Annotated in this window: 33 protein-coding genes; 20 read left to right on the plus strand and 13 right to left on the minus strand. The window is 70.1% G+C overall.

Features of this window, described 5'->3' with window-relative positions:
- Both NT132_RS11790 and folE read left to right on the plus strand, forming a co-directional pair.
- Positions 1-252, plus strand: a 252-nt coding sequence (locus NT132_RS11790; protein WP_297789079.1) for a formyltransferase family protein, incomplete at its 5' end; no start/stop codon positions are given.
- A complete protein-coding gene (gene folE / locus NT132_RS11795) occupies positions 249-854 on the plus strand; it encodes a GTP cyclohydrolase I (RefSeq protein ID WP_297789082.1) in 606 nt (201 codons plus the stop codon). The genes NT132_RS11790 and folE, both read left to right, overlap by 4 nt.
- Here the strand turns inward: folE and NT132_RS11800 are convergent.
- Positions 851-1,786 carry a LysR substrate-binding domain-containing protein gene (locus tag NT132_RS11800; protein WP_297789085.1) on the minus strand — a complete coding sequence of 312 codons (936 nt, stop codon included), beginning with the start codon at positions 1,784-1,786 and terminating at the stop codon, positions 851-853. The genes folE and NT132_RS11800 overlap by 4 nt on opposite strands.
- Positions 1,787-1,904: 118 nt before the next feature.
- On the opposite strand from NT132_RS11800, the gene NT132_RS11805 reads away from it, so the two are divergent.
- The 3 genes from NT132_RS11805 to NT132_RS11815 all read left to right on the plus strand — a co-directional run bounded on the left by NT132_RS11805 (position 1,905) and on the right by NT132_RS11815 (position 5,586).
- Positions 1,905-3,284, plus strand: a complete 1,380-nt coding sequence (locus tag NT132_RS11805) for an aminomethyl transferase family protein (RefSeq protein WP_297789088.1) — start codon at positions 1,905-1,907, stop codon at positions 3,282-3,284.
- Between the two features lie 144 nt (positions 3,285-3,428).
- On the plus strand, positions 3,429-4,526 hold the full coding sequence (locus NT132_RS11810) for an acyl-CoA desaturase (RefSeq protein WP_297789090.1): 1,098 nt from the start codon (positions 3,429-3,431) through the stop codon (positions 4,524-4,526).
- 196 nt (positions 4,527-4,722) lie between these two features.
- Entirely contained in the window at positions 4,723-5,586 is an 864-nt protein-coding gene (locus NT132_RS11815; protein ID WP_297789093.1) for a CoA ester lyase, read from the plus strand.
- Positions 5,587-5,732: 146 nt separating this feature from the next.
- Here NT132_RS11815 and NT132_RS11820 read toward each other — a convergent pair whose 3' ends face one another.
- Positions 5,733-7,451 (minus strand): long-chain-fatty-acid--CoA ligase, encoded by a 1,719-nt coding sequence (locus tag NT132_RS11820; RefSeq protein ID WP_297789096.1) that lies wholly within the window; start codon positions 7,449-7,451, stop codon positions 5,733-5,735.
- Between the two features lie 105 nt (positions 7,452-7,556).
- Between NT132_RS11820 and NT132_RS11825 the strand changes: the two genes are divergently transcribed.
- The 3 genes from NT132_RS11825 to NT132_RS11835 all read left to right on the plus strand — a co-directional run bounded on the left by NT132_RS11825 (position 7,557) and on the right by NT132_RS11835 (position 11,058).
- Positions 7,557-7,814, plus strand: a complete 258-nt coding sequence (locus NT132_RS11825) for a hypothetical protein (RefSeq protein ID WP_297789099.1) — start codon at positions 7,557-7,559, stop codon at positions 7,812-7,814.
- Positions 7,815-8,112: 298 nt separating this feature from the next.
- Complete coding sequence (locus NT132_RS11830) at positions 8,113-9,216, plus strand: acyl-CoA desaturase (RefSeq protein ID WP_297789102.1); 1,104 nt, start codon at positions 8,113-8,115, stop codon at positions 9,214-9,216.
- A gap of 369 nt (positions 9,217-9,585) precedes the next feature.
- Positions 9,586-11,058, plus strand: coding sequence for an MFS transporter (locus tag NT132_RS11835; RefSeq protein ID WP_366940407.1), 1,473 nt, complete (start codon positions 9,586-9,588; stop codon positions 11,056-11,058).
- A gap of 103 nt (positions 11,059-11,161) precedes the next feature.
- Here NT132_RS11835 and NT132_RS11840 read toward each other — a convergent pair whose 3' ends face one another.
- Positions 11,162-12,109: a TIGR03557 family F420-dependent LLM class oxidoreductase gene (locus NT132_RS11840; RefSeq protein ID WP_297789105.1), complete on the minus strand. Its 948-nt coding sequence runs from the start codon at positions 12,107-12,109 to the stop codon at positions 11,162-11,164.
- The gene (locus NT132_RS11845) at positions 12,106-12,411 is read right to left on the minus strand and encodes a hypothetical protein (RefSeq protein ID WP_297789108.1); all 306 of its coding nucleotides are present in this window, start codon (positions 12,409-12,411) and stop codon (positions 12,106-12,108) included. The genes NT132_RS11840 and NT132_RS11845 overlap by 4 nt, the downstream gene beginning before the upstream one ends.
- A gap of 149 nt (positions 12,412-12,560) precedes the next feature.
- Between NT132_RS11845 and NT132_RS11850 the strand changes: the two genes are divergently transcribed.
- The 3 genes from NT132_RS11850 to NT132_RS11860 are packed head-to-tail and all read left to right on the plus strand — an operon-like array spanning position 12,561 to position 16,374.
- Positions 12,561-14,948, plus strand: a complete 2,388-nt coding sequence (locus NT132_RS11850; protein ID WP_297789111.1) for a phosphoketolase — start codon at positions 12,561-12,563, stop codon at positions 14,946-14,948.
- A 5-nt stretch (positions 14,949-14,953) separates the two neighbouring features.
- On the plus strand, positions 14,954-15,418 hold the full coding sequence (locus tag NT132_RS11855) for a hypothetical protein (protein ID WP_297789114.1): 465 nt from the start codon (positions 14,954-14,956) through the stop codon (positions 15,416-15,418).
- The gene (locus NT132_RS11860; RefSeq protein WP_297789116.1) at positions 15,415-16,374 is read left to right on the plus strand and encodes a cation diffusion facilitator family transporter; all 960 of its coding nucleotides are present in this window, start codon (positions 15,415-15,417) and stop codon (positions 16,372-16,374) included. Before NT132_RS11855 ends, NT132_RS11860 begins: the two co-directional genes overlap by 4 nt.
- 3 nt (positions 16,375-16,377) lie before the next feature.
- On the opposite strand, the gene NT132_RS11865 is transcribed toward NT132_RS11860, so the two are convergent.
- Together NT132_RS11865 and ald are read right to left on the minus strand one after the other, a co-directional pair.
- The gene (locus tag NT132_RS11865; RefSeq protein ID WP_297789119.1) at positions 16,378-17,550 is read right to left on the minus strand and encodes an MFS transporter; all 1,173 of its coding nucleotides are present in this window, start codon (positions 17,548-17,550) and stop codon (positions 16,378-16,380) included.
- Positions 17,547-18,668 (minus strand): alanine dehydrogenase, encoded by a 1,122-nt coding sequence (ald, locus tag NT132_RS11870; protein ID WP_297789122.1) that lies wholly within the window; start codon positions 18,666-18,668, stop codon positions 17,547-17,549. Before ald ends, NT132_RS11865 begins: the two co-directional genes overlap by 4 nt.
- A gap of 176 nt (positions 18,669-18,844) precedes the next feature.
- Between ald and NT132_RS11875 the strand changes: the two genes are divergently transcribed.
- Entirely contained in the window at positions 18,845-19,879 is a 1,035-nt protein-coding gene (locus NT132_RS11875; protein ID WP_297789125.1) for an NAD(P)-dependent alcohol dehydrogenase, read from the plus strand.
- A gap of 10 nt (positions 19,880-19,889) precedes the next feature.
- Here NT132_RS11875 and coaBC read toward each other — a convergent pair whose 3' ends face one another.
- Positions 19,890-21,098 (minus strand): bifunctional phosphopantothenoylcysteine decarboxylase/phosphopantothenate--cysteine ligase CoaBC, encoded by a 1,209-nt coding sequence (coaBC, locus tag NT132_RS11880; protein ID WP_297789128.1) that lies wholly within the window; start codon positions 21,096-21,098, stop codon positions 19,890-19,892.
- 41 nt (positions 21,099-21,139) lie between these two features.
- Between coaBC and NT132_RS11885 the strand changes: the two genes are divergently transcribed.
- The 7 genes from NT132_RS11885 to NT132_RS11915 all read left to right on the plus strand — a co-directional run bounded on the left by NT132_RS11885 (position 21,140) and on the right by NT132_RS11915 (position 31,107).
- Positions 21,140-21,853, plus strand: a complete 714-nt coding sequence (locus NT132_RS11885) for an NRDE family protein (RefSeq protein WP_297789131.1) — start codon at positions 21,140-21,142, stop codon at positions 21,851-21,853.
- A gap of 37 nt (positions 21,854-21,890) precedes the next feature.
- The gene (locus tag NT132_RS11890) at positions 21,891-22,391 is read left to right on the plus strand and encodes a glutaminase (protein WP_297789134.1); all 501 of its coding nucleotides are present in this window, start codon (positions 21,891-21,893) and stop codon (positions 22,389-22,391) included.
- 172 nt (positions 22,392-22,563) lie between these two features.
- Positions 22,564-24,777: a glycogen debranching protein GlgX gene (glgX, locus tag NT132_RS11895; RefSeq protein ID WP_297789174.1), complete on the plus strand. Its 2,214-nt coding sequence runs from the start codon at positions 22,564-22,566 to the stop codon at positions 24,775-24,777.
- Between the two features lie 7 nt (positions 24,778-24,784).
- A complete protein-coding gene (gene treY, locus NT132_RS11900) occupies positions 24,785-27,238 on the plus strand; it encodes a malto-oligosyltrehalose synthase (protein ID WP_297789137.1) in 2,454 nt (817 codons plus the stop codon).
- Entirely contained in the window at positions 27,235-29,010 is a 1,776-nt protein-coding gene (gene treZ / locus NT132_RS11905) for a malto-oligosyltrehalose trehalohydrolase (RefSeq protein WP_297789140.1), read from the plus strand. Before treY ends, treZ begins: the two co-directional genes overlap by 4 nt.
- Positions 29,011-29,179: 169 nt before the next feature.
- On the plus strand, positions 29,180-30,226 hold the full coding sequence (locus tag NT132_RS11910) for a 2-oxoglutarate and iron-dependent oxygenase domain-containing protein (protein WP_297789143.1): 1,047 nt from the start codon (positions 29,180-29,182) through the stop codon (positions 30,224-30,226).
- A gap of 62 nt (positions 30,227-30,288) precedes the next feature.
- Positions 30,289-31,107, plus strand: a complete 819-nt coding sequence (locus tag NT132_RS11915) for a tryptophan-rich sensory protein (RefSeq protein WP_297789146.1) — start codon at positions 30,289-30,291, stop codon at positions 31,105-31,107.
- Here NT132_RS11915 and NT132_RS11920 read toward each other — a convergent pair.
- The 3 genes from NT132_RS11920 to NT132_RS11930 are packed head-to-tail and all read right to left on the minus strand — an operon-like array spanning position 31,052 to position 33,018.
- Positions 31,052-31,786: a GMP synthase gene (locus NT132_RS11920; protein ID WP_297789149.1), complete on the minus strand. Its 735-nt coding sequence runs from the start codon at positions 31,784-31,786 to the stop codon at positions 31,052-31,054. The genes NT132_RS11915 and NT132_RS11920 overlap by 56 nt on opposite strands.
- Before the next feature lie 21 nt (positions 31,787-31,807).
- Complete coding sequence (locus NT132_RS11925; RefSeq protein ID WP_297789152.1) at positions 31,808-32,554, minus strand: LysR family substrate-binding domain-containing protein; 747 nt, start codon at positions 32,552-32,554, stop codon at positions 31,808-31,810.
- 56 nt (positions 32,555-32,610) lie between these two features.
- A complete protein-coding gene (locus NT132_RS11930) occupies positions 32,611-33,018 on the minus strand; it encodes a transferase (RefSeq protein WP_297789155.1) in 408 nt (135 codons plus the stop codon).
- 215 nt (positions 33,019-33,233) lie between these two features.
- Here NT132_RS11930 and NT132_RS11935 point away from each other — a divergent pair, with 215 nt between their 5' ends.
- Positions 33,234-34,757: an APC family permease gene (locus NT132_RS11935; protein ID WP_297789158.1), complete on the plus strand. Its 1,524-nt coding sequence runs from the start codon at positions 33,234-33,236 to the stop codon at positions 34,755-34,757.
- Here NT132_RS11935 and NT132_RS11940 read toward each other — a convergent pair.
- The 3 genes from NT132_RS11940 to NT132_RS11950 all read right to left on the minus strand — a co-directional run bounded on the left by NT132_RS11940 (position 34,754) and on the right by NT132_RS11950 (position 41,869).
- On the minus strand, positions 34,754-35,527 hold the full coding sequence (locus NT132_RS11940) for a DNA-formamidopyrimidine glycosylase family protein (RefSeq protein WP_297789161.1): 774 nt from the start codon (positions 35,525-35,527) through the stop codon (positions 34,754-34,756). The two genes, NT132_RS11935 and NT132_RS11940, sit on opposite strands and share 4 nt — an antisense overlap.
- The gene (locus tag NT132_RS11945; RefSeq protein WP_297789165.1) at positions 35,520-40,241 is read right to left on the minus strand and encodes an ATP-dependent helicase; all 4,722 of its coding nucleotides are present in this window, start codon (positions 40,239-40,241) and stop codon (positions 35,520-35,522) included. Before NT132_RS11945 ends, NT132_RS11940 begins: the two co-directional genes overlap by 8 nt.
- Before the next feature lie 68 nt (positions 40,242-40,309).
- On the minus strand, positions 40,310-41,869 hold the full coding sequence (locus NT132_RS11950; RefSeq protein ID WP_297789168.1) for an ATP-binding cassette domain-containing protein: 1,560 nt from the start codon (positions 41,867-41,869) through the stop codon (positions 40,310-40,312).
- Positions 41,870-42,134 lie beyond the last annotated feature (265 nt).

The raw sequence follows: 42,134 nt of genomic DNA on the forward strand, positions 1-42,134 counted from the left end.
GCGGCCCCCTACCGCAAGGCCAAGGAACGCGGGGTGAAACTCATCGGCGCGACCAGTCACTACGTGACCAAAGATCTCGACGAGGGCCCCATCATCGAGCAGGACGTCGCCCGCGTCGACCACACCATGACCGCCGCAGACCTCCAGGCCCGCGGCGCCTACGTCGAACGCGCCGCCCTCTCCCGCGCCGTGCAATGGCACGCCCAGGACCGCGTCATCCGATACGGAAACCAAACCATCGTCTTCGAATGAGGCGCACCATGATCGATGTGGAGCGCGACCTGGCCGCCGCGCGTCCCGACCGCGAACGTGCCGTGGCCGCCGTGCAGGAGCTCCTGCGGGCGGTCGGTGAGGACGCGGAGCGTCCGGGATTGGCGCGCACCCCGGAACGGGTCGCCGATATGTTCCTCGAGCTCTTCGCGAGCGTCGGCGAGGACCCGGCCGGTGCACTCGGCGCGCCGATCGCGCTGGGGGAGGGGGATGCGGCGGAAGACCTCGTCGGGGTCACGGATATCCCGTTCCGCTCCGTGTGCGAGCATCATCTGTTGCCGTTCGAGGGCTCGGTGGACGTGTTCTACGCGCCGCGGCGGTATCTGGCAGGGCTCAGCCGGGTCGCATCGCTCGTGGCCCGCGCATCCCGTCGCCCCAACCTGCAGGAACGACTGGGGCAGCAGATCGCCGGTGCAATGATGGCGGTCCTCGAACCCCACGGGGTCGTCGTCCGGATCGAGGCGAGACACGGCTGCATCGCACACAGCGAGCCATCCGCCGCGCGGGCGCAGGCGGTCACGGTCACGGCGCTCGGGTCGATCCCCGACGCCGCGTGGCGATTCGCGTCGCGGTCGACGGACTAGGCGATCGGCGGGGCGGGAGTGGCCGGCAGCCCTCCGGTCTCACCCGCCAGGAGGACATCGCGCAGCGCCCGATATTTCGCGGTGAGGGGTGACCCGCTCGGGCGGGTCAGACCGACCACGTTCGAGGGGATCGTCCCGGAGATCTCCACCGTGGCGAGGTCGTGCCCGTCATACGTCGTCGGGGTGGCGAGCCGCTGGACGAGGATCGAGTACCCCAATCCGCGTCCGACGAGGCACCGCGCGAACTCGTAGTTCGTCGTCGTGTACCGGACGGTGGGCGTGAGACCCACGCGTGCGAACATCTGCTCCGTGTTCTGTCTGCTGGGCTGCATGTTCAGCTGGATGAGCGGTTCCGCCACCAGATCCGCGAGGTCGACCTCGCCGCGCCCCGCCAGCGGGTGGTCGGCCGCGACGATCACGTACGGACGGTAGGTCCGCAGTGGCTCGAAGGAGAGCGTCGATGCGACATCGACCCCGTACATCAGGGCGGCGTCGATCCTTCCCTGCAGGAGGTTCTCGTGGAGTTCGGGCGTCTCGGCCTCGACGAACTCGAACGCCAGCTGGTCGTGCAGCCGGCGGAAGCCGTCGATGACGCCGGGGAGGAAGAACGGCGCCAGCGTCGGGAAGCATCCGATCACGAAGCGGCCGCGCAAGCCCGACGCGCTCTGCGACGCTTCGCCGGCGAACGCTTCTGCGCCGGCGAGGAGCTGGCGCGCGTGCGCGAGGAGGCGAGCGCCCGCGGGCGCAAGGTCGATGCCCTTCCCCTTGCGACGGATCACGAGTTGCAGCGCCAGGCGCGATTCGAGTTCGTCGATCGCGAGGGCGAGTGCGGACGGGCTCACATGGCACCGCTCGGCGGCGGCGACCAGCGAGCCCTCCGATGCGACGGCATCGAAGTACTCGAGTTGGCGGAGAGTGAACGGCAGGGGCATGATCTCAGTTTTCCTGGGGTGAACAGCTATCTAAATCTGTTTTACATCGGAAACGTTGAAAGGGACAGTGGAGGAACGGCCGTTCGTGCCGAGACCCGTGTTCAAGGAGGAAACCAACGTGGCCAACAATCTCGAAGAGGCGATCGCCGAGGCCGGCGACGCCCACACGCTCCTGTGGGAGTCGCAGAGCCCCCCGATCGTCAGCACCCCGGTGACCCCGGAATTCAGCAACTGGCGGGACGAGCAGCTCGCGTGGCGCCGAGGCGCGGTGCTGTTCGACCAGTCGCATCACATGGCGGACCTCAACATCAAGGGCCCCGATGCACTCAAGCTCATCCGGGACACCGCGGTGAACAGCGTCGAATACTTCCCCGTCGATTCGGCGAAGCAGTATGTCGCCGTCAACGCCGAGGGCGAGCTCATCGGGGACAACATCCTGTTCCGCAACGAGGTCGACGAGTTCCAGGCGGTCGGCATCCCGCCGACGATCAATTGGCTGCAGTACCAGGCGGAGACCGGCGGATACGACGTCGAGCTGTGGCGGGACAACCCGTCGTACGGCCGGACGGGAGACCCCGTGGTCTACCGCTACGAGGTCCAGGGCCCCGGCGCGATGGACGTGATCCGAGAGGTCCTCGGCGAGGAACCCCCCACGGTGAAGTTCTTCCACGGCACGCGGTTCACGATCGCGGGCAAGACCGTCCGCGCGCTGCGTCACGGCATGGCAGGAGAGCCGGGCTTCGAGTTCGTCGGCCCCTGGGCCGACCGCGACGCCGTCATCGGCGCGATCCTGGAAGCGGGCGAGAAGCACGGCCTGGTGAAGGTCGGCGGTCGCGCGTACCTGACCAACTCGCTCGAGTCCGGGTGGCTGCCGCGTCCGCTCCCCGCGTTCTACTCCGGAGACAGCACCGCGGACTTCCGTCGCTGGCTCTCGGCGTCCGACATCGACGCGAACGTGTCGCTGGGCGGAAGCTTCTTCTCGCCCGACCTGCACGACTACTACCTGTCTCCTTACGATGCCGGGTACGGCCGGGTGATCAAGTTCGATCACGACTTCATCGGGCGCGAGGCGCTGGAGAAGCAGGTGGCACAGGGCCGGGCCGGCGCACGCCGCAAGGTGACGCTGGCGTGGAACGGCGAGGACACCGAGAAGGCGTTCGGATCGATGTTCCACGGTGAGATCGGCGCCAAGTTCATCAACCTGCCGATCGCCCACTACGCGACCTACCACTACGACCGCGTCGAATCGCTCGACGGCGAGCTTCGCGGTCTCTCCCTCCACACCGGCTACTCGGCGAACTTCCGCTCCATGCTCTCCGTGGCCACCGTGGACGAGGAGTTCGCGGAGCCGGGCACCGAGGTCGTCGTCGTCTGGGGCGAACCGACGCCGTCGTCCAAGGGCGCGGTCGAGGATCACGTGCAGGTCAAGATCCGCGCGACGGTCAACCCCGCACCGATCGACCTGAAGGCTCGTTCGGAGTACCGCAAGAACGGCTGAACCGAGGCGTGGGCGGCCCGCGTTGCGCGGACCGCCCACGCTGAGCTCCGAGACGTCCCGATCCTGTGAGCCGTCCAGATTCGGGGCGTAGCGTCCGGCCCATGGAGGCACGCACTCCGGCTTGCAGCCGAGTGTGAACACATCATGAGCGGAATACGTTCCACCGTCCCCCGCCAGGCCCGTCCGGCCGGCCACGGCACCAGCGAGTTCTCGGAACTCGCCCGCACCATTCGCACGAGCGGTCTTCTCCGCCGGCGCTACGGCTACTACTGGACCAAGATCATCGGCCTCCCGCTGACGCTCCTGGCCGGTCTCGCCGCGTTCATCTGGATCGGCGACACCTGGTGGCAGCTGTTCACCGCGGCGGTCCTCGCCGTGGTGCTCACCCAGATCGCGTTCCTCGGCCACGACGCCGCCCACCGGCAGATCTTCGTTTCCGGCAAATGGAACGACTGGATCAGCCTCATCCTCGGCGACCTGATGGTCGGGATGAGCTACGGCTGGTGGCAGCACAAGCACACCCGGCACCACGCCAACCCGAACAAGCTGGGGTCCGACCCCGACATCGAGCTTCCGGTCATCGCGGTTACCGCGGAGTCTCGCGAGCGGCCGCCGCGGAACCAGCTCCTTGCCTGGCTGCAGGCACATCAGGGTGTCTTCTTCTTCCCGATCCTGCTGCTCGAGGGCATCTCACTGCATGCCTCGGGTGTGCGCCGCGTCACCACCCGCGACCCGCTCGACCGGCGCTGGGTCGAGATCGGCTTCCTCAGCATCCGTCTCATCGGGTACGCGGTGCTCGTCTTCCTCGTCCTCTCGCCCGGCATCGCCTTCGTCTTCCTCGCGGTGCAGTTGGGGGTCTTCGGGTTCTACATGGGAGTGTCGTTCGCGCCGAACCACAAGGGGATGCCGATCGTGCCGCGGGAGCTCACCTTCGACTTCCTGCGCCGTCAGGTCATGATGAGCCGGAACGTCCGCGGGTCCCGGATGCTGGACGTCGCCCTGGGCGGGCTGAACTACCAGATCGAGCACCACCTGTTCCCCTCGATGCCGCGCCCCCACCTGCGTAAGGCCGCCCCGATCATCGCCGCCTACTGCCGCGAGCACGGGGTGCCGTACACCTCCGTCGGGCTGTTCACGTCCTACGCGATTATCGTCGGCTACATCAACCGGGTCGGGCTGGGCGAGCGTGACGTGTTCGCCTGTCCACTGGTGGAGCAGCGCAGCCAGATCACGCTGGGCTGAACGCGGCGAGCGATCCCTCGTATTTCGCCCCGAGGGGCCGGGCGGGGGTACGTTTGCTGATGCAGCTTTCCCGACTCCTCTGCGGAGCCGTCGACGCGGATTCCTCCGCCGGCGCGAGCAGGAGCGCGTGACGGGTGGAACCGCTCACGAACCACGGAAGCAGCCCCCCGCCGCAGAAAGTAGATGACGCATCACGATGACCCTGCCTTCCACCACCCGCCTGTTCCCGTCCCATGATGGTGTCCCCGCCGAGATCGCCCGCTCGTGGCTCCTCGTCTCCGGTCGCCTGACTCACGACGACTTCGACGCCGCCGCCCGCTCTCGTGCCGACCAGGTCGTGCTCGACATCGAGGATGCGGTCGACCCGAAGCTGAAGCCGGCCGCACGCACCGCCGTCGCGACCTGGCTGGGGGAGAAGGGCAGCGCGTGGGTGCGGATCAACGACCGCACCAGCGACTTCTGGAGCGATGACGTCGACGAGCTGAAGAGCGTCCCGGGCCTGCGCGGGGTCATGCTCGCCAAGACCGAGTCCGCCGCGGACGTCACCGAGACCTTCGACCGTCTCGGCGGGTCGACCCCCGTGCTGGCGCTGATCGAATCCGCCCTCGGCATCGAGGAGGCGGTCTCCATCGCCCGTGCACGCGGTGCGTTCCGTCTTGCCTTCGGCAGCGGCGACTACCGCCGCGACACCGGCACCAGTGCCGATGACCTGGCCATGGCGTACCCGCGTTCCCGCCTCGTGGTCGCCTCGCGCATCGGCGGGCTCCCGGGTCCGATCGACGGCCCGACCGTCAGCGCCTCGCACCCGATCCTGCGCGAGCAGTCCGAGGTCGCGGTGGCGCTGGGACTCACCGGAAAGCTCTGCCTGGACCGGGACCAGCTGCCCGTCATCAACGAGGCGATCTCGCCCACGCAGTCCGATGTGACGTGGGCGCGCGACTTCCTCGCCGACTTCGAGGCTCGTGGGCGCGTCATCCGCGACGGCAGCGATCTGCCCCGCCTCGGTCGCGCACAGAAGATCGACAAGCTCGCTCGCGCCTTCGGCGTCCAGCCCCTCTGATCCATCCCATCGCTCGCCTGTCGCCTGTTGTGGCCTCAGGTCGCAGCGAGCGACAGGTGAGCGCGTGAGCGCTCCGGGTGACTCTGCTCGCCTGTCGCATGTTGCGCGACAAGGGCGCTATTAGCGACAGGTGAGCGCGCTGCGGGTCAGTCCTCTTCGGCGACGGCGCGCACCGCACGGCGGTCGGCGAGCAGCGTGTCCCGCACGCGGCGGCGTAGCACCTTGCCGATCAGGGACTTCGGCAGCTCCTCCCACACCAGGTAGGTGGTCGGCCGTTTGTAGTCGACGAGATGCTCGCGCGCGGCCTGGCGTGCCGCATCCTCGTCGAACGTCGCGCCCGCCGCCGGGATGACGACCGCGGTCACGACTTCGGTGCCGCCGCCGCGGGGGATCCCGACGACCGCGGATTCCGCGACGCCCTCGACGCTGTTCACGACCCGCTCGACCTCGCTCGGCGAGACGTTGAAGCCACCCGTGATGATGAGCTCCTTCTTCCGGTCGACGACCGTGACGAATCCGTCCTCGTCCTGCGTGACGAGGTCGCCGGTGCGCAGCCAGCCGCCCTCGAGCAGCGTCGCCGCCGTGTCCTCGGGGCGGTTCCAGTACCCCTGGAACACCTGCGGACCCCTGATGATGAGCTCCCCGGTCTCACCGAGCGCGACCTGACGGGTCGGCTCTTCGGGATCGACCACGCGGATATCGGTGGACGGGAAGGGGATGCCGATGGTGCCGATCTTGCGTGCCTCGTTGAACGGATTCGCGAGGGCCACGGGGCTCGTCTCGGTCATGCCGTACCCCTCGTTCAGCATGCTGCCGGCGAGCTTCTCCCAGCGCTGCACGATCGCCGGTGTCAGGGTCATGGCACCGGAGATCGCGTAGACGACGCCGCTCAGGTCCAGCTTCCCCTCCCGGGCGACCCGGGCGAGCCGATCGAACATGGGCGGAACCGCGGGGATGAAGGTGGGCGGGAACCGCTTCGCCGCCTGTGACACGAGTTCCGGGTCGAAGGTGGGGAAGAGCACCGCGCGGGAACCGGTCTCGACGGAGTAGATCACTGAGAGCAGCACGCCGAAGGAGTGGAACATCGGCAGCAGCCCGTAAATGCTGCCGGAGCCGCGTTCGAAGTCCGGCATCCAGGCGGCGCCCTGCCGTGCGTTCGACCATAGGTTCTGGTGCGTGATGATGGCACCCTTCGGAGTGCCGGTCGTGCCGGACGTGTACTGCAGGCAGGCGATGTCCGTCGTCTGCGGACGCGGGTGGGCCGCATCCAGCGGGCGGGCACGCTCCAACTCAGCGAACGGCACCGCACCGGGGGCGTCGGCCGTCAGCTTGGCCCTCGAATCGCGCGCCTTTGCGATCGGCAGGCGCAGCGCGATCCGGGTGCCGAACGGCATGGCACGGGTCACGTCCACCGCCACCACGGTGCGGATGCCGAGCTCCGCGGGAAGCGACTGGATCGTCGGGGCGACCTTGTCCCAGGCGACCACCACCTGGGCGCCGTGGTCACGGAACTGCACCTCGAGCTCATCCCGGGTGTAGAGCGGGTTGTGCTCGACGACGACCGCGCCCAGTCGCAGCACCGCGTAGAACGCGATGACGTGCTGCGGGGCGTTCGGCATCACCAGGGCGACGCGATCGCCGGCGGTCACGCCACGCTCGCGCAGGGCGTTCGCGACGCGCGAGACGCGGTCGCCCAGCTGGCGATACGTCACGGTCTGCCCGAAGAAGCTGATCGCATCGCGGTCGGCGAACTGCTGCACCCGCTCGTCGAGCAGGTCGCTCAGCGACCCGGTGACCGGCTCGATCTCGATCGGGGTTCTCGGAGCGTAGAAGCGATTCCAGGCGCGCGTGTCATTGAGGTCCACCCGACAAGCGTAGGCGGCGCCTCGAAAACCGTGGTTTTTGCACGGCGCGGGCGCGGTTGTCAACGGTCGCACTCCCGGAGGTTCCGGGATGGGACGCTTGCTCGCATGACCGACACCGCGAACACGGAAGGCACCGCATCCCAGCCCTTCCCGGCCGACGACTCCCAGCCCGACGTGCGTGAGGACATTCCGCTCGAATCCCTGCGGCCTTCGCGCGAGGATCAGCTGCCGGAGAGCCAGGGACGTGCACTTTCGGAGTCCGAACTCGGTGACGACGGCCAGGGTGATCTGACGGACGAGGATGTGCCCGGCGCCGGCCGTGTGGACGAGGGCCCGACCGACCTGCGCGTGCAGGACGAGTAGGACCCGTGCATCGCGCACGCACCGTGGTGCGGCCCATACCCAGCAGGGAATCTGCCCTACGTTCGTCTCCGTCGTTCCGGCCGTCCGAATCGGACGATGCCCCCCGGTTCGTACCCCTCGCAGCGATCGTTCCCGATCGCATGATTTTTCGTCCCATTTCGGGCACCTGTGGGTGTCCTGGGTATGCCGTTCCGGGAATGAAGCCCCCGGTAGTGTCGGCGACAAGTGATCGGCATCCGCTTATCACTTTCAGAGAATGAGGACCCCCGTGGTTCTCCGTAGATCGACGGGAGCCTTCATGGCTGCACCCGCTTCCACCCTCGGACCTATCCGACAGACCTATGCCACCTCGGAGACCTTCCCTCCCGTGGCGCGCGCCTACACCCAGGTGTCGCAGACGGTGAAGGAAATGGGGCTGCTGCGGCGGGCCCGCTGGTTCTATGGCATCGTCGCCGTAGCAATCGTCCTCGGGTTCGCGGGCGCCATCACCGGCTTCCTGCTGCTGGGGGACTCCTGGTTCCAGCTGCTCATCGCGGCGGCACTCGGCATCCTGTTCACGCAGGCCGCCTTCATCGCGCACGAGGCGGCCCACCGCACGATCTTCGCGTCCGGCAAGGCGAATGACGCCCTGTCCCGGATCGTGGGTCCCGGCATCGTCGGCATGAGCTACGACTGGTGGGACTCCAAGCACTCCCGTCACCACGCCAACCCGAACAAGGTCGGCAAGGACCCGGACATCGAGATCGACACGATCTCGTTCATCGAAGAGGATGCGGCCTCGGCCCGCGGCATCCGGAAGCTCATCACCAAGAAGCAGGGTTACCTGTTCTTCCCGCTGCTCGCGTTCGAAGGCATCAACCTGCACTTCCTGAGCATCAAGCACCTCCTCTCGAAGGGGCCGGTCAAGCACCGTTGGCTTGAACTGTCGCTCATCCTGCTGCGCCTCGCCGTCGTCATCGTGCCGGTGTTCCTGCTGCTGCCGGTTGGCATGGCCTTCGCCTTCATGGGCGTCCAGCTCGCCGTCTTCGGCATCTACATGGGTGCCGCCTTCGCGCCGAACCACAAGGGCATGGCGATCGTCGACCCGAACGCCCGCCTCGACTTCTTCAGCAAGCAGGTGCGCACGTCCCGCAACATCGCAGGTGGATGGTGGGCGACGGCACTCATGGGTGGCCTCAACTACCAGATCGAGCACCACCTGTTCCCGAGCATGGCGCGGCCGTACCTGTCGCAGGCTCGCGAGATCGTGCGCGACTACTGCCAGAGCTTCGACGTCCCGTACACCGAGACCAGCCTCATCCAGTCGTACGGCATCGTCATCCAGTACCTCAACCGCGTCGGTCTCGCCGCGGGCGGCGACCCGTTCGACTGCCCGATGGTGTCGGAGTACCGCCGCGTCTGACCTTCGCCGGGCCGGGATGCGGACGCTCCCGGCCTGACGCCTTCGCGCTGCTGTTCCCTCACCGCCTGCACATGTGTGCCGCGCGGTGAGGGAGTCGCAGCGCTTTGCTGTTCGCAGCGTCAATCGGGGATCCGCTCGGGTGGGACCGCGAGGCTCGCCACTGCGGCGGTTCTTTGCAGAACATGTCCCACTTTCTGCCGGAATGGCTCGTCGATAACGGCAGAAAGTGGGACATGCGGATGCGGGTAGAGCCGTCCGCGGCGCGCTACCACGCGGGGGGCGTCGCGGGTCAAGCCCTTCGTCGTGGATGACGCCGCTCCCTAACCTCTGATCGGGGCGTCGACGCGGACGCCATGGCGAGGAGGAACGATGAGCGAGAAATCCCACGCGACGATCACCACCAAGATTCCCGCCCGGATGGACCGGCTGCCCTGGTCGAAATGGCACTGGATGGTCGTCGTCGGGCTCGGGACGGTATGGATCCTCGACGGCCTCGAGGTCACGATCGTCGGCGCGATCGGCAGCCGCCTGACCGACCCGGACAGCGGGCTCGAGCTGTCGCCGGGTCAGATCGGCCAGGCTGCCGCCGTCTACGTCCTCGGTGCGTGCCTCGGCTCGCTCTTCTTCGGCTATCTCACCGACCGGTTCGGCCGGAAGAAGCTGTTCCTGCTGACCCTGGGCGTGTATCTCGCGGCGACCGTCGCGACGGCGTTCTCGTTCAACCCGCTCTGGTTCTTCATCTGCCGCTTCTTCACCGGCGCCGGGATCGGCGGCGAATACGCGGCTATCAACTCGGCCATCGACGAACTCATCCCCGCCAAGCGCCGGGGCGTCGTCGACCTCGCCATCAACGGCTCGTACTGGCTCGGCTGCGCGTTCGGCGCCGTGCTGACGGTGTTCCTGCTCAATGAAGACCTCTTCGCTGCGTCGCTCGGCTGGCGGCTCGCGTTCGGACTCGGGGCTGTGTTCGGCCTGGTCATCCTGCTGGTGCGCCGGAACGTGCCGGAGTCGCCCCGCTGGATGTTCATCCACGGCCGCAATGACGATGCCGAGAAGACGGTCGCCGACATCGAGGAGCGGGTCGAGAAGGACACCGGCGAGACCCTGGAGAGCGTGCCGGACGACACGGCGCTTGAGATCCAGCAGCGGAAGTCCACCGGGTTCGGCGAGATCGTCAAGGTCGCGGTCACCCAGTACCCGAAGCGGTTCGTACTCGGGCTTTCCCTGTTCATCGGGCAGGCGTTCCTCTACAACGCCGTGTTCTTCACCTACGCGCTCGTGCTCACCCAGCTGCTCGACGTGCCCGACGACGTGGCCCCGTGGTCGCTCGTGCCCATCGCCATCGGCAACTTTCTCGGACCGGTGCTGCTCGGGCCCCTGTTCGACAGCCTGGGTCGCAAGATCATGATCTCCACCTCGTACATCGGCAGCGGCGTGCTGCTGCTTGGCACCGCGTGGCTCTTCAACGCCGGGGCGCTGGACGCCTTCTGGCTCACCGCGTGCTGGGTGGTCGTGTTCTTCTTCGCCTCCGCGGGGGCGAGCGCCGCGTACCTCACCGTCAGCGAGATCTTCCCGATGGAGACCCGGGCGATGGCGATCGCGTTCTTCTACGCGGTCGGCACCGGCCTCGGCGGGATCGTCGGCCCGCTCCTGTTCGGTCAGTTCATCGAGAGCGGCATCCCGGACGTCGCCCTCGGCTACGTGATCGGAGCCGGGCTCATGATCGCGGCAGGGCTCGTGGAAGTCTTCCTCGGGGTGAAGGCGGAACGCCGCTCGCTCGAGGACATCGCCACCCCGCTGTCGCAGACCGCCGCACAGAAGACGGCGACGCCCAAGGGGTGAGCGGTCCCTTCATCCGTCGCAGATGCACGGTCTGGCGCACACCTACCTGACATCTGCGACGGGCGAACGGGCGGTACGAGCCATCCGCAGTGGCCCGGGGCGGTCAGAGTGCGCGGAGGCGCTCGAGCAGCGGCTCGGCCACCTCGGCGACGAAGCGTTCCTGCTGCTCGTCGCCGACCTGCACGACCGCGACGTCGGTGAAACCGGCGTCCAGGTACGGACGCACGCTCTCTGCCAGCGNCGCGATGGCACCCGCGACATCGTCCGGCCGGACGAACTGGGATGCGGCCTCGAACCCGGCCGGCGTCGGCAGGTCGGCGTTCACCGCCCAGCCGCCGCCGAACCACCGGAACTGGTCGTGCGCGCGGGCGATCGCCGCATCCTCGTCCGGGTCCCAGCAGATCGGGATCTGCCCGATCTTGCGCGACGCGCCGGTGTGCGCGGCATCCCACCCCTGCACGAGCTCCGCATCCGGCTGCACGGCGATGAGGTGATCGGCGAGCGGCGCGAACTGGGCGATCGAGCTGTCGCCCGACACTGCCACCCCGATCGGCACACCGCCGTCCGGCAGGTCCCAGATGCGGGCGGAATCGACCCGGAAGTAGGAGCCGTCGTAGGTCGTCAGCTCCCCGGTGTGGAGTTCGCGGATGATTTCGATCGCCTCGACCAGCATCTCCTGACGAGCGCTGACCGCCGGCCATCCCTCGCCCACCACGTGCTCGTTCAGGTTCTCCCCCGAGCCGAGCCCCAGGGTGAACCTGCCGTCGGAGAGCACCTGCAGCGTCGCCGCCTTCTGGGCGACCACCGCCGGGTGGTACCGCATCGTGGGGCAGGTGACGTAGGTCATGAGCTCCACGTCCGTCGTCGCCTGCGCGACCGCGCCCAGCACCGTCCACGCGTACGGCGCATGACCCTGACTGGTGAGCCACGGCGAGTAGTGGTCGCTCGAGACGAGGAAGTCGAAGCCCGCCGCCTCCGCACCCTGCGCATAGCGGACCAGCTCGCGCGGGCCGCTCTGCTCCGTCATCAGCGTGTAGCCGAACTGCGTCATGACGGGTCCTCCTCGTCGACGAGCATGATGCCGCCCGAGGAGTTGGCGCTCGTCGCCAGCTTCTCGATGTACTGCGGGTTCAGCGTGACCGGCTCCGGATCGTCGAACACGAAACGCAGCGGGATCGAGGGGGAGATCCACACCGTGCTGCGCCCGCGCGGTTCGTCCGCGCGATGCGTCCAGGTGATGGTGAAACTCTCTCCGCGCCGCAGTTTCGTGGCGATCACGACCTTCAGATGGGCCAGCGCCCGGTCGTCGAAGCGCAGTGCCGTGTTGTCGTCCCCGTAGTACATGGTGCCCACAAGCGTCGAACGTACGCCCGGCGCTCCCTGGGGGGATCGGGGGTTGACAGTCGCCGCGGGGGTGGGCAGGGCATCGGATGCGGCTAGCTGCCCGCCGCGGCCCGGGCAAGCCTGTTCCCCCGGGCCGCTTTATGCGGGAGGGTGCTGTCATGGACTCCTCCACGCCGTCTTCGGGCGACCTCGACGCTCCCACCCTCGACGCGCTCGATCTGTGGTGGCGCGCGGCGAACTATCTCAGCGTCGGTCAGATCTACCTGCTCGACAATCCGCTGCTGCGCCGGCCCCTGCACCGCGACCAGGTGAAGCCGCGCCTGCTCGGGCACTTCGGCACGGTTCCCGGCCTCAACCTGATCTACGCGCACGCCAACCGGGCCATCCGCGACCGCAACCTCGACGCCCTCTACATCGCGGGCCCCGGCCACGGCGGACCCGGAATGGTGGCGAACGCGTGGCTCGACGGCACCTACACCGAGCGTTACCCCGCCATCGGCACCAGCGAGGATGGGATGCAGCGGCTGTTCCGGCAGTTCTCGTTCCCCGGTGGCATCCCGAGCCACGCCGCACCCGAGACGCCGGGATCCATCCACGAGGGCGGGGAGCTGGGCTACTCGCTCAGCCACGCCTACGGCGCCGCGTTCGACAACCCCGACCTCACCGTGTTCTGCGTCATCGGCGACGGTGAGGCGGAGACCGGGCCGCTCGCGACCGCCTGGCACGGCAACAAGTTCCTGAACCCCGTCACTGACGGCACGGTGCTGCCGATCCTGCACCTGAACGGGTGGAAGATCGCGAACCCCACCGTGCTCGCCCGCATCCCGGAGACGGAACTCCTCGAACTCCTGCGCGGCTACGGGCACGACCCCGTCCTCGTCGATTTCTCGGCCGAGGAGGACCACCGCGACGTGCACCGCCGATTCGCGGCCGTGCTCGACGATGTCCTCGACCGGATCGCCCGCATCCGGTCGGCGGCCGCCGTCGGCGATGAGACGCGCCCGCGGTGGCCCATGGTCGTGCTGCGCTCGCCGAAGGGATGGACCGGCCCCGTCGAGGTCGACGGCCTGCCGGTGGAGGGGACGTGGCGGGCGCACCAGGTGCCGCTCGCCAACGCCCGCGACACCGAGGCACACCTGCGGATCCTCGAGGACTGGATGCGGTCCTACCGCCCGGAGGAGCTGTTCGACGACGCCGGTGCCCCGGTCGCCGCGATCCGCGCACTCGCGCCCGACGGGGACCGCCGGATGTCCGCCAACCCGCACACGAACGGTGGGGTGCTGCGCGCCGATCTCGACCTTCCGGACTTCCGCGACTACGCCGTGGAGGTCGAGACGCCCGGAGCCGAGGACGGCCAGGCCACCGCGGTGCTCGGCCGGTTCCTCGCGGAGGTCATCCGGCGCAATCCCACGACGTTCCGTCTGTTCGGTCCGGATGAGACCGCGTCGAACAAGCTCGCGCCCGCCGTGTACGAGGCCACCGAAAAGCAGTGGAACGCCGAGACCATTGCGCTCGATGAGCACCTCGCCCGCGCCGGCCGGGTCATGGAGGTGCTGAGCGAACACCAGTGCCAGGGCTGGCTCGAGGGGTACCTCCTCACCGGCCGCCACGGTGTGTTCACCTCCTACGAGGCGTTCATCCACATCGTCGACTCGATGTTCAACCAGCACGCCAAGTGGCTGGAGGCGTCCCGCCACATCCCGTGGCGGCGCCCGATCGCGAGCCTGAACTACCTTCTCTCCAGCCACGTGTGGCGACAGGACCACAACGGCTTCAGCCATCAGGACCCAGGGTTCATCGACGTGGTCGTGAACAAGAGCGCCGACGTCGTGCGGGTCTACCTGCCGTTCGATGCCAACACCCTGCTGTCCACCTACGACCACTGCCTGCGCACCACCGACTATGTGAACCTCGTCGTCGCCGGCAAACAGGACGCGCCGCAGTGGCTGTCGATGGACGAGGCGATCGTGCACTGCACCCGCGGCCTCGGCATCCTCCCGTGGGCGGGGAGCGAACGCGACGGGACGGCGCCGGATGTGGTCCTCGCCGCCGCGGGCGACGTGCCCACCATGGAGATCCTCGCCGCCGCGGAGCTGCTCCGCGAGGGCGCACCCGACCTGTCGGTCCGCGTCGTCAACGTCGTGGACCTGATGCGCCTGCAGTCCGAGCACGAGCATCCGCACGGGCTCGCCGACGCCGAGTTCGACGCGATCTTCACCACCGGTTCGCCGATCGTGTTCGCCTACCACGGCTATCCGTGGCTGATCCATCGGCTCACCTACCGCCGCACCGGGCACGACAACCTGCATGTGCGCGGCTACAAGGAGCGGGGTACCACGACCACGCCCTTCGACATGGTGATGCTCAACGACATCGACCGGTTCCAGCTCGCGATCGACGCCCTCGACCGGGTGCCGGGTGCGGCCGAGGCGCACGGCGAGCTGCGGCAGACGCTCGCCGACCGCCGCATCCGCGCCCGTGCCTACACCCGGGCGCACGGCGAGGACGACCCGGAGATCTCCGGCTGGCGCTGGGCGCCCCGGTGAGGCGGATGCGGGCGCTCGCCGTCGCGGCGACGGTCGTTGTGACGCTCTTCCTCAGCGGATGCGGCCTCAGCATCCCCGCCGATCCGGACGGGTCGCTCGCCCGGATCACCGGCGGCATCCTTCGCGCCGGCGCCTCGCCGAGCGGCGAGCTCGTCACCGCAGTCGACGGTGAGGTCGCCGGACCCCTGCCGGAACTGATCGAGGGCTTCGCGCGGAGCCGAGACGCCCGGGTGATGTGGACCGTGGACAGCGAGGAGGACCTCGTCGACGACCTCGCCGCCGGCCGGCTCGATGTCGCGGTCAGTGGGATGACGGACGCGACCCCCTGGGAGGAGCGGGTGTCGGTCACCCGCGGCTATCCCGGCATCCCCGGCAGCGGCGGGGCGTCCGTTGTCGTGCTGCTGCCTCTCGGCGAGAACGCGCTGCAGTCGGCGCTCGAGGCCTACCTCGACCAGGAGGTCGGCGGATGAGGTCCATGGGACGCACCGACCTGCCCCCGGAACAGCAGGAGGCGGTCCGCAAGGCCATCTTCTGGGAGTGGTTCACGATCGGCTACACGACCGTGACGATCGTCGTCATCGCCTTCGTGGTCGGCGGGTCTCAGGCGATGAAGACGGCGTGGATCGAGGACATGCTGTCCCTCATCCCGCAGATCTCCTTCCTCGTCGCGCTGCTGTTCATCCGGCATCCCCCGACCCGGCGCTTCCCGTACGGCCTGCACCGTGTCATGGGGGTCGGCCATCTCGTCGCCGGTGTCGCGCTGCTCGCGGTCGGCGGCAATCTCGCGGTGGAATCAGCGCTCGGGCTGATCCGCGCAGAACACCCCGCGATCGGCACCGTGCAGGTGTTCGGCCAGACCGTCTGGCTCGGCTGGTTCATGGTCGGGGTCATGGCCGTCATCGTCGTGGGTCCCTTCATCTACGGGCGGGCGAAGGCGAAGCTCGCCCCGAAGCTGCACAACAAGGTGCTCTTCGCGGACGCCGACATGGCCAAGGCCGACTGGACCACCACGGTCGCCTCCATCGTGGGCGTGCTCGGCATCGGCATCGGGTGGTGGTGGCTCGACGGCGTCGCCGCCCTCTTCATCTCCCTCGGGATCGTGTGGGATGGCATCAAGAACGCCCGCGCCGCCGTGCTCGACCTGATCGACCAGCGGGCGCGCACCGAGGACGATGCGCAGCCGCAGCCCCTCATCGGCCGGATCACCCAGTACCTGGACGCGCTGCCGTGGGTGGCCGAATCGGCGGTGCGGATGCGGGACATGGGCCAGGTCTTCCACGTCGAAGCGTTCGTCGTGCCGCGGCGACGGAAGGTCCCCCTCGCCGACCTGGAGGCCGCGCGGCGGGAACTCGCTCAGCTGGACTGGAAGATGCAGGACGTGTTCATCATCCCGGTGCCCTCCCTGCCCGACGAGGCGCAGCGCTGACGGTCAGCGGGGCGTCGTGACCCTCGGGCGGCGCAGCGACTGCAGCAGCGGCGAGAGTGCGAGCAGGATCGCGGCGGGAATGAGGAACGCGGGACCGAGCGCCGGCCCGGTCGCCACGAGGCCGAGCACGACCGCCCCGGCGACGGCGCCGCCGTAGTTGAAGATGTTCACCCGGGCGATGACCTCATCGCTCCGGTCCGGCAGGAGCTCCCCGGCGCGGCTGAACGCGATCGGCACAAGCGCTCCGGCCGCCGCTCCCATCAGGGCGAACCCGGCGATGGCCGCGACCGTGACCGGGACCACGGCGACGACCAGAGCGCCGAGGCTGGCGACGGCGACCGCGACCAGTGCCACGCGGACTCGTCCGGCGCGGCGCACCGCCGCATCCGTACCGAGGCGGGCGGCGAGGACCGCCACGAGATAGGCGCCGTAGCCGAGCGGGGTGAGCCCCGGCGAGGCGTCGAGGCCTTCGGCCAGGTACAGCGTGCTCCAGCTCGAGACCGCCGAGTCGACGACGAAGGCGGCGAAGACCAGGGACCCGACCGCCCAGATCGCGCGGCGCGGCAGCGGGGTGCGTGTGGACGCATCGTCGTCGACCCGGTGCGCGGCACGCTCGGGATCGAAGCCGCGAGCGCCCCAGACCGCGACGCCGGCCAGCAGCACCCCCGCGACGATCAGGGTGAGAGCGGGGGGCGCGTTCATGGCAAGGATCGCGGCCGTCCCGGCAGTCGCCACGATCGCCGCCGCCGTGTAGGCGGCGTAGAGGCGGCCGAACAGCGGCCTCGGGTGGTGGCGCTGGGCGAGGGCGCCCTGCATGTTCGAAGCGGCATCTACGGCACCCAGCCCGATGCCGTAGACCACCACGGCGATCAGCAGGACGGGGAAGATGCTCGCGACGGCCATCAGCACGAGCGCCACCGCCTGCGCGGCGAGCCCGGCGACGAGCGCCTGCCGGCTGCCCCACCGCACCGCGATGGCGTCGGCGAGGATCGATCCGACGGCGGCGGCGACGCAGGTGCCGAGGAGGAGGAGCGACACCACCGTGTCGTCGATGCCGACGCGGTGCTTGATCGCAGGCAGCGACGTCACGACCGTGGCGTAGCCGAGTCCCTGTGCGGCGAAGGCCGCGCCGACCGCGATCTGCCGTCGGCGGGTCGCCACCGTTCCCGCTGTCATGCGACGGCGTCCGCGGCGGTGCCGCCGAGGTGTGCGAGCTTGTCGGGGAACGCCTGCGCGACGCCGGGGTTCGTGATCGCGCCGCCGGTGGTCGTGAGCCCGCCGGCGAGGGCGGGGTCGCGGTCCACGGCCTCGCGCCAGCCGAGGTCGGCGAGCCGGAGGGCGTAGGGGAGCGTGACGTTGGTGAGCGCGGCCGTGGCGGTCGCGGCGGCGGCTCCCGGCATGTTCGCGACGCAGTAGAACAGCGTGCCGGCGACCGGATAGGTGGGGGCGTCGTGGGTCGTCGCGTGCGAGTCCTCGAAGCATCCGCCCTGGTCGATGGCGATGTCGACGAGGACGGAACCCGGCCGCATCCGCTCCACAGCCTCGTGCGTGACGAGCTTCGGCGCACGGGCGCCGGGGACGAGCACGGAGCCGATGACGAGGTCGGCATCCGCGGTCGCCGCGGCCACGGCGTGCGCGGTGGAGGCGACCGTGTGGACGCGGCCGTGGTAGATGTCATCGAACTCACGCAGTCGCGGCAGCGAGATGTCGAGCACCGTCACGTCCGCCCCGAGACCCACGGCCTGGGCGACGGCGTTCCAGCCGGCGATTCCGCCGCCGATGACGGCGACCTTCGCGGGGGGTACCCCGGGGACCCCGGCGAGGAGCTTCGCCGACCCGCCCTGCGGTCCCAGCAGGTGGTAGCCGCCCATGAGCACCGACAACCGCCCGGCGACCTCGCTCATCGGAGCCAGGAGAGGCAGCGAGCGGTCGGGCAGCTGCACCGTCTCGTAGGCGATGGCGGTGGTGCCGGCAGCCAGCAGTGCGTCGGTCAGCGGCTCGTCCGCCGCGAGATGCAGGAACGTGAACAGGGTGAGGTCGTCGCGCAGGAAGCCGTACTCGGAGGCGATCGGTTCCTTCACCTTCAGCACCAGATCGGCGCCCCACGCCTCCTCGACCGATCCGATCCGCGCTCCGGCGGCTGCGTAGGCGTCATCGGGAATGCCGATCCCGGAGCCGGCGCCGGACTGCACCGTGACGGTGTGGCCCCGCCGGCTCAGCTCGTGCGCCCCGGCCGGGGTGAGTGCGACGCGTTCTTCGTGGTTCTTGACCTCAGCGGGAACTCCGATGCGCATGATGCCTCCTCCCGTGATTCTGTGGGAACGCGGACGTTTGCGCATCCCTCAGATTTCCCACGGGCTTGCATTATCCCCGGCGCACGCTCGCCCCCGCGGAAGCGGAGGAGAGGAAGATGGAACCGGACGCCACGGAGTCCGGGCGCCACGTGTTCGACAATCCGATAGGAGACACGATGAAAGCCCTGCAGTACCGCACGATCGGCGCGAAGCCCGAAGTGGTTGAGATTGAGACACCGGAGCCGGGGCCCGGTCAGGTGCGGCTGAAGATCACCGCTGCCGGTGTATGCCACTCCGACGAGTTCATCATGTCGCTGAGTGAGGAGCAGTACATCTACGGTCTGCCGCTCACCCTCGGGCATGAGGGCGCCGGCATCGTCGAGAAGCTCGGCGAGGGCGTCACCGGCATTGAGATCGGCACCTCCGTCGCCGTTTACGGCCCGTGGGGATGCGGGTACTGCTACCCGTGCTCGCAAGGACACGAGAACTATTGCGAGAACGCGGCGGCGCTCGGCATCGCCCCTCCCGGTCTCGGAGCGCCCGGTGCGATGGCCGAGTACATGATCGTCGATGACCCACGCCACCTCGTTCCCCTCGGTGACCTCGACGCGGTGCAGAACGTGTCGCTGACGGATGCGGGACTCACCCCGTATCACGCGATCAAGCACTCGCTCTCGAAGCTCGTCCCCGGCTCCACCGCGGTCGTCATCGGTACCGGCGGTCTCGGGCATGTCGGCATCCAGATCCTGCGCGCCGTGAGCCCGGCCACCGTCGTCGCGCTCGACGTGAGTGAGGAGAAGCTCGCGCTCGCGCGGGAGGTGGGTGCACACCACGCGTTCCTCTCCGACGAGAGTGCGATCGAGCGCGTCCGGCAGCTCACCGGCGGCAAGGGGGCGCACGCGGTGTTCGACTTCGTCGGCATCCAGCCCACGATGTCTCTCGGCGCGGGCATGATCCGTGTCGGCGGTGACCAGGTGCTTGTGGGCGTCGGATCCGGTTCGCTGCCCGTGGGGATGCTGGACAAGCCGTACGAGGCGTCGGTGCGCAGCCCCTACTGGGGCTACCGTGCCGAGCTGTTCGAAGTGCTCGATCTTGCGCGCAGTGGTGCCGTTCATGTGGAGACCGAGGTCTTCTCCCTCGCCGACGCGCCGCGCGCCTATGAGCGGCTGCACGAAGGGACGCTGCGCGGCCGCGCGGTGATCGTGCCGTAGCCGCCGCCGGTCAGGGCAGGGTAGGCAGCAGTGCGCTCCACAGGGCATCGGCCACCTCGCGCTTGGTCCCGGCGACGCGCGTGAGCACGGCGCCGTCCGTGCCGATGAGGATGACCTCGTTCGCTGCGGACTCGAAGCCCCGGTCCCACCCGACTTCGTTGACCGCGAGCGCGTCCACGCCCTTGCGTTCGCGCTTCATCCGAGCGCGTTCGAGCAGGTCATCGCCGGATGCGGTCTCCGCGGCGAACGCGACGATCCGCTGATCCGCGGGGCGCCCGGCGGCGAGCCCGGCGATAATGTCCGGGTTCGCGACGAGATCGAGGGTGCGGGTGCCGTCGGTGCCGTGCCGGCTGAGCTTGCCCTCCGACACCTCGGCGACGCGGTAGTCGGCGACCGCCGCGGCCATGACGATGACGTCCGCGGTGGCCGCCGCATCCGTCGTCGCCCGCTGCAGGTCGAGGGCGGTGCCGGCGTGCGACACCACGATGCGCGGGTGGGTCCGCGCCGGCGCGAGGACGTCGGCCTCGACGTGGGCGGCGATGAGCCGGACCTCGGCGCCGCGGTCGGCGGCGGCGAGGGCGAGGGCGACCCCCTGGCGGCCGCTGGACCGGTTGCCGAGGTAGCGCACCGGATCGATCGGCTCGCGGGTGCCGCCGGCGGTGACGAGCACGCGGCGGCCAGCCAGGTCGGCGGATGCGGCGACGAGGCCGAGCGCGTAGTCGGCGATGTCGTCGGGCTCGCTCATCCGCCCGGCGCCGGAGTCGCCGCCGGTCAGCGGACCCTCGGCCGGGCCGACCACGTACACGCCGCGCTCGCGCAGCGTCGCCATGTTGGCGACAGTGGCCGGATGCGACCACATTTCGGTGTGCATCGCGGGCGCCACCACGACCGGTGCCCGCGTGGCCAGCAGCGTCGTGCCGAGGAGGTCGTCGGCGATCCCCGCCGCCATCTTGGCCAGGGTGTTCGCGGTCGCCGGCGCGACGATCACGAGGTCCGCGCGCTGCCCGAGCGACACGTGCCGGACCGTGGCGACGTCGTCGTGCACGGACGTGGTGACCGGGTGACGGCTGATGGCCTCCCAGGTGGGGAGCCCGACGAAGCGCAGCGCCGCCTCGGTGGGGACCACGTGCACCTCGTGCCCGTCGCCGATGAGGCGCCGCACCAGATGTACGGTCTTGTAGGCGGCGATTCCGCCTGTGACTGCGACGACGACGAACACGGCTCGATTGTCGCATGCAGACCCCACCCCGAGGAGTCACCGTGTGCACCGTCATCGTCCATGTGCCCGCATCGCCGTCCGCGCCGACGCGCCTGATCGCGGTGCGCGATGAGGACCCCACTCGCCCGTGGAATCCGCTCGGGGAGTGGTGGCCGCAGCATCCGGGGGTCACCGGAGTGCAGGACATCCGCGCCGGGGGTGCGTGGCTCGCCGCCGACGATGCGACCCGCCGGCTCGCGGTGCTCCTCAACCGCGCCGACACGGTGACGCTGCCGGACGACGCGGTGGTCTCCCGGGGGGCGCTGGCGCTCGAGTCGGTCGAGGGGCGGTCGCCGGGGGAGCGTCCGCCGATGCACGGCTTCAACCTGCTCGAGGTGACCCCGGGATCGACCCGGATCGTCTCGTGGAACGGCGAGGAGCGCCGCGAAACCGCGGTCGGCCCCGGCACGCACATGATCGCTCACGACGACATCGACGACCCCGCCACCGCGCGCATCTCGCACTGGCTGGAACAGTTCCGCCTGGTCGATCCTGGCGACGGCGACGACTGGTACCTGCCCTGGCTCACCGTGCTGGAGCGCAGCGCGGACCTCGCGCCGACCGACGACCGCGCCATCATCCGCGACAACACCGTGCACGGCTACCCGACGCTGTCGCTGTTGGTGTGCGTCGCCTCGGTCGGGCCCGACGGTGTCGACGTCCGCTACGCCGGGCTGCCGCAGCCCGGGGTGTGGGCCCCGCTCGATCTGCACTGAGCCGGGCGCGCGGCGGAGGAGGGATACCGTAGACGCCGTGGACGCACGGGCTGAGATCGAGACGATCCTCGCCGGTGCCCGCACTCGCCTCGGGGGCGTATCCCGGGAGCGCCTCGGGGTGTGGCGGGTGCCGCGCCGGCTCCTCGGCATCCCCCGTGCGCCGCGCATCGACCCGGCAGGCAGTGCGTGGCATCTGGGAGTGCTGCTGCTCAGCGACGACGCCCTCCTCGGCACAGGTGAGGTGGTCCGCGCCCGCGAGGACGTGCGCCGCGGCTTCGCCGCCGAATCGCAGCGGGAGCGCGCCGCGATCGCCGCCGCGGCCTTCCGTGGCGGCTTCGCCGAGGGCGAGGCGGTGCACCTCGGCTGGCAGGAGATCGACCTGGATGCGGTCGCCGCCGGCGCCGCATCCGGGCCCGTGGCGTGGCAGGACGGCCGGCCGGCGGTGCGATGGAGCCCGGGCGGCGCACTCGTGCCGTTGCAGGCGTATCTCGATGAACGTGTCGCCCTGCTCGTGGCGCCGCCACAGGGCGCGACCTGACGCCATACGCATCGCTGAGGGGAACGTCAAGGGTCGCCTCCGAGACCCGACCGTGGGTCATGCTCGGGACGTGACCGACTCAGACCCGACGGGCGCGCAGCCTGGCGCTGCCGCGACAGCATCCGCCGACACCTCCACTAGTGTGAGTTCCCACACCGGCAAGGGGGAGCTCGTGCACACGTGGCCTGGATCCGCCCATCCTCTGGGCGCCACCTTCGACGGCAACGGCACGAACTTCGCGATCTTCAGCGAGTGCGCCGAACGCGTCGAGCTGTGCCTCTTCGACGAGGAGGGCCAGGAGACGCGCGTCGACCTGGTCGAGGTCGATGCGTACGTGTGGCACGCCTACCTGCCCAACATCGGTCCCGGACAGCGGTACGGCTACCGCGTGCACGGGGAGTACGACCCGGCGAACGGCAAGCGGTTCAACCCGAACAAGCTGCTCCTCGACCCCTACGCCAAGGCGGTGGAAGGCCAGGTGCAGTGGGACCAGGCCGTCTTCGGCTACAACTTCGGCGATCCGGACTCCCGTAACGACGAGGATTCCGCCCCGCACATGATGAAGGGCGTCGTCATCAACCCCTTCTTCGACTGGGGCGGCGACCGTCAGCCGAAGATCCCGTACTCGGAGACGTTCATCTACGAAGCCCACGTGAAGGGCCTCACCCAGCGTCATCCCGGCATCCCGGAGGACATCCGGGGCAGCTACAGCGCCCTCGCCCACCCGGCGATCATCGAGCACCTGAAGAAGCTCGGCATCACCGCGATCGAGCTCATGCCGGTGCACCAGTTCGTCAACGACGACACGCTGCAGCAGAAGGGCCTGTCCAACTACTGGGGCTACAACACGCTCTCCTTCTTCGCGCCGCAGAACACCTACGCGTCCACCCACGCGAACGGCCAGCAGGTGCAGGAGTTCAAGGGGATGGTGCGGGCGCTGCACGCGGCCGGCATCGAAGTAATTCTCGACGTGGTCTACAACCACACCGCCGAGGGCAACCACATGGGCCCGACGCTGTCGTTCAAGGGCATCGACAACGAGGCGTACTACCGGCTCGAGCAGGACGACAAACGGTATTACACCGACTACACCGGTACCGGGAACAGCCTGAACGTCGGCAACCCGCATGCGCTGCAGCTGATCATGGATTCGCTGCGGTACTGGGTGCTCGAGATGCACGTCGACGGTTTCCGGTTCGATCTGGCCGCGACCCTCGCGCGCGAGTTCTATGACGTCGACAAGCTCGCCACCTTCTTCGAGCTGGTGCAGCAGGACCCGGTGGTCTCGCAGGTCAAGCTCATCGCCGAACCGTGGGACGTCGGTCCTGGCGGCTACCAAGTGGGCAACTTCCCGCCCCAGTGGACGGAGTGGAACGGGAAGTACCGCGACACGGTCCGCGACTTCTGGCGCGGGGAACCCTCGACGCTCGGGGAGTTCGCCTCTCGCCTCACCGGTTCCGCTGACCTGTACGAGCACTCGGGGCGCCGACCCGCTGCATCCGTCAACTTCGTCACCGCGCACGACGGGTTCACCCTGCGTGACCTCGTCTCGTACAACGAGAAGCACAACGACGCGAACGGCGAGAACGGCAACGATGGCGAGTCGCACAACCGGTCCTACAACTTCGGTGTCGAAGGCCCCACCGACGACCCCGAGGTACTCAAGATGCGTGCCCGGCAGCAGCGGAACTTCATCGCCACACTGCTGCTCAGTCAGGGTGTGCCCATGCTCCTTCACGGCGATGAGCTCGGGCGCACGCAGGAGGGCAACAACAACGGCTACGCGCAGGACAACGAACTGACCTGGGTGAACTGGGATGCGGTCGACCAGCCGCTGGTGGAGTTCACCGCCGCGCTCGCCCGCCTCCGCCGCGACCACCCCACCTTCCGCCGCCGCCGCTTCTTCGACGGACGGCCCGTCCGCCGGGAGGAGGGCGGGGCCGTCCCCGACATCGTGTGGCTGCGACCGGACGGGTCGATCATGGAGCCGGAGGACTGGGACACCGGATTCGGCCGTGCCGTCGCGGTGTACCTGAACGGCGAAGGCATCCGCGAACGCGACCGCCGGGGCGAGCAGATCACCGACAAGGACTTCATCATCCTGTTCAACGCCGGCGATGAGCCGGTCGAGTTCACCCTGCCGGATGTGGAGTTCTCGCCGCGCTGGGACGTGTACGTCGACACGGCGGGTGAACGCGCCAATACCGCGCCGGTGGACCCGGGAGAGGTGCTCCCGGTCGAGCCGAAGTCCCTCATGGTCCTCTGCGAGCACACGGCGCCCGAACCCGAGGTGGACCACTCCGTCGCCGCGTCCCTGGCGCAGGCGATGACCGGCACGATCGATGAGATCCCGGGAGCGGCTCCGAAGCCGGAGGTGCAGCGGTGAGCGGCCGATGACCGCCACACCGTCCTCTACCTACCGGCTGCAGATCAGGGCCGCGTTCGACCTGGATGCCGCGGCCGACATCGTGCCGTACCTGCGTGATCTCGGCGTGGGATGGGCCTATTTGTCGCCGCTTCTCCGGGCCACCAGCGGCTCCGATCACGGGTACGACGTCGTCGACCCGTCGCTCGTCGACCCCGTCCGCGGCGGTGCTGCGGGCCTCGCCCATCTCGCCGACGCCGCGCACGACGCGGGGCTCGGGGTAGTCGTCGACATCGTCCCGAACCACATGGGCGTCAGCGTGCCACAGGAGAATCCGTGGTGGTGGGACGTGCTCCGCCGTGGTCGGGCGTCGCGCTACGCCGACGCCTTCGACATCGACTGGGATGCCGGGAACGGCCGCGTGCGCCTGCCGATCCTCGGCGCTCCGCTCGCCGACGTCCTCGGCGACCTGCGGGTGGACACCGCATCCGAGCCCGTCCTGCGGTACTTCGACCACGTGCTGCCCCTGGCCGAGGGCTCCCTCGACGGCATCACGGATGCGGCGGCGCAGCTGAGCGAGATCCTCGAACGGCAGCATTACGAGTTGCGGTTCTGGCGCGATGAGGCCGCAGAGCTGAACTACCGGCGCTTCTTCGCCGTCACCACCCTCGCCGGCGTCCGGGTGGAGCGGCCCGACGTGTTCGCCGAGGCGCACGCCGAGATCCTGCGATGGGTGGGCGAGGGGCTCGTCGACGGTCTCCGCGTGGACCACCCCGACGGCCTCACCGATCCCGGCGGCTACCTCGACCGGCTCGCCGAGGCCACCGGGGGGATCCCGGTGTGGGTCGAGAAGATCCTCGAGCACGCCGCCACCCCGCATCCGGAGCACCTCGCACCCGCCTGGGCGACCGCGGGTACCACCGGCTACGACGCCATGGCCGAGATCGACCGCGTCCTCATCGACCCGGCGGGTGAGACGGGCCTTGACGCGGTGGATGCGGCACTCCGCGCAGACACCGGACTGCCCGCCGCATCCGGGTGGGACGACCTCATCCACGACACCAAGCGGATGATCGCGGACACGATCCAGCAGTCCGAGATCCGCCGGCTGGTGCGGTGCCTACCCGCCGCTGTCCGGGACGCGTCCCCCGCGGCGGAGGACGCGCTCGCTGAGCTCCTCGCCTGCTTCCCGACCTACCGTTCGTACCTCCCCGCCGGCGCCGAATGGCTGGCGCAGGCGGCGGAAGCCGCATCCACCCGGCGCCCGGATCTCGCCGAGACGATCGCCGCGCTACTCCCGGTCCTCGAGGACCCGGCCGAGGAGGCCGCACGGCGCTTCCAGCAGACCACGGGACCGGTCATGGCCAAGGGGGTCGAGGACACCGCGTTCTACCGGGCGACCCGGCTCGGCACGCTCACCGAGGTCGGCGGCGACCCGTCCGTGTTCGCGCTCGGGGTTGACGGGTTCCACGCGGCGTTCGCCGACCGGCAGGCCCGCTGGCCGCTCTCGCTCACCGCCCTGTCCACCCACGACACCAAGCGCGGGGAGGACGTCCGCGCCCGCCTGTCGGTGCTGGCAGAGATCCCGGACCGCTGGGGTGAGGTGCTCGGGCGTCTCCGGGCCGTCGCCTCAACCGGGCACGGGCCCTTCGACAACCTGCTGTGGCAGGCAATTGTCGGGTCCTGGCCCGCGACGCCGGAGCGGCTGCACGCTTACGCCGAGAAGGCCGCCCGCGAGGCCGGTGAGGCGACCTCCTGGCTCGACCCGGACGGCTCGTTCGAAGCGCGCATGCACGCCGTGGTCGACGCCGCGGTCGGCCCCGCGCGGGGCATCGTCGACGCGTTCGTCGCCGAGATCTGCGGCCCGGGCTGGTCGAACGCCCTCTCGGCGAAGCTGCTGCAGCTCGCCGGTCCCGGCGTCCCGGACGTGTACCAGGGGTCGGAGCTCTGGGAGACCTCCCTCGTCGACCCCGACAACCGTCGCGAGGTCGATTTCGCCCAGCGGGCCGGGATGCTACGCGCGCTGGATGCGGGGGAGCTCCCCGCCGTTGACGCCACGGGAGCCGCGAAGCTGCTCCTCGTCTCGCGGGCGCTGCGGCTGCGGCGTGATGCCCCGAGATCGTTCACCCGGTACCGTCCGCTGCAGGCGGTGGGCCCCGCATCCGATCACGTCATCGCGTTCGATCGGGGCGGCGTGATCGCCGTCGCGACCCGGCTGCCGGTCGCGCTCGCCGCCCACGGCGGCTGGGGCGACACCACGGTGCTCCTCCCGGCCGGGACGTGGCGCGACGCGATCACCGGTGCCGAGGTGGCCGGGGGCGCGGCGCCACTGCGCGCGGTGCTGTCGCGGTACCCGGTCGCGCTGCTGACGATGAATAGGGACGGGGAGATGGGGACTAGGCCCCGACACCCGGGGAAAACCCCACCATCTCGGGGCGCAGAACCCATCTCGCAGACAGGTACGGAGGGGACGCCGGAATGATCGAGGTGTGGGCGCCGAAGGCGCGACGCGTGCGGGTGCGCCGGACGGACGGTGGCGGGGATGCCGCGCCGGGCGGCGACACCGCCGCGACCGAGATCGACCTGTCCCCGGCCGAGGACGGCTGGTGGCGCGGCGACCTCGAACTCGCCGACGGCGACCGGTACGGCTTCGTCCTCGACGACGGCGACCTGCGGCCGGACCCCCGGTCGCGACGGCAGCCGGACGGCGTGCACGGCGCATCCGCCTGGGTCGATCCCGCATCCTTCCCGTGGACGGACCAGACGTGGACCGGCCGCCAGCTCGCGGGCGGCGTCATCTACGAGCTCCACCTCGGCACCTTCACGCCGGAGGGGACGCTGGATGCGGCCATCGACCGGCTCGACCACCTCGTCGAGCTCGGCATCACCCACATCGAGCTGCTGCCGGTCAACGGGTTCAACGGCACCTGGAACTGGGGCTACGACGGCGTCCTCTGGTACACCGTGCACGAGGCCTACGGCGGGCCTGCTGCCTACGCCCGCTTCGTCGACGCCGCCCATGCGGCAGGCCTCGCCGTCATCCAGGACGTCGTCTACAACCACCTGGGTCCCAGCGGCAACTACCTGCCGGAGTTCGGCCCGTACCTGCGGGAGGGGAGCCGCAACACCTGGGGGGACTCGGTCAACCTTGACGAGGACGCAGTCCGTTCGTACATCGTCGAGAACGCGCTCATGTGGCTGCGGAACTACCACGTCGATGGGCTGCGTCTGGATGCCGTGCATGCCCTGCACGACGAGCGTCCGGTGCACCTCCTGCACGAGCTCGCCGAGGCATCCGACGCCCTCTCCGCCCACCTCGGCCGGCCGCTGACCCTCATCGCCGAGTCCGACATGAACGACCCGAAGCTGATCCTGCCCCGCGAGGCGGGCGGTTACGGCCTCACCGCGCAGTGGAGCGACGACTGGCACCACGCCGTGCACGTGGCGCTCACCGGTGAGACGGTCGGGTACTACGAGGACTTCGCGGATCCGGATGCCCTGCCCAAGGTGTGGACCAAGGGTTTCTTCCACGACGGCACCTATTCCTCGTTCCGGGAACGCACCCACGGGCACCCCATCCCCGCCGAGATGCCGGCCTGGCGGCTCGTGACGTTCGCGCAGGACCACGACCAGATCGGCAACCGCGCGGCGGGCGACCGGCTGACCGCGACCCTCGACGCCGACCGGCTCGCCGTCGCCGCGGTGCTCACCCTCACCGCGCCCGGCACCCCGATGCTGTTCATGGGTGAGGAATGGGGCGCCTCGACGCCGTGGCAGTTCTTCACCTCGCACCCGGAGGAGTGGCTGGCAGAGGCGGTCCGCACCGGACGGACCGCGGAGTTCGCGCGGATGGGGTGGGACGAGTCGACGGTCCCCGATCCGCAGGATCCCCAGACGTTCCGGCGCTCCCACCTCGATTGGGCGGAGTCCGAGGCCGGTCAGCATGCCCGGCTGCTGAAGCTCTACCGCGAACTCCTGCGGCTTCGCCGCGAGCGCCCGGAGTTGACCGATCCCTCGTTCGCGTCGCTGGCGGCGGTGGATGAGAACCCGGATGCGGCACCCGATGCGCGCCGCTTCATCCTCGGCCGCGGCGACCTGCGCATCCTGGTGAATCTCTCCGCGGACACGTGGCGGGCCGTGCCCCGCGAGGGCGAAACGGTGCTCCTCGCGACCGCGGTGACGACCGCCTGGGACGCCGACGGCCGGCTGGAGCTGCCGCCGTCCTCGGCCGTCATCCTCATCCCGGGGCACTGACCGCGCCGGCGGGGATGTAACCCGGGGGAAACGTCGCGGCGCTATCGTCGCGGCAGCGCTCATGTACAACACGGGCCGGGGCCTCGCGCCACGGCGGGAAACACGTGACGTGGCTACCTGACAGGACACCGGTCGCCCTCCCGTGGGGGACCCTCACCGAGGAGTCGCCATGACATTCCACGTTCCCACCGTCGACATCACCCCCTACGTCCAGGGCGGGACGGATGAGGCCAGAGCCGATGTCGCGCATCGCATCGACGATGCGTGCCGCACGGTCGGCTTCATCCAGATCACCGGCCACGGCATCCCGGCGGCCGTGATCGACGGCCTCGCCACCGCGATGGATGAGTTCTTCGCGCTCGAGCTGGACGCGAAGAAGGCGTACCGCACGCCACCGCAGATCAACCGCGGGTACAGCCCACCCAAATCCGAGTCGCTCAGCCTCTCGCTCGGCGTCGAACAGGCCAGCCGCATGAACGACTTCTTCGAGGCGTTCAACATCGGCGCAGGTCAGGCGGACTACCCGCACGTCCCCGACCTGCCGCAACCCGACTACGCCGCCAACGTGTGGCCCGACGTCGACGGGTTCGACGAGCAGGTGTCCGCGTACTTCGCCGAGGCGGCACGGGTGGCGCGCACCATGACCCGCATCTTCGCGGACGCGCTGGGCCTGCCGGCGGACTTCTTCGCCCTGCGCACCGACCATTCGCTCGACGTGATGCGGATGAACAACTACGCCCTGCCGCCCGGAACCGACGTCACGCTCGACGGCGACCTCATCGGCATGGGCGAGCACACCGACTACGGCATCGTCACGATCCTCTGGGCCGACCGGGTGAAGGGCCTGCAGGTGCTCGCCGCCGACGGGTCGTGGAACGACGTGCAACCGGCGGAGGGGGCCCTGCTGATCAACCTCGGGGACGTGACGGGACGGCTCACCAACGATCAGTGGATGTCGACGCTGCACCGGGTGAAGCCCCCCGTCATCGAGGGGACGATCGAACGTCGGCGATCGGCCGCGTTCTTCCACGACGGCAACGTCGACGCGCTCATCGAGACCCTGCCCCAGTGCGTGGATGCAGCGCATCCCGCCCGGTTCGATCCGCTCACCGTGGGCGAGCACATCGCCGCCAAGCTTGCCGGTTCCCGTGCCGGGAAGAAGAACGAGAACACCGGCTCCGAGACCGCGCGGGTGCTCGCCAGCCGCGGGTACTGATCGGGCGGCGGATGCTGTCAACCCCTCGGAGCGTGGTCGGCAGAGGTTCCTAGCGTGGTCTCATGACGACTGCCGCTTTTCCCCGCGACATCCTCCGACAGGCGACGGTCATCGCCACCACCTGCTTCATGCTGATCGCGGCGGTGATCGGTGCGGGTGTCCTCGGCGGCACGCCGGTGCAAGACCTGCAGGCTGGCGCGCTGTCGGCGGATGCCACGTACCTCGCGCCCGCCGCGCCCGCCTTCTCGATCTGGTCGGTGGTCTACGTGGGACTCGTCGCCTACGCCGTCTGGCAAGCGCTCCCCGGACGACGCGCGGACGAACGACAGCGGGTCCTCGGCTGGTGGATCGCGCTCAGCGAGATCCTCAACGGGCTGTGGCTGGTCGCCGCTCAGTTCACCACCCTGCCGTTGACGGTGCTCGTGATCGCGCTGCTCCTGATGACGCTCTGCCTCATCTTCCGCCGCACCTTGCACCAGCCCGGTCGCGGCTGGGCCGACCGGCTGCTCGTCGACGGTGTCACGGGACTCCACCTGGGCTGGGTGACCCTGGCGACCGTGGCGAACACCACCGCCTGGCTGACGCGTCTCGTTCCGTCGGAGTGGGAGGGTGCAGCGGACGTGTGGGGCGTCGTCGTCCTCGTCGTCGTCGCCGTCATCGGCATGGGCCTGGCGGGTTCCGGCGGCGGCCGCCTCGCCCCGGCCCTCGCCCTGTCGTGGGGGCTGTCCTGGCTCGCCGTCGGGCGACTGTCGGGCCAGCCGCACAGCACGGTGATCGGCGTCGCCGCGATCATCGTTGCCCTGCTCGCGCTCGCGACCGCCGTGATCAGGCGGGTGCGAACCGTGCAGCGAACGACCGCAGCATCCGCGCCGGCTCGGTGACGGTCGCCCCGAGGACGCGTGCCGCGACGGTGTCGAACTCGTCCGCGGGGAAGTAGCCCGCGTCCCGGTACACGACCATCCGATCGGTGAAATCCCGCGGGGTGGGTTCCGGGTGGAACTGCGTCGCGTACAGCCGGTCTCCTACGCGGTAGGCCTGCACCGGGCACGCGGGGTTCGTCGCCAGCAGGGTCGCCTCCGGCGGCGCCTCCGCGGTGCCCTCCTTGTGGGCGGTGAAGGCGTGGAACACGTCGGGCAGCACGCCGAACACCGGATCGTCGTGTCCGGCGTCGGTCAGCGCGACCTCGGCGGCCATGGTCCCCTCGGGGAAGTCCTGGCTCACGGTGCCGCCGAGCATGCGGGTCACCACGCCGATCCCGTAGCAAGTGAAGAGGGCGGCCACCTCGGATGCGGCGGCAGCCGCGGCGATCCGTTCCAGGTCGCGCTCGAGCCGGCGCTGCACCCCGGAGGGGTCGGGATCGGTGGCGTTGAACGGGCTTCCGCCGACGACGAACCCGGCATACCGCTCGATCGCCCCGGGCGGGAGCGGATCGCGGACCAGATCGTGACGGTGCAACCGTTCGGGGTCGAGACCGGTGGCGGTCTGGAAGGAGGCGTACTCGCCGTCCGCCGCGTTCTGCTGCGGTCGCACGGACAGATAGAGCAGCGGCCGCGAGTCCATGCCGAAAGTCTAGGCGGGCGGTCAGTCGCGCGAGGAGGTGGCACTGCGCCCGCGCACGATACCGACGAACGCGTCGACGAGAGGGGAGGCGTCGCCCGACGGCCACGCGAGGGCGACTGTGGACGTCGGCCCGCCGAGGAGGGGCCGGTAGTCGGTGTCCTTGCGGTGATGCAGTCGCGCGAGCGACATTGGCACGATGATGACGCCGACACCGGCGGCGACCGTGGCGATGGCGTCCGCCGTGGTCGGCGGCGGGGCGAAGGCCGGGGCCACGGTGCCGGGGACCTCCGCCTGCAGCACGTCGTCCGCCGGGATGATCAGCACCTCACCGGCGAGGTCGGCGTATGTCAGCTCGTCCGCGACGGTGAGATGCGAGTCGACCCCGCAGACGACGACCGGAGTCTCGTCGTAGAGGGGGATGACGTGGAGGTCGCGGGCATCGATGGGCAGGCGCACGATGGCCGCGTCCACCTCGCCCTGGGCGAGGGCGCGACGCTGCTCCGCGACCTCGAGCGGCACGAGCTCGAGCGGATTGCGCCGCATCCGTTCCTGCCAGGTGTCGATCCACTTACCGGGAGTTGCGCCGGGGATGGCGCCGAGGCGCAACGAACCCACGGGGGCCGGGGGCGGCTCGCTTGGCGCCGGTCGAGGCGGGGCAGGGCGCGGCGTCTTCTTCGCCTGCGCGGGGCGGCCGGGGCGTGCCGGGCGTCGCGGCGCGCGACCACCGTGCCCGCCGGTGCCGCGCCCACCCGTGCCGTGTGCCGCCATGTGCTCAGGTTACCGGGGACGCATTCCCGGGGCCGTCGCGTCGTTCCGTCGGCCGCTCAGGCGGCGAGACGAAACCCGCGCCGGTCGGTCGCCACGCTCTCGCCGTCGTGGATCGTCACGTCGTCGCCGATGAGGGATCCACCCGCGACCGTCGCGCCGCTTCCGACCTGCGTGCGCACCCCGATCGTGGCGCCGGCGCCGACCTTCGCCTTAGGGCCGATGTGGGCGTGCGGAGCGATCCGCACTTTGGGTCCGATGACGACATCGCTCTCGATCCACGCGCCGCTGCCGATGTACGCGCCCGCGGCGATCTGCACACCCGGTTCGATGTAAGCCCCCGCCTCGATGGTCGCCGAAGGGTGGACCTTCGCGCCGTTGGCGATCAACCCGCGTCCGTTGGCGTGCTTGCGGTACCGCAGCGTCTCGCCACGGTCGTTTTCGATGTCGATGTAGTTCTTACCCACGTTCCCCTCCTCCAGCGTTGGTCGACGCTGAACAATGAAATAACCTCCGGGATGCGCGATTCATTCCCGATGTCGGAAGTGATTCGGCGCGCGGGCGGAATCGGATGGGGCGGCGGGGCGGTCGGGCGCCGCGCGGAAGTCCTCCCAGGCGGTCCGGGATGCTGCCATAGTGTGCATCGAGTGTTCCCACCGTCCGGCGGAGTGCAGGAGGCACCATGAGCGACTTCGGATCGACCACTCCCATCCGCCTGGAACGCAGCGACGGGAAGGGTCTCGCAGCCGGGACGCTGGGCCTGTGGGGGTCGACGGTGATCGGGCTCGCCTCCACCGCACCGGTGTATTCGCTCGTCGCGACGCTCGGCTTCGTCGTGCTGGCGGTCGGCGCGCAGGCCCCCATCGTCTTCATCATCGCGTTCGTCCCGATGCTGTTCATCGCCTTCGCGTACCGAGAGCTCAATAATGCGGTCCCCGACTGCGGGACGACGTTCACGTGGGCCACGAAGGCCTTCGGCCCGTGGGTCGGGTGGATGGGCGGCTGGGGCGTCGCGGTGGCCGGGATGGTGGTCCTCGCGAACCTGGCGCAGATCGCCGCGGTCTACTTCTGGGCCCTGTTCGGCATCGACCTGGCCAGCAACGACTGGCGCATCATCCTCGTCGCGCTCTTCTTCATCGCCGCCATGACCTATGTCAGCTGGCGCGGAGTGGAGATCGGCGAGAAGATCCAGAACGTCCTGCTTGCCGTCCAGTACCTCGCACTGGTCCTGTTCGTCGTGGCTGCGCTGTGGCAGTTCTTCGGAGGGACGGCACCGAACCCGACGCCGTTCGCCTGGGAGTGGCTGAACCCCCTGGGCTTCACTGACTGGAGCGGGTTCACCGAGGCCGTGCTGCTGGCACTGTTCATCTACTGGGGGTGGGACACCTGCCTCGCCCTGAACGAGGAGACCAGGGACCCGAAGCGCATCCCTGGTCTCGCGGCGCTGCTCACCTGCGTCCTGCTGCTCGTGACCTACGTCTCAGTGACGATCGCCGCGATGATGTACGCGGGTCTCGGCGAATCGGGCGTGGGGCTCGGCAACGAGTCGAACGCCGATGACGTGTTCATGGCCATCAAGGACGGCCTGCTCGGCCCCTGGGGGTGGCTCCTCGTGGTGGCGGTGCTGATCTCCGCCGTCTCGTCGACGCAGACGACGATCCTCCCCACCGCGCGCGGCACCCTCGCGATGGGTGTCTACCGCGCCCTACCGAAGCGGTTCACCCGGGTGCACCCTCGTTTCCAGACGCCGTCGTTCTCCACCGTGATCATGGGCATCGTCGCGTCGCTGTACTACCTGGGGATGACGCTGATCAGCGACAACATCCTGCAGGATTCGATTCTGTCGCTCGGGCTGGCCATCGCCTTCTACTACGCCATCACGGGCTTCGCCTGCATCTGGTACTTCCGCCGCGACCTGTTCACGTCGGCTCGGAACGTCGTGTACCGGTTCGTGTTCCCCCTGCTCGGGTCTCTCATGCTCACCTACGCGTTCGTGCAGTCGGCGATCGACATGTGGGACGTCGATTACGGCTACACGGTGCTGTTCGGCATCGGCGGCACCTTCGTCGTCGGCATCGGCGCCCTGCTTGTGGGCGTCGTGCTGATGATCGTGTGGTTCCTGTTCCCGCGTGCGAAGCCGTTCTTCGACGGACGCGCCTTGAACCGGGACACGCCCATCATGGTTCCCGAGGAGCCGTTGATCTAGCGCTGGCAGGCCGGGCACCAGAAGACGTTCCGCTCGCGCGTGGCGTCGGCGCCGAGGCTGCCCTCCCGGATCGGGGTGCCGCACCGGCGGCAGGGTCTGCGGGACCTGCCGTACACCCAGGTGGTGCGGCCGGCGCGTGCCTCGCCCGTGAACACCCGCACCGGGCGGTCACGGTTGGCGCGGATGAGTCGTGCCCCGGTGTCGACGAGCGCGGCGGTATCGGTCTGGTGCGCGGGTGTGGTCGGGAGGATGCCGCGCAGGAACAGCAGTTCGTTCACATACTCGTTCCCGAGTCCCGCCAGGTTCCGCTGATCCAGCAGCGCGACATGCACCTCCCGGTGGTCGTGCGCGAGACGACGGGCGGCCTCCGCCGGATCCCAGTCGCCGGAGAGCGGGTCGGGGCCGAGGTGTCCCACGAGGCGCTCCTCCTCGGCGGTGGGGACGACGTCCACCATCGCCAGGTCGAACCCGACCGCGGTGCGCACAGCCGAGCCGACGATCGCGCGGGCGGCATAGGCGGGTTTGCGCCACCGCTCCTCGGGCCGGTACACGTGCCATTCGCCCTCCATCTTCAGGTGCGAGTGCACGGTCCAGCCGCCGATGCGCATGAGCAGATGCTTGCCGCGGGGCACCACCTCGTGGACGGTCTCGCCGCGGAGGTCAGCCGCCGCCACCTTCGGCACCCGCATGTCGAACCGGGTCACCTCCGCGCCGGCCAGGGCGGTGTGCAGGCGCCATGCGGTGCGGAAGACGGTGTCGCCCTCAGGCACGACCGGCGTCCTCGCGCGCCCCGGGTCCGGCGCCGTGCAGCGGGCGCGCCGTGGTGCCGGGCGCGGGCCGGCGCAGGGTCAGCCCCCGGGTCGACTCCACGAACCCGGCCTCCCGCAGCGCCCGGCCGAGGTCCGTGCCGAACACGATCCCGCCGTTGACCTGTTCGATCGTGAGGGTCGCCAGTCGCCGCGCCTGGGCAGTGGCGGCGAGGGAGCGGGCGGCGGCGGCCATCGCATCCGGATCGTCGGAGAAGAGCAGCGCGGTCTTCCCGCCGCGCTCCAGGTAGAGCGTCAGCGCGCCGTCGACGAGCACCACGATGCCGCCGGCCTTTCGTCCGGGGCGATGCGTGATCCCCTCGATGCTCGGCCACGCCAGCGCGGCGCCGTAGGGGTTCGCCGGATCGGTGGCGGCGAGGGTGATGGCCTGATGCGGGGGTGGGTCGGCGATCGCCGCGAAGGTGCGCAACCGGTCGACGGTCGCGGATGCGGCGAACTGGGCCGCGCCGAGCTTCTCGATCACGTACCCGCGGCGGCAGTGCCCGGCCTGCTCGAACCCGGACAGCACCCGGTAGGCCTGCGCGAACCCGCCCGGCATCCCTTCCGACTGCACACTGCCGCGCGTGACGACACCGTACCGGTCGAGGAGGAGCCCGGCGGAGGCCGCCTGCCGGAGGGTCGGATCGGTCTCTGCCGCCGGCAACAGCGACCACCGGCCGCCACCGCCCACCGGACGGGGCGGGGACGGCGGGCGGGCGACGGACTGGCCTCGATACAGCCGCGCACGTGGGGTGCGCCGTACCGCACGATGCGCCTGCGACCCGGCCGAGAGGAGGCCGCGCACCGGCGCGAACGTGTCGTTGGTGACCCGGCCCGACCAGGCCAGGCGCCACAGCGCGTCGAGCACCGCCTGCTCGTTCTCGGCCCCGGTGGACTGACGCAGCTGCGCGGCGAAGTAGGCGCCGCCCGCGTCGAGCGCCGCGAGCAGCTGCGCGTCCAGGGAACCTGCGGCGACCTCGTCCTCGGGCGGCAGCAGGGTCAGCGGGGCGGCATCGGCCGGATGCAGGGCGATCCAGCCGTCGCGTCCCGGTAACGACCCGTGGCCCGACCACACCACCTCACCGGTCGCGGTCAGTTCGTCCAGCATCGCCGGGGTGTAGTCGCGGACCCGGCCGGGCAGCACGAGCGATTCCCAGGCGCTCGCGGGGATCGGCACCCCGGCGAGCTGCTCCACCACCGCCAGCACGCCGTCGATCCCGTCGAGGGGACGAACCAGGTGCTGCCAGTCGGGCAGGAATCGCGCGAACGCTTCGGGCGAGACCGGCTCGACGCTCCCGCGGATCGCGGCGAGCGAGCGCATCCGGAGCCGCCGCAGCACTTCACTGTCGCACCATTCGGTCTCGTCCGGGCGTGAGGTGGTCGTCTCGGGCAGGAAGTATCCGCTGCTCACCCGGCCCTGTGCCTCGAGGCGCTGCAGCGTGTGCCGCGCGACGGCGATGCCGACGCCGAAGCGGGTGGCCACCGCATCCGCGGTGAACGGGCCGTGGGTGCGCGCGAAGCGCGCGACGAGGTCGCCGAGCGGGTCGGCGACCGGTTCCAGGAACGCGGTCGGCAGACCCACCGGCAGCGCCGCGCCCAGGGCGTCACGGAGCCGCCCGGCGTCCTCGATCGCGGCGAGCCGCTGCTCACCGGAGATCGCGACCCGGATCGCCCGCCGCGCCGTGAGAAGGTCGTGGGCGAACCCGGCCGCTACGGCCGAGCTCGCTGCATCCGCGGGCTCGGCGGGGTCCTGCAGCCGGGCCGCGATCTCGTCCGTCGAGAGCGGGCCGAGCACGCGCAGCAGGTCGGCGACGCCCTCGACGCCGCGCACCCGTCGCTCCGGATCGAGCCGCTGCGCCTCGCGCTCGAACTGTGCCATGACCTCGGGATCGAGGAGCTCCCGCATCTCGATCGTGCCGAGCAGTTCGCTCAGCAGTGCCGGGTCGACCGACAGCGCCGCCGCCCGTCGCTCCGCGAGCGGCGAATCACCCTCGTACATGAACGCGCCGACGTACCCGAAGAGCAGGTCGCGCGCGTAGGGGGAGGGCTGGCTCGTCGTCGTCTCCACGAGCCGGATGCGGCGGTCGGCGATGCGCCGGGCGATGTCGGTGAGGGCGGGCAGGTCGTAGACATCCTGCAGCACCTCCCGCAGCGTCTCCAGGATGATCGGGAACGTGGGGTGCCGGCGCGCGACCTCGAGCAGTTGTGCCGAGCGCTGCCGCTGCTGCCACAGCGGACTGCGCTTGCTCGGGTTCATGCGCGGCATGAGGAGCGCCCGCGCCGCGCACTCCCGGAACCGCGAGGCGAACAGCGCGGAACCGCCGACCTCTTCGGTGACGATCTGGTCCAGCTCGTCAGCATCGAAGACGAACAGCTCCGCTCCCGGCGGGTCGGTCTCGGTGTCGGGCACGCGCGCGATGATGCCGTCGTCGCTCGCGACTGCCGACCCCTCCACGCCCAGTCGCTCCCGGATGCGGGCGTTCACGGCCAGCGCCCACGGCGCGTGCACCTGCATGCCGTACGGGGAATGCAGGATGACGCGCCAGTCGCCGACCTCGTCGCGACTGCGCTCCACCGTCAGCGTCCGGTCGGTCGGGAGCGAGCCGGTGGCCTCGCGTTGCTCCGTCAGGTACGCGAGCAAGTTCGTCTGCGCGCGGGCGTCGAGCCCCGCCTCGGTGAGGCGATCCCGGGCCGCATCCGGGTCGAGCGTCGACACCTCGCGGGAGAACGCGCCGAGGGCCTCGCCGAGCTCGGCGGGGCGGCCGATGCCGTCGCCGTGCCAGAACGGCACCTTTCCCGGCTGCCCGAAGGCGGGAAGGACGTTGACCCGGTCGTGGGTGATCTCCACGATCCGCCAGCTGGTCGTGCCGAGCGTGAACACGTCGTTGACGCGGGACTCGTAGACCATCTCCTCGTCGAGTTCCCCGACGCGTGCATTCTGGCTCTCGCCCGCGACGTACACCGCGAACAGGCCGCGGTCGGGGATCGTGCCGCCGCTCGTGACGGCGATGCGCTGCGAGCCGGGACGCCCGGCGAGGGTGCCGTGATCGCGATCCCACACCAGGCGCGGACGGAGTTCGGCGAATTCGTCCGAGGGGTAGCGGCCGGCGAGCAGATCGAGGGTCGCCTCGTACGCCGATCGGGGGAGCGTCCGGAACGGGGCCGAGCGGCGCACCGTCTCGTACCAGTCCTCGACCTCGATGGCGCCGAGCGCCGACGCGGCGACGGTCTGCTGCGCGAGGATGTCGAGCGGGTTCCGGGGGATGCGGATCGCCTCGATCTTGCCGCCCAGCATCCGTTCGGTGACGACAGCGGTGTGCAGCACGTCGCCGCGGTGCTTGGGGAACAGCACGGCCTTGCTGATCTCGCCGACCTGGTGGCCGGCGCGGCCGATGCGCTGCAGACCGGAGGCCGCGGAGGGCGGTGCCTCCACCTGGATGACCAGGTCGACGGCGCCCATGTCGATGCCGAGCTCGAGGCTGGACGTGGCGACCACGCAGCGCAGCACACCCGACTTGAGCTCTTCTTCGACCAGCGCCCGCTGCTCCTTCGACACCGACCCGTGGTGGGCCTTGGCGAGCACCGCATCCGCACCCGCGGTGGTGCCGGCCTGCGCCATGACCTGCGCCGGGACGGTGGGCTCCGGCAGGCCGAGGCCGAGCCGACCGCTGTAGATCTCGTTCAGCCGTGCGGTCAGCCGTTCCGCCAGCCGCCGGGAGTTGGAGAACACGATGGTAGAGCGGTGCGCGAGGATGCGGTCGACGATCGCCTCTTCGACGTGCGGCCACAGCGAGCCGGTGATCTCGGTGCCGCCCCCGTCGACATCGTCGCGCTCGCCCGCGAACCAGTCCTCGCCCTCCGGTGCCGCTTCGCCCGGCGGCGGCGGGGGATGCAGCATGTCGTCGACGGGGACCTCGACGCTCATGTCGAAGGTCTTCGATGCGCGCGGGGCGACGATGTCGACGGGGGCCGCACCCCCGAGAAAACGGGCGACCTCGTCGATGGGCCGCACCGTCGCGGACAGGCCGATCCGCTGCGCCGGGTGATCCAGCAGGGCGTCGAGGCGCTCCAGGCTCACGGCGAGATGTGCGCCCCGTTTGGTGGCCGCCACCGCGTGCACTTCGTCGATGATGACGGTGTGCACCTCGCGCAGGGTCTCCTGCGCCTGGCTGGTGAGCATGAGGTACAGCGACTCGGGAGTCGTGATGAGGATGTCCGGCGGCTCGGTGAGCAGCTTCCGCCGGTCGGCGGCGGGGGTGTCGCCGGAGCGCACACCCACGGTGACGTCGGGGGCGGGCAGGCCCAGCCGCCGCGCGGACTGGCCGATGCCGATGAGTGGTGAGCGCAGGTTCCGCTCCACGTCGACTCCGAGGGCCTTCAGTGGCGAGACGTAGAGGATGCGGGTGCGGGTCGGATCCGCCTGCTTCTTGCGGCGGCGGCCTCCCGCATCCGGCTCCGGGGCCGGGGTGGGCAGCGTCGCGCGGTCGCGGAAGACGCGGTCCAGGGCCCAGAGGAAGGCCGACAGGGTCTTGCCGGACCCGGTGGGGGCGACCACGAGGGCGTGCCGGCCCTGCGAGATGGCGTCCCACGCGCCGGTCTGTGCGGGGGTCGGCGCGGTGAAGGCACTGCGGAACCAGTCCTGCGTGGCAGGTGAGAACCGCTCGAGCACATCACTCACCCGACCATCATCGCCTGAGCCTCCGACGTCGGGGCGGGGTTGCGCTCTCGGCGGACCGATCACCCGGGTCACATCTGTGTCAGCCGGCCGTCGCGGAGCTCCAGACGCAGCGCCGGGTGCAGCCGAGCCACGAAAGCGTCGTCGTGGCTGACCACGAGCACGCCGCCCCGGTACGCGGCGAGCGCGTCGACGAGCTGATCCACCGTGTCGAGGTCGAGGTTGTTGGTGGGTTCGTCGAGGACCAGCAGCTGCGGCGGGGGATCGGCCAGCAGCATCCGTGCCAGGCTCACCCGGAAGCGTTCGCCGCCGGACAGCTCGCGCACCGGTCGCTCGGCCGTCGCGCCGCGAAGCAGGAACCGGGCGAGCCGGTTGCGCAGCTCCGCGTCGGGCACGTGCGGCGCGACGGCGGCGACGTTCGCGATCGCCGAGGCGGCGTCGTCGAGACCGTCCAAGCGCTGCGGCAGGTACGCCACCCGGTCGGTGTGGGCGGTGGCCACCACCCGCTTGATGAGCGTCGTCTTGCCCGAGCCGTTCGGACCCGTCAGCGCTACACGCTCGGGACCCTGAATGATCCATTCCCGCTCGTCCCCCGCCACGGTCGCCAGCCGCCGTGACGCGGGCACGTCCGGATCGGGAAGGTCGATCCGGATGCTGTCGTCGGATCGAATGCGGCGACCTGCGGCGTCCTGTGCGGCCCGGGCCAGTGATTCCTTGTCCCGCACCTCGGTGCGCAGCCGCCCGGCCGACACCTCCGCCGCAGCCTTCCGTGCGCGGGCGACGATCTTCGGCACCCGCTTCTCCTGTTCGGCCTTCCTGCCGGTCGCCGCGCGGTGCGCGAGCTTCGTCTCGGCCTCGATGCGCTGCCGCTTCTCCCGCTTCGCGGCCTGTGCGGCGGTGCGCTCGTCCTGACGGGCGGCGTCCTGCTCGTCCTCCAGGTGTGCACGCCACGCCGAGTACGGACCCCCGAAGGTAGTCAGCGCGCCGTCGTACAACTCGGCGGTCTCGTCCATCTGTTCCAGGAGCGCCAGATCGTGGCTCACCACGATGAGTGCCCCGCGCCAGCGCGACACCAGGTCGTGCAGGCGACGGCGGGCGTCGATGTCGAGATTGTTGGTGGGCTCGTCGAGGAGGGTGACGGGTGCGCCGCGCAACCGGATGCCGGTGATGGCCGCGAGGACCGCCTCACCGCCGGAGAGTTCGCCGACGCGGCGACCGAGGACATCCGGGGGCAGCCCCGCGTCGGCGCAGGCGGCTTCCGCACGGGCCTGCACGTCCCAGTCGTCGCCGATGATGTCGAACCAGTGCGCCGAGGGGTCGCCGTTCTCGACCGCCCGAAGGGCGGCGAGGATCTCGGCGACGCCGAGCAGTTCCGTTACCGGCCGCGCCACGTCGAGCGTCAGTCGTTGGGGTAGGAGGGCGACATCGCCCCGCGTCGTGACCGTCCCGCCGCGCGGGGTGAGGTCGCCGTGGATGAGATGCAGCAGGGTGGTCTTGCCCGAGCCGTTCCGGCCGACGAGACCGGTGCGACCGCTGCCGAACACACCCGAGACCTCGTCGAGCGCGGGGGTGCCGTCGGGCCAGGCGTAAGAGACGCGGTCGAGGACGACCGCTCCGGTCAGAGTGGACATGGAGACTCCTTCGTGTCGTGCATGCGCTGACACGAAGGAGTCGACTGCCGGAGGGACCGGGAGGAGACGGATCGACGGGTCAGCGCGGAGAAATGCGCTGCCTCGTCGGGATCGACGGGTCGGCGCGGGTCAGAGCGCGAACGCGACGATCGAGATCATGGTCTTCCTCACCTGGGGGACACGGACGCGGAAACTCTACGCCGCATCCGCCCGTCGTTCACCTGTCTGCCGTGGCGGGTGCGGACCGCACGTCGCGACAGGTGAA

The sequence above is a fragment of the Microbacterium sp. genome (assembly GCF_026393345.1).
Taxonomy (GTDB): domain Bacteria; phylum Actinomycetota; class Actinomycetes; order Actinomycetales; family Microbacteriaceae; genus Microbacterium.

What these genes read in the sequence shown, in the direction of transcription:
- NT132_RS11950 (WP_297789168.1), bottom strand. Translation starts at nt 41,869, where the DNA reads ATGTCCACTCTGACCGGAGCGGTCGTCCTCGACCGCGTCTCTTACGCC.
- NT132_RS11860 (WP_297789116.1), top strand. Translation starts at nt 15,415, where the DNA reads ATGAGGTCCATGGGACGCACCGACCTGCCCCCGGAACAGCAGGAGGCG.
- NT132_RS11830 (WP_297789102.1), top strand. Translation starts at nt 8,113, where the DNA reads ATGGCTGCACCCGCTTCCACCCTCGGACCTATCCGACAGACCTATGCC.
- NT132_RS11925 (WP_297789152.1), bottom strand. Translation starts at nt 32,554, where the DNA reads ATGGCGGCACACGGCACGGGTGGGCGCGGCACCGGCGGGCACGGTGGT.
- NT132_RS11855 (WP_297789114.1), top strand. Translation starts at nt 14,954, where the DNA reads ATGCGGGCGCTCGCCGTCGCGGCGACGGTCGTTGTGACGCTCTTCCTC.
- NT132_RS11825 (WP_297789099.1), top strand. Translation starts at nt 7,557, where the DNA reads ATGACCGACACCGCGAACACGGAAGGCACCGCATCCCAGCCCTTCCCG.
- NT132_RS11865 (WP_297789119.1), bottom strand. Translation starts at nt 17,550, where the DNA reads ATGACAGCGGGAACGGTGGCGACCCGCCGACGGCAGATCGCGGTCGGC.
- NT132_RS11800 (WP_297789085.1), bottom strand. Translation starts at nt 1,786, where the DNA reads ATGCCCCTGCCGTTCACTCTCCGCCAACTCGAGTACTTCGATGCCGTC.
- NT132_RS11835 (WP_366940407.1), top strand. Translation starts at nt 9,586, where the DNA reads ATGAGCGAGAAATCCCACGCGACGATCACCACCAAGATTCCCGCCCGG.
- NT132_RS11875 (WP_297789125.1), top strand. Translation starts at nt 18,845, where the DNA reads ATGAAAGCCCTGCAGTACCGCACGATCGGCGCGAAGCCCGAAGTGGTT.
- folE (WP_297789082.1), top strand. Translation starts at nt 249, where the DNA reads ATGAGGCGCACCATGATCGATGTGGAGCGCGACCTGGCCGCCGCGCGT.
- NT132_RS11815 (WP_297789093.1), top strand. Translation starts at nt 4,723, where the DNA reads ATGACCCTGCCTTCCACCACCCGCCTGTTCCCGTCCCATGATGGTGTC.
- NT132_RS11810 (WP_297789090.1), top strand. Translation starts at nt 3,429, where the DNA reads ATGAGCGGAATACGTTCCACCGTCCCCCGCCAGGCCCGTCCGGCCGGC.
- treZ (WP_297789140.1), top strand. Translation starts at nt 27,235, where the DNA reads ATGATCGAGGTGTGGGCGCCGAAGGCGCGACGCGTGCGGGTGCGCCGG.
- NT132_RS11850 (WP_297789111.1), top strand. Translation starts at nt 12,561, where the DNA reads ATGGACTCCTCCACGCCGTCTTCGGGCGACCTCGACGCTCCCACCCTC.
- treY (WP_297789137.1), top strand. Translation starts at nt 24,785, where the DNA reads ATGACCGCCACACCGTCCTCTACCTACCGGCTGCAGATCAGGGCCGCG.
- NT132_RS11920 (WP_297789149.1), bottom strand. Translation starts at nt 31,786, where the DNA reads ATGGACTCGCGGCCGCTGCTCTATCTGTCCGTGCGACCGCAGCAGAAC.
- NT132_RS11915 (WP_297789146.1), top strand. Translation starts at nt 30,289, where the DNA reads ATGACGACTGCCGCTTTTCCCCGCGACATCCTCCGACAGGCGACGGTC.
- ald (WP_297789122.1), bottom strand. Translation starts at nt 18,668, where the DNA reads ATGCGCATCGGAGTTCCCGCTGAGGTCAAGAACCACGAAGAACGCGTC.
- NT132_RS11935 (WP_297789158.1), top strand. Translation starts at nt 33,234, where the DNA reads ATGAGCGACTTCGGATCGACCACTCCCATCCGCCTGGAACGCAGCGAC.
- NT132_RS11910 (WP_297789143.1), top strand. Translation starts at nt 29,180, where the DNA reads ATGACATTCCACGTTCCCACCGTCGACATCACCCCCTACGTCCAGGGC.